This is a genomic window from Streptomyces sp. NPDC000594 (assembly GCF_040299965.1).
In the GTDB taxonomy this organism is placed as follows: Bacteria; Actinomycetota; Actinomycetes; order Streptomycetales; family Streptomycetaceae; genus Streptomyces.
Window position 1 is genome coordinate 1 of the sequence record NZ_JBEPCY010000046.1, and the last position, 57,516, is coordinate 57,516.

The 57,516-nt window shown below is 71.6% G+C and carries 33 protein-coding genes; 10 read left to right on the forward strand and 23 right to left on the reverse strand.

The genetic code is table 11. The features are described 5' to 3' along the window. Nucleotides 1-266: 266 nt before the first annotated feature. From ABT354_RS34955 to ABT354_RS34965, 3 genes are all read right to left on the reverse strand, one after another. Nucleotides 267-758, reverse strand: a complete 492-nt coding sequence (locus tag ABT354_RS34955) for an AAA family ATPase (protein ID WP_351501437.1) — start codon at nucleotides 756-758, stop codon at nucleotides 267-269. A 452-nt stretch (nucleotides 759-1,210) separates the two neighbouring features. Next, nucleotides 1,211-2,467: a cytochrome P450 gene (locus ABT354_RS34960; RefSeq protein ID WP_351501439.1), complete on the reverse strand. Its 1,257-nt coding sequence runs from the start codon at nucleotides 2,465-2,467 to the stop codon at nucleotides 1,211-1,213. A 153-nt stretch (nucleotides 2,468-2,620) separates the two neighbouring features. Further along, nucleotides 2,621-3,481 (reverse strand): DUF4097 family beta strand repeat-containing protein, encoded by an 861-nt coding sequence (locus ABT354_RS34965; RefSeq protein WP_351501441.1) that lies wholly within the window; start codon nucleotides 3,479-3,481, stop codon nucleotides 2,621-2,623. A gap of 261 nt (nucleotides 3,482-3,742) precedes the next feature. On the opposite strand from ABT354_RS34965, the gene ABT354_RS34970 reads away from it, so the two are divergent. Further along, nucleotides 3,743-4,264 (forward strand): hypothetical protein, encoded by a 522-nt coding sequence (locus ABT354_RS34970; protein WP_351501443.1) that lies wholly within the window; start codon nucleotides 3,743-3,745, stop codon nucleotides 4,262-4,264. 623 nt (nucleotides 4,265-4,887) lie between these two features. Here ABT354_RS34970 and ddaH read toward each other — a convergent pair. The 11 genes from ddaH to ABT354_RS35025 all read right to left on the reverse strand — a co-directional run bounded on the left by ddaH (nucleotide 4,888) and on the right by ABT354_RS35025 (nucleotide 39,597). Then, nucleotides 4,888-5,709 (reverse strand): dimethylargininase, encoded by an 822-nt coding sequence (gene ddaH / locus ABT354_RS34975; RefSeq protein WP_351501445.1) that lies wholly within the window; start codon nucleotides 5,707-5,709, stop codon nucleotides 4,888-4,890. Between the two features lie 161 nt (nucleotides 5,710-5,870). After that, complete coding sequence (locus tag ABT354_RS34980) at nucleotides 5,871-6,101, reverse strand: MbtH family protein (RefSeq protein WP_351501447.1); 231 nt, start codon at nucleotides 6,099-6,101, stop codon at nucleotides 5,871-5,873. A 38-nt stretch (nucleotides 6,102-6,139) separates the two neighbouring features. Continuing rightward, nucleotides 6,140-7,450 (reverse strand): lysine N(6)-hydroxylase/L-ornithine N(5)-oxygenase family protein, encoded by a 1,311-nt coding sequence (locus ABT354_RS34985; RefSeq protein WP_351501449.1) that lies wholly within the window; start codon nucleotides 7,448-7,450, stop codon nucleotides 6,140-6,142. Between the two features lie 128 nt (nucleotides 7,451-7,578). Continuing rightward, nucleotides 7,579-8,259: an FMN-binding negative transcriptional regulator gene (locus ABT354_RS34990; RefSeq protein ID WP_351501451.1), complete on the reverse strand. Its 681-nt coding sequence runs from the start codon at nucleotides 8,257-8,259 to the stop codon at nucleotides 7,579-7,581. A 138-nt stretch (nucleotides 8,260-8,397) separates the two neighbouring features. Continuing rightward, nucleotides 8,398-24,855 (reverse strand): non-ribosomal peptide synthetase, encoded by a 16,458-nt coding sequence (locus ABT354_RS34995; RefSeq protein WP_351501454.1) that lies wholly within the window; start codon nucleotides 24,853-24,855, stop codon nucleotides 8,398-8,400. Next, a complete protein-coding gene (locus ABT354_RS35000) occupies nucleotides 24,852-30,512 on the reverse strand; it encodes a non-ribosomal peptide synthetase (RefSeq protein ID WP_351501456.1) in 5,661 nt (1,886 codons plus the stop codon). The genes ABT354_RS34995 and ABT354_RS35000 overlap by 4 nt, the downstream gene beginning before the upstream one ends. A gap of 101 nt (nucleotides 30,513-30,613) precedes the next feature. Further along, nucleotides 30,614-31,978, reverse strand: a complete 1,365-nt coding sequence (glyA, locus tag ABT354_RS35005; RefSeq protein WP_351501499.1) for a serine hydroxymethyltransferase — start codon at nucleotides 31,976-31,978, stop codon at nucleotides 30,614-30,616. A 641-nt stretch (nucleotides 31,979-32,619) separates the two neighbouring features. After that, a complete protein-coding gene (locus ABT354_RS35010; protein WP_351501458.1) occupies nucleotides 32,620-36,603 on the reverse strand; it encodes an SDR family NAD(P)-dependent oxidoreductase in 3,984 nt (1,327 codons plus the stop codon). Then, on the reverse strand, nucleotides 36,600-37,427 hold the full coding sequence (locus tag ABT354_RS35015; RefSeq protein WP_351501460.1) for a thioesterase II family protein: 828 nt from the start codon (nucleotides 37,425-37,427) through the stop codon (nucleotides 36,600-36,602). The genes ABT354_RS35010 and ABT354_RS35015 overlap by 4 nt, the downstream gene beginning before the upstream one ends. Next, a complete protein-coding gene (locus ABT354_RS35020) occupies nucleotides 37,424-38,125 on the reverse strand; it encodes a hypothetical protein (RefSeq protein WP_351501462.1) in 702 nt (233 codons plus the stop codon). Before ABT354_RS35020 ends, ABT354_RS35015 begins: the two co-directional genes overlap by 4 nt. Before the next feature lie 353 nt (nucleotides 38,126-38,478). Continuing rightward, nucleotides 38,479-39,597: a ParB/RepB/Spo0J family partition protein gene (locus ABT354_RS35025; protein ID WP_351501464.1), complete on the reverse strand. Its 1,119-nt coding sequence runs from the start codon at nucleotides 39,595-39,597 to the stop codon at nucleotides 38,479-38,481. Between the two features lie 924 nt (nucleotides 39,598-40,521). On the opposite strand from ABT354_RS35025, the gene ABT354_RS35030 reads away from it, so the two are divergent. Beyond that, nucleotides 40,522-41,208: a ScbR family autoregulator-binding transcription factor gene (locus ABT354_RS35030; protein ID WP_351501466.1), complete on the forward strand. Its 687-nt coding sequence runs from the start codon at nucleotides 40,522-40,524 to the stop codon at nucleotides 41,206-41,208. A 147-nt stretch (nucleotides 41,209-41,355) separates the two neighbouring features. Here ABT354_RS35030 and bla read toward each other — a convergent pair whose 3' ends face one another. Together bla and ABT354_RS35040 are read right to left on the reverse strand one after the other, a co-directional pair. Beyond that, entirely contained in the window at nucleotides 41,356-42,324 is a 969-nt protein-coding gene (bla, locus tag ABT354_RS35035) for a class A beta-lactamase (protein ID WP_351501468.1), read from the reverse strand. A 388-nt stretch (nucleotides 42,325-42,712) separates the two neighbouring features. Continuing rightward, on the reverse strand, nucleotides 42,713-43,045 hold the full coding sequence (locus tag ABT354_RS35040) for a glyoxalase superfamily protein (protein ID WP_351501470.1): 333 nt from the start codon (nucleotides 43,043-43,045) through the stop codon (nucleotides 42,713-42,715). Between the two features lie 172 nt (nucleotides 43,046-43,217). On the opposite strand from ABT354_RS35040, the gene ABT354_RS35045 reads away from it, so the two are divergent. After that, nucleotides 43,218-44,150: a hypothetical protein gene (locus tag ABT354_RS35045; protein WP_351501472.1), complete on the forward strand. Its 933-nt coding sequence runs from the start codon at nucleotides 43,218-43,220 to the stop codon at nucleotides 44,148-44,150. A gap of 190 nt (nucleotides 44,151-44,340) precedes the next feature. On the opposite strand, the gene alaS is transcribed toward ABT354_RS35045, so the two are convergent. Next, a complete protein-coding gene (gene alaS, locus ABT354_RS35050; RefSeq protein ID WP_351501474.1) occupies nucleotides 44,341-46,998 on the reverse strand; it encodes an alanine--tRNA ligase in 2,658 nt (885 codons plus the stop codon). A gap of 462 nt (nucleotides 46,999-47,460) precedes the next feature. On the opposite strand from alaS, the gene ABT354_RS35055 reads away from it, so the two are divergent. Further along, a complete protein-coding gene (locus tag ABT354_RS35055) occupies nucleotides 47,461-47,841 on the forward strand; it encodes a hypothetical protein (protein WP_351501476.1) in 381 nt (126 codons plus the stop codon). Between the two features lie 20 nt (nucleotides 47,842-47,861). Then, nucleotides 47,862-48,275 carry a hypothetical protein gene (locus ABT354_RS35060; RefSeq protein ID WP_351501478.1) on the forward strand — a complete coding sequence of 138 codons (414 nt, stop codon included), beginning with the start codon at nucleotides 47,862-47,864 and terminating at the stop codon, nucleotides 48,273-48,275. Nucleotides 48,276-48,358: 83 nt separating this feature from the next. Here ABT354_RS35060 and ABT354_RS35065 read toward each other — a convergent pair whose 3' ends face one another. Next, nucleotides 48,359-49,255 (reverse strand): hypothetical protein, encoded by an 897-nt coding sequence (locus tag ABT354_RS35065; protein WP_351501480.1) that lies wholly within the window; start codon nucleotides 49,253-49,255, stop codon nucleotides 48,359-48,361. Between the two features lie 99 nt (nucleotides 49,256-49,354). On the opposite strand from ABT354_RS35065, the gene ABT354_RS35070 reads away from it, so the two are divergent. The 3 genes from ABT354_RS35070 (at nucleotide 49,355) to ABT354_RS35080 (ending at nucleotide 52,245) form a co-directional block, all read left to right on the forward strand. Then, a complete protein-coding gene (locus tag ABT354_RS35070; protein WP_351501482.1) occupies nucleotides 49,355-50,227 on the forward strand; it encodes a hypothetical protein in 873 nt (290 codons plus the stop codon). Between the two features lie 119 nt (nucleotides 50,228-50,346). Next, nucleotides 50,347-51,744, forward strand: coding sequence for an FG-GAP and VCBS repeat-containing protein (locus ABT354_RS35075; protein WP_351501484.1), 1,398 nt, complete (start codon nucleotides 50,347-50,349; stop codon nucleotides 51,742-51,744). A 273-nt stretch (nucleotides 51,745-52,017) separates the two neighbouring features. Further along, a complete protein-coding gene (locus ABT354_RS35080; protein ID WP_351501486.1) occupies nucleotides 52,018-52,245 on the forward strand; it encodes a hypothetical protein in 228 nt (75 codons plus the stop codon). A gap of 78 nt (nucleotides 52,246-52,323) precedes the next feature. Here the strand turns inward: ABT354_RS35080 and ABT354_RS35085 are convergent, their stop codons facing one another. Further along, nucleotides 52,324-53,508, reverse strand: coding sequence for a calcium-binding protein (locus ABT354_RS35085; protein ID WP_351501488.1), 1,185 nt, complete (start codon nucleotides 53,506-53,508; stop codon nucleotides 52,324-52,326). Between the two features lie 536 nt (nucleotides 53,509-54,044). Here ABT354_RS35085 and ABT354_RS35090 point away from each other — a divergent pair. Next, nucleotides 54,045-54,377: a hypothetical protein gene (locus ABT354_RS35090; RefSeq protein WP_351501490.1), complete on the forward strand. Its 333-nt coding sequence runs from the start codon at nucleotides 54,045-54,047 to the stop codon at nucleotides 54,375-54,377. 703 nt (nucleotides 54,378-55,080) lie between these two features. Here ABT354_RS35090 and ABT354_RS35095 read toward each other — a convergent pair. Next, the gene (locus ABT354_RS35095) at nucleotides 55,081-55,527 is read right to left on the reverse strand and encodes an anthrone oxygenase family protein (protein WP_351501492.1); all 447 of its coding nucleotides are present in this window, start codon (nucleotides 55,525-55,527) and stop codon (nucleotides 55,081-55,083) included. A gap of 90 nt (nucleotides 55,528-55,617) precedes the next feature. Between ABT354_RS35095 and ABT354_RS35100 the strand changes: the two genes are divergently transcribed. After that, nucleotides 55,618-56,196, forward strand: a complete 579-nt coding sequence (locus ABT354_RS35100; RefSeq protein ID WP_351501494.1) for a TetR/AcrR family transcriptional regulator — start codon at nucleotides 55,618-55,620, stop codon at nucleotides 56,194-56,196. 68 nt (nucleotides 56,197-56,264) lie between these two features. Here ABT354_RS35100 and ABT354_RS35105 read toward each other — a convergent pair whose 3' ends face one another. From ABT354_RS35105 to ABT354_RS35115, 3 genes are read right to left on the reverse strand one after another with little or no spacing between them, the layout of a single operon-like run. Continuing rightward, the gene (locus tag ABT354_RS35105) at nucleotides 56,265-56,468 is read right to left on the reverse strand and encodes a DUF397 domain-containing protein (RefSeq protein ID WP_351501496.1); all 204 of its coding nucleotides are present in this window, start codon (nucleotides 56,466-56,468) and stop codon (nucleotides 56,265-56,267) included. A 10-nt stretch (nucleotides 56,469-56,478) separates the two neighbouring features. After that, nucleotides 56,479-56,685 (reverse strand): DUF397 domain-containing protein, encoded by a 207-nt coding sequence (locus tag ABT354_RS35110; protein ID WP_351501497.1) that lies wholly within the window; start codon nucleotides 56,683-56,685, stop codon nucleotides 56,479-56,481. Then, nucleotides 56,682-57,509 carry a DUF5753 domain-containing protein gene (locus ABT354_RS35115; RefSeq protein ID WP_351501501.1) on the reverse strand — a complete coding sequence of 276 codons (828 nt, stop codon included), beginning with the start codon at nucleotides 57,507-57,509 and terminating at the stop codon, nucleotides 56,682-56,684. The genes ABT354_RS35110 and ABT354_RS35115 overlap by 4 nt, the downstream gene beginning before the upstream one ends. Nucleotides 57,510-57,516 lie beyond the last annotated feature (7 nt).

Consider the following 57,516-nt stretch of genomic DNA (forward strand, 5'->3'; position numbering starts at 1 on the left):
AGAGCACCCACCACCACCCCGGGATGCCCCAGCAACAGCCGCACGACCTCCCCACCCGCATAGCCACTCGCACCCGCCACCGCCACCCGCACCGATTCGCTCATGGTCCCCTCCTGATCGACATCCCGACTGTCCCGAAGGGGCGGGGCCTTATCAATACGATTCGCCATGTCCATGACAACTTCTGAGCGGGGTCCACGGCGGGAGCGGAGGGCCCCGTACCCCCCGCCCGGACAGCTCTATGAGCGCCCGCCCGCAGACGGCTCTCAGCCGTACGAGGTCCCGCCGTACAGCGCCTCGATGTGGTCGAAGCCCTCGGCCCGCAGATTGGGCGTGGCATCGACCGCCTGCGCGTACTGCTCCCGTACGACCTGCTGGGGCAGCCGGCGATGGGCCGGGCGCCGGGCGTTGCGCGCCAGGCACAGCTCCAGCGGAGTGGTCATCACCAGCGCGGTGGTGGGGATCTCGTACCGCTCGGCGATCTCGATCAGCTTGGCGCGGATGAACAGATCGGTGGTGTCGGCGTCCACCACCGTGGTCAGCCCCCGGGAGAGCCGGGCCTCCAGGACGGTGCCGAGGGTGTGCACCGCCTCGTCGGTGGCGCCCTGGTCCCGGGCGTCCTCGCAGATGAGTTCGCGGAACATGTCCAGCTCCAGCACGCTGGTCGGCGGCCAGGTGGCGGCGAGCGTGCTCTTGCCGCTGCCGGCCGCCCCGAGCAGCACGATCAGGACGGGACCGGGGGTGAGGATGTCGGGCACGGCTCGTCTCCAATGCGGTGGGTGGGCGGCGGACGCGGATCGGTCACCCGGACGACGGGCGCACCGGGGTCGGTCACCCGATCGGCGGACGCACCGGGAACGGTCACCCGGGCGTACCGGGGTCGGATCATCCGGGCGCCGAACCCTCTCCGCTCGGCGCGCGGCTCCCCCGGCACGGTTCCGGAGACTGTCGCGTCCGGGCCGGATCTGTCCTCACCGTGATGTGACCGGTGTGGACCGGTGTCTGCACGGTTGTACCGCACTTGCCCGGAAAACCCTCACTGTCCAGAGTGCCGACATCTGATGATCATGGCAAGAAGTAGCCGTAGGAATCGCCGAATACACCGCGAACGACCCAACACCGCGAACGACCAAACATCACGAACGACGGAGCACCGCGAACGACGAAGGCGCCCGGGGGATCGCTCCCCCGGGCGCCGGACCGCTCGTGCTCAGAACCTCACGGGCAGCTTGTGCAGATGCCGGCCCTCCCCCGGGAGGTCGAAGTACTCCAGCTCGTCACGGGCGACGCCCAGGGTGAGCCCGGGATGCCGGATCAGCAGCTCTTCGAGGGCGACCTCGGCCTCGGTCCGCGCCAGGGCGGCGCCGATGCAGTAGTGGGCGCCGTGGCCCAGGGCCACATGGCCCACGCCCCGGCCCAGCTCCCGGGTGATGTCGAGCCGCTCGGGCGACCGGTACTCGTGGGGGTCGTGGTTGGCCGCGATCAGGGCGCTGGTGACGGCCTCGCCCTTGCGCAGCGGCATCCCGGCGAAGTCGAGGTCCTCGGTGGCGTAGAGCGGGGCGCCCATCGGGACCGGCGAGATGTAGCGGAGCAGCTCCGGCACCGCGCGCAGCAGCAGGGCGGGTTCCCGGCGCAGCTTGGCGAGCTGGTCGGGGTGGTCGAGCAGGGTGAGCACCGAGGTGGCGATGAAGAGGGCGGGCGGGGTGATCCCGGTGTTGATCAGCAGCAGGACCAGCGCGACCATCTCGGTCTCGGTGAGCCCGTCCGGTTCGTTCTCGGTGGCGATCCACTGGGACATCAGATCGTCGGTGGGGTTCTCCCGGCGGCGGACGATCAGCTCCTTGGAGGTTTCGACCATGTTCTTCAGCGCGGGGATGACCTTTTCCAGGTCACCGGAGGCGTACTCGCGGATCCAGGTCCGCATCCGGGGTACGTCCTCGTCCTCGACGCCGATGAGGGAGCAGATGACGGTGGCGGCGAGCGGATAGCCGAGGTCTTCGAGGAGTTCGGCCTGTCTCGCCCCGGCGAGGGGGGTGACCAGGTCGCGGGTGATCTGCTCGATCCTCGGGCGGAGTTCGGCGATCCGGCGGGCGGTGAAGGACTTGGTGACGACGTTCCGCAGCCGGGCGTGTTCGGCGCCGTCGGTGATGACCATGATGCCGAGGTACTCGCCGTACTCGGCGGGGAGCCCGTATGCCTCGATCATCTGCTGGGCGATGCTGGGGCCTTCCTGCACATAGCCGGGGATCTTCGTCTCGTCGCGGACGAACCGGGGGTCGGCGAGGGCGGCCTTGGCATCCTCGTAACGGGTGATCAGCCAGACCGGGGTCTCCACGTCGGGGAGGGTGACCCGGACGAGCGGGGCCTGGCGGCGCAGCTCGGTGTAACCGCGTACGGGGTCGCTCACCAGCTCGGAGGTGAGGGCGACGACGGTCTGCTCGGTCTGCTCCGGGGCGGTGAGAGTCATGTCGGGCTCCTTGGGAGGTGTGCCGGGTCTGCGTCGGGGGTGTGGGGGGAGTGGCCGATCGTGGGGGGGTGGTGGTGCGTGAAGGGGCGGTACGTGGGGGGATGCCGGCGCGTGGGGCGACGGCGGTGGTACGGGGTTACGGGGGTGGGGGGCTCAGTGGGCCGCTGTGGCGGTGAGCCGGGAGCGGCGGACATGGACGGAGCCGTTCCCGGCACGGGCCCGGACGCGGACCCTGTCCTCGGGGGCGGTGGGGGCCGTCGCGACCTCGGGCGCGACAAAGACGTTCCCGGAGCGGGAGTCCAGGTCAAAGCGGGCGGCGGTGCTCTCGCGGATGCCGATGTCGAGCGCGCCGGAGGCGGTCTTGAGGAGGACGGTGTCCCGGACCACCTCGTCGATCCGCACATCGCCGCCCGAGGTGGTGACATGGACGGCTCCCCCGGCGCGGCCGACGCTGACCCGGCCGTCGGCGGAGCTGAAGCGGAGGGCTCCGGTGACCTCACCGAGGGCGGTGGGGCCATAGGAGTTGGTGATCTCCGCGCTGCCGGCGATCCGGGCGATCCGGATCTCGCCCCGGCCGGTGCTGATCTCGGCGGCGCCCTCCACCTGGCCGGCGGTGATGTCGCCGGAGGAGGTGCTGAGGACGAGGGGGCCGGTGTGCTCCAGGCGGATGTCACCGGCGACGGTGATGAAGCGGCAGCCGTCGAGCCGTCCGGTGGCGTGCAGCCCGGCGGCGGTGGCCCGGCCCCGCAGGGTGGAGCCGGCGGGCAGCTCGATCAGTACATGGAGGGAGCCGATCGGTTCACCCTTGCCGGTGGGCGCGGTGCCGACCAGCAGCTTGCCGTTCGAGCAGACGACCCTGGCGCGCTCGGCGGCACGGACATCGGCGTCGACGGAGGGGTCGCAGGGGGTGACCACGACCACGGTGTCGGACCGCTCGGAGGCGGCGAGGCGCAGCTCACCGGAGTCGAGGTCGACGGTGACGGCGAGGGGACCGGGGGTGTCGAACGACGGCATGGGGCCTTCCTTCTGACGGTGTTCCTGACGGCTGCGCCGACGGGGTCGCCGGCCGGCGGGTGGGGCCGACCGGGCGGGGTTGTCGGCCATGGGCGTCAGGGTGCTGGGGGCCGTGTTCGGCCACAAGGCCGAAGTCGTACGGGCCGATGCCGTCATTACCGCGCTGAGCAGCGAAGACGCATATGGGGAGGGGTGAACACCTGCGGAAATTGGACAGTTGAACACCCGGTGCGATGCTGAGGACCTGGGGAAGGAGGACCCGTGCGACGGTCCGACAGTGAGTTCCTGATCCGCGCCGCGGAGAACGCCTTCGAGCTGGGTGAGCGCGGTCATCGCGTGACGCTGGTGGAGATCCCGTCCCAACGGGTCACCGCCGTCGACACCGGGTGCCCGCCGGAGCCGCCCGTCTACATCCAGGGCGAGCCCTTCCTGCCGGGAACCGAGGGGCGGCGCGGGTTCGACTGGACGCCGGCTCCGGAGGCGCCGTCGTGGATGCAGCTGGCCTGGCTCCTGAAGGATCTGGGGGAATGGCTGTCGATGCTGGCCGAGGCGCAGGTCACCGTGGAGGGGCTGGAGTCACCACTGGCCGACTGGTGCGATGTCCGGGTACGGGACGGTGACACCCGCCTCCGGGTCCGGATCGCGCTGAGCGGGCGGACGGACGCGCTGGATTTCCCCGGGATGTATCTGCACGACCTCTTCAGGGAGGGTCGCTCACAGGCCCATCTGGTGCCGGGCCGGGCCCCGGCGGACCGGCTCATGGATCTCCGTGACGTGCTGTGAACCGGGCCGTGCTGTGAGCCTCTGGACGCGCGGTGGGTCAGCGGTGTACGGGGCTCCGTCCGGTCGACGGTGCGTATCCGCCCCAGGACGGCTCCGCCCCACCCGGCCGTGAGGGCCGTCCCCACGCGTGCGCACTCACGATCTGTCCCAAACTGCTTGCTGGAGTGGCTTTCTGACGCTCCGCCACTCGATCCGTCACCATGCCCGCCACCCTAGTTCACTTCGCTCCCCGTGGTCACGTCGAGGGCCGCGCACGCGCGTGCGCTCCCGCCCCGGGTAGGGGCGGGAGCGCAGGTCCCGGCCGGCGTAGGGATGGCGCCGGGCCGGTGGGTTTCACCGGTGGGGACGGGGGTGGCGTACGGATGGCGCCTGGGCCGTCGAAAGGCGGGCGGTGGGCCCTGGGTGCCCGGCGTGAGGATGGCGCCGGGGCGGGGATCGTCGGATGTGATGGTCCGGGATCCCGGGGGCCGAGGTCGCCCGGCCGCGTTCTGCGCGGCCTGGGCGGAGGTCGGGTCCGGGCGGGCGGTGGATGGTGCCGGGCCGGAGTCGCATGACGTAGACAGAAGGTCAGGAGGTCGGGAGGGAGGAAGGTCAGAAGGTCGGGAAGTAGGGAGGTAAGGGGGTCAGGCGCGGATCTCCTGGGTGCAGCACTTCACACTGCCGCCGCCCTTGAGAAGCTCGGAGAGATCGACGCCGATGGGGTGGTAGCCCCGCTCCGTGAGCTGCGCCGCGAGCGTCCGGGCGGTCTCCGGGAGGATGACATTGCGGCCGTCGCTGACCGCGTTGAGCCCCATGACCTCGGCGTCGGCCCGGCCCACGAGCAGCGCGTCGGGAAAGAGCCGGGCGAGGACCCGGCGGCTGCCGGGGGTGAAGGCCTCCGGGTAGTACATGACCTCGTCGCCGTCAAGGACCGCGAGGGCGACATCGAGGTGGTAGTAACGCGGGTCGGCCAGCTCCAGGCTGATCACCGGGCGGCCGAAGAACTCCTGTGCCTCCTGGTGGCCCTCGGGGGTGCAGCGGAAGCCCCGCCCCGCGAGGATCCAGCTGTCGGTGACGGCGAAGTCTCCCTCGCCCTCGTTGACATAGACCGGGACCCGGATGGAGCGATAGCCCGCCGAGCGGTACCAGTCGAGATGGGCCGGGGCCTCGTCGGCGCGCTCCGTGTGCCGGAAGCGGGCGCCGAGCACGCGGCCGTCGATGACGGTGGCGCCATTGGCGGCGAAGACCATGTCGGGCAGGCCGGGCAGCGGCTCGATGACATCGACCCGGTGGCCGAGGGCGAGGTAGAGGTCCCGCAGGCTCTCCCACTGGAGCAGGGTGAGTTCGCTGTCGACCGGCTTGCCCGCCGTCATCCAGGGGTTGATGGCATAGGCCACCTCGAAGTGGTCCGGGCGGCACATCAGGTAGTGACGCGGGGTCGCGGTGCGCTCGGGCGCGGTGGTCATGGCACGTCCTCCGGGTGTGGTTCAGGCACCCGGGCGGGGCGCCACGGGGCGGTCTGGGCTGGGGGGAGCGGAGAGAGGAAGAGAGGGAAGGGAAGAAGAGGGGGAAGGGGAGGTACGGGCCGGAGGCCGGGCCGCCGGCCCGTACTCACTCCCCGCCATGGTCAGACGGCTGCGTCGGCGTCCTGGTCCATGGCCTCGCGCAGGCTTCTGGGCCGCATGTCGGTCCAGGTCTGCTCGATGTGTGCCAGGCATTCCTGGCGTCCGTCCTCACCGAACGCGACGCGCCAGCCGGGGGGAACCGGGGTGAACGTGGGCCAGAGCGAATACTGCTCCTCGTCGTTCACCAGGACGTAGAACCGGCCGTCGACGTCGTCGAACGGGTTGGTGCTCATGGGCAACTCCTGTCGTCTGGGATGTGGTCTCGGCGCTTTCACGCCAGGCTGTACTGCCGGGACACCCTCCTCTCGGCGATGGAGTCGGCTATCTCTCCGCTGCGGATGGCGATGTTGGACAGCAGGGACGAGGCCAGTCCATGGGTGTGCTCGGTGCCGCCCTGGAGGTAGATCCCGCAGGTCACCTCGGGGGTGGTGGCGAGGCTGTAGTCGCGCTGGACGCTCAGCCTGCCCTCCTCGTCCCGCAGGCAGAGGGGTTCCAGGTCCCCGAGGAGCCGGCTGGGCTCCATGGAGTCATAGCCCGTCGCGCAGATCACCAGGTCGAAGCCGTGGGTGGAGGCGGAGGCGTCCCGTACGGAGTGCAGGGTGACCCGGACCTCGTCCCCGGTCTGCTTCATGGTGTCGACCCTGGACAGGTTGAGGAAGTCGAGCCGGGGGGTGCCGCGGACCTCGTCGTCGTAGGCACGCTGGTGCAGGTCCCGGATGACCTCGTCGTCGACGACGCCGTAGTTGGTGTTCCGGTGGTAGCGCCAGAAGGAGTCCTTGGAGCGCTGGGAGCCGTTGTAGTAGTCGTCCACGGCGTCGGCGTCGAAGATGCGGTTGGCGAACGGGGTGTCATCGGCGATGGAGTAGCCGTACGAGGGCATGATCGCGGAGACGGTGGCGCCCGGGATGGAGTCGTAGATGAACCGGACGATCTCGGCCGCGCTCTGGCCGGCGCCGACGACGGCCACCCTGCGGATGCGGTTGTGCTCCAGTTTTCGGAACTTCTCCAGGAACTGGGAGCTGTGCCAGATGCGCTCGTCGCGCTCCATGCCGACGGGCATCTTGGGGACCAGTCCGGTGGAGACGACGATATTGCGCGCCCGGACCAGGCGGGTGCCGCCGCGGATCAGATCACGGATCTCGACCCCGACATGGTCGACGGTGCCGACCGTGTCCGGCAGATGGACCGCGGTCACCTCGGTGCTGTAGCTGACCCGGTCGGCGAAGCCCGCCTCCGCCCACTCCAGATAGTCGTGGAACTCCTGACGGGTCGGGAAGAAGTCCTGGTTGTTCACGAACTGGGCCAGCCGCCCGGCCGCGTGCAGATAGGAGATGAAGCTGTAGCGCGAGGCCGGATTGCGGAAGGTGGCCAGGTCCTTGAGGAACGAGATCTGCATCTTGGTGGACGGGAGCAGCATGTTCCGGTGCCAGCCGAGGGTCGGCTGCCGCTCGAAGAAGGCGGCGGTGATCGGGTCTCCTGTGGTCTGGCTCCGGTGCTCCTCCAGGGCGACTGCCAGGGACAGGTTGGAGGGGCCGAATCCGATGCCGACGACCTCGTGGATCTCGTTGCCGCTGGTGTGCATGCGTGTCTCCCGCCGATGGTTGGTTGAAGGGTGTGGTGCGGATGTGCCGGTGCTGCCTGATTCCGGTACTGCGTGATTCCGGTGCTGTACGGGCCTGCTGTACGGGCCTGTTTGTACGGGCCGGCCGCTCAGGCGGCGGCGAGCGGGCAGCCCGGCGGCGGCAGACGGTTCATGAGGGCCGCGGCCTCGCGGTGCCTGCTGGAGTCCTGCGCGGCGAACGACTCGCGGACGCGCTCCCGGACATGGGGGTCCTGCTCCTGGCTGAGCTTGAACATGCCCTCGGCTCCGGTGACCTCGATCCGGAAGCCGCCGACGGCGGGGAGGATCTTGCGGAAGTAGTCCTGGGAGTCGCTCATGTCCCAGTCGTCGCCGAACTCGGACTCGAAGGCGGTGACGGTGGAGCGGACGATCTCCAGGGTCTCCTCGGCCGCCGCCTCCGTCTCCAGCTTGCGGATGATCCCGTGGACATGGACGGAGGTGAAGTCCCAGGTGGGGGCGGCCGGGGTGATCTGGTACACCGTCGGCGACACATAGGCGTGCGGGCCGGTGAAGGTGAGCAGTACCCGGTCTCCGTCGGCGAGGGCCTTCCAGTGGGGGTTGGCGCGGTTCATATGACCCAGCAGGCTCGCCCCGGAGAGGTCGCGGGACCACTCCCAGGTCATCGCGGGGTCCTGGATGACCGGCAGATGCGTGGCGTAGGGGCTGGTGTCCGCGGGTCCGTTGGAGACCATCAGGGCGAGGGGGTTGCCGCGCAGGATGTCGACCATCCAGGAGGCGGCCGGCTGGCGGTACGGGGCGGGTACGAACATCCAAACGCACATCCTTCGGTACTGAGCTGCTGAGCTGCTGAGCCGCAGAGCTGCTGAGGGGCGGCGGGGGCTGGGCGGGGCCGGCGGGCCCTCCGGGAGCCTCCGTGGGTTTCCCGGAGGTGCCTCCCGGAGGTGCCGCTACGAGGTGCCGAGAGCGCGGCCGAGGGCGTCGGCGACGATCCGGGCGTGCGCGGGCCGGCAGATGTCGTGGTGCGTGCTGGGCACGTCCGTGACCCGTATGTCGCCGCCGGTGTGGTGCGGCCCCCACTGGTCCATGTAGGGCGCCTCGGGATTGAGCGTCGCGTTGAAGAAGACGATGTCGCCGTCGTAGACCGGCTGGTCGAACTTCTTCAGCATGTCGACGTTGTTGACCACGATCGCGGAGGCGACTTCGAGAAGTCGCTCCTCCTCGGTGTCGGTGAGGTCACCGGCGTGGTCCTTGAGCAGTGCCCGCACATTCGCGAGCTCCAGATCGGCGTTGTCGGCGAAGTGGCCGCTGGGCGCGGAGTCGAGCAGAGCCAGCAGCGCCACTTCGTGTCCCCGGCGCTGGAGTTCCGCCGCCATCGCGTGGGCGACCGCTCCGCCGAAGGACCAGCCAATCAGATGGTAGGGGCCTTCGGTCTGATAAGAGAATATCTGCTCCAGATACTCATCCACCAGAGTTTCCAGCTTTTCCGGCAATGGAATTTCTCCATTGAGTCCGCACGCCTGAATTCCATAGGCGGGGTGTGCGTCCGGGAGCAGCGCACTGAAGTTGAGGTACGGCCAGGCAAGGCCGCCGGCCAGGTGGATGAACCACAGGGGGGCGCGGTCACCGGTGGTCTTGATGGGCAGGATGCGGGCGAACGGGTCGGTGCTCTCGCTGTTTTCGCCGTCGCGTGCCCGGTCGACCTGGCTGGCCAGCTCCGCAGCGGTGGGCGCCAGGAACAGCGCCCGCAGCGGCAGTGCCACCTCGAAGCGGGTGCGGATACGCCTGTTCAGCCTGGTGGCGAGCAGGGAATGACCGCCCAGGGTGAAGAAGTTGTCGTCGATGCCGATCTTTTCCCGGTCGAGGATCTCACCGAAGAGGTCGCAGAGGATCGCTTCGGTTTCCGTCCGGGGCGGTCGGTATTCTTTTCCGCTGAATTCCGGTGCGGGCAATGCCTTTCGATCGAGTTTTCCGTTCGGGGTGAGTGGGAGACGTTCGAGGAGCATGAAGGCGGCCGGGACCATGAAGGCGGGCAGCTTCTCGGTGGCGTGGTCGCGCAGCTGGTCGACGGTGAGAGCGGAGCCGGGGGGACCGCCGGGAGGACCGTCGGAGGGGCCTTCGGCGGGTACGACATAGGCGACCAGCTGTTTCCCGGTGCCCCCTCCCCCGTCGAGGGCGACGACGGCGGCCTGGGCGACCCCTGGTCGGGCGACCAGGGCGGCCTCGACCTCCCCGGGTTCGATCCGGAAGCCCCGGATCTTGACCTGGGAGTCGCCGCGTCCCACGTATTCGAGTTGTCCTTCCTGGTTCCAGCGGGCCAGGTCCCCGGTCCGGTACATCCGTTCCCCCGCGGTGCCGAAGGGTCCGGCGACAAAGCGTTCCGCGGTCAGATCGGGCCGGCCCCGGTAGCCGCGGCCGACGTCGCCCGCGATGTACAGCTCGCCGACGACGCCGACGGGTACGGGCCGGAGCCCGGGGCCGAGGACATAGGCACTGACATGGCCGAGCGGGGAGCCGATCGGAGCGCTGCCGGAGCCTTCCCAGTGATCGGTGTCGGGGAGGGTGAAGGTGGTGGCGTAGAAGGACTCGCTCTGCCCGTACGCGTTGACCACCCGTACCCCCGGGAAGGTGTCCCGGATCTGCCGGACGAGTCCGGCGGGCAGGGCCTCGCCCGCGAAGACGAGGGTGTCGACGGAGGTGTTCCCGGCGAGCTGGTCGAGGATCTCGGCGAAGACGGAGGGGACGGTGGAGACGACCTGGCCGTCCCAGTCCTCCCGTTCGGTCAGGGCGAGGACATCGCGGACGATCTCGACGCTGCCCCCGGTGCAGAGGGTGGTGAAGATCTCGAACGCGGAGACATCGAAGTTGACCGAGGTCCCGGCGAGGGTGCGCCGTCCGGGGGCGGCGCCGATACGGGTGGCGAGCCGCAGGACGCCGTTGACCACATTGCTGTGGGTGATGGCGACGCCCTTGGGGGTGCCGGTGGAGCCGGAGGTGTACATCACATAGGCGAGGTGCTGGGGCCGCAGGGTCGCGGTGCGGACGCCGTCGTCCACTCCGGGCGCCGGTTCGGCCGCCGCGTCGAGGGTCTCCAGGGTGTCGAGGAGCAGCTGGGGGGTGTCGGTTTCGTCAGGCGGCAGGATCGAGCGGGTGGCGCTGTCGGTGAGGATCAGCTGGGGCCTGGCCTCGCCGAGGATGTGCGCCAGCCGGTGGCTCGGGTACTTGGGGTCGATGGGCAGATAGGCGCCGCCCGCCTTGAGCACCGCGAGCAGTCCGGCGACCAGGTCCTCGGTACGGGGCAGCGCGACCGCCACCACCGTCTCGGGGCGGACGCCCCGCGCGGTGAGTTCATGGGCGATCCGGTTGGCCCGGATGTCGAGTTCGCGGTAGGTGAGGGGCCGGCCGTCGCAGCGGACCGCTTCGGCGTAGGGGGTGGCCGCCACCTGCTGGGCGAAGAGCTGGGGAACGGTGACCAGCGGGGTGGGGTCGTCGGTGTGGTTGAACTGATGGAGCAGCCTTTCCCGCTCGTCGGGGTGGAGGACCTCCACCTGTCCGATGAGGCGTCCGGGGTCCGCGGCGAGTTCGCCGAGGATCCGCAGCAGGCTGTCGGCGCAGGACTCCACGGTGGCCCGGTCGAAGACGCTCTCCTTGTACTGGAGCGCGAGTCTCAGATAGGGGTCGGCGTCGGCCATCAGGGTCAGTGGGTAGTGGGTGCCGGAGAAGGGGCGGATGCCGGTGAAGGCGATCCCGCCGTTGCTGTTGGCGTCGGCGAGTCCCGCCTGGTCGACGGGGTACGACTCGAAGACGACCAGGGTGTCGAAGAGGGTGCCGAGTCCGGTGGCGCGGTGGATCTCGCTGAGTCCGTGGTGGTGGTGGTCGAGGAGGGCGGCCTGCCGGCTCTGGAGCCGTTGGAGCATGCCGCCGAGGCTGTCGCCGGGTCCGAAGGCGACCCGTACGGGCAGGGTGTTGATGAAGAGCCCGACCATCGAGTCGACATCGGTGACGGTCGGCGGCCGGCCGGAGACGGTGGCGCCGAAGACGACGTCCTGGCGGCCGGTCAGCTCGCCGAGGAGGATCGCCCAGGCGCCCTGGAGGAGGGTGTTGACGGTGATCCCGAGTTCGGAGGCGCGGCGGTTGAGCTGCCGTGCCTCGTCGGCGGGGAGGACCACATCGACCTGTCCGGCGGCGGAGTCGTCGACTCCGTCGACCGGTCCGGTGGCGCCGGGGGCGATCAGGGTGGGCTCGTCCACCCCGTCGAGTTCGGCGCTCCAGACCCGGTCGGACTCGGCCGGGTCCTGCCGGTCGAGCCAGACCATGAAGTCGCGGTAGCCGCGGATCCGGGGCAGCTCGGAGGCGTCGCCATGGGATCCGTACAGCCGCAGGATGTCCTGCATCAGGATCGGGAACGACCAGCCGTCGAAGAGGACGTGGTGCGCGGTGAGCACCAGTTCATGGCGGTCGGGTCCGAGGGTGAGCAGGGCGAGCCGCAGCAGTGGGGGCGTCGCGGGGTCGAAGTGGTCGTGGTGGTCGTCGGCGAGGAAGGTCTCGAACGCCGCTTCCCTCTCGTTCTCGGGGAGCGGGGTCAGGTCGATCTCGCGCCAGGGCACTTCGACGCCGTCCACCACGATCTGGACCTGTTCGCCGCGTGAGTCGGCGACGAACGCGGTGCGCAGATTCGCGTACCGGTCGAGCAGGGCCTGTCCGGCGGCCCGCATGCGCTGTGGGTCGACGGTGCCGGAGATATGGAACGCGATCTGCATCTGGTAGGCGTCGATGGCCTCGTCGTCGTGGAGCATCGACTGGAAGAGCAGTCCGGACTGGAGCGGGGTGAGCGGCCAGACGTCGGAGAGTCCGGGGTAGGCGCGCTCCCACTTCTCGATGTCGTCCTGTCCCGCTTGGACCAGGGGCAGGTCGGAGGGGGTGTATCCGCCGGCCCCTGGGGTGGCGGCATGGCGGGCGACGGCTTCCAGTGCCTGGCACCAGAGTCCGGTCAGCTCCTCGGCCTCGGCGCGGGTGAGCACGCCGGGCGGGAAGGCGACGACGGCGTCGAGCTGGGCGCCGAGTTCGGTGTCGATGACGGCCGAGTTGATCTCGATGGTGGACATGGCGGGCATATCGGCGTCGAGGTCGGCGGCGAGATCGAAGCCGGGGATCTGGGTCCAGCCGAGTCCGCGCAGGTGTTCGGGCATATCGGCGGCGGAGAAGCGGCCGAGGTAGTTGAAGCCGATCTGTCCGGTCGGGTACGGCGCCAGCTCGGCGGCGGTCTCCTCGTTGAGATAGCGCAGCAGGCCGTAGCCGATGCCCTTGTCGGGGATGGCGAGAAGCTGTTCCTTGACCGCCTTGACGGCCTGTCCGGCGGCGGGCCCGGCGGCGAACGCCTCGTCGAGGTCGACGCCGTCGAGTCCGAGCCGTACCGGGAAGAGGCTGGTGAACCAGCCCATGGTGGTGGAGAGGTCGGCGCCGGGCACGATGTCCTGCTCCCGGCCGTGGCCCTCCAGCTTGATCAGTACGGAGTCGTCCTCGGCGGTGCCCTTCTCGCGCCGCCAGCGGGCGACGGCGAGGGCGAGCGCGGCGAGCAGTCCGTCGTTGACCCCGCCGTGGAAGGCGCGGGGGACGGCGGTGAGGAGCTGTTCGGTCGCGGCGACCGGGAGCCGGAGGGTGAACTGTTCCAGGGAGGCGCGGGTGTCGACGGCCGGGTCCAGCGGGCGGGAGCCCAGCAGGGGGTCGGGTCCGGTGACGGTGGAGCGCCACAGTTCCAGTTCGGCGCGGCGTGCGGGGCTGGCGGCCTCCTCGATGAGGGCGTGGGTCCAGCGGCGGACGGAGGTGCCGCTGACGGTCAGCTCGGGGGTCCTTCCCTCGCGTACCTGCTCCCAGGCGGCGGCGAGGTCGGGGAGCAGGATCCGCCAGGAGACCCCGTCGACGGCGATGTGGTGGAGGGCGACGAGGAGCCGGCCGGGGACGGGGTCCCCGTCGGGTCCGGTCGCCCCGGCGGGGTCGAACCAGACGAACTGGGCCATCGTTCCGGCGGCGGTGTCGAGCCGTCCGGTCGCGGCGTTGAGTTCGGCCGAGGCCCGCTCCCGCCAGTTCTCGTCCCAGACGCCGTCGCAGCCGACCCGGTGGATCAGCGGCCCGGCGCCGACGGTCCCGGGCGGGGCGACGACCAGGCTTCCGAAGCCTGTGGTTCCGGTGCCCTCGGTGCCTTCGGTGCCTTGGGTGCCTTCGATGTCGAGCCGGGAGCGCAGGATGTCATGCCGGTCGATGACGGCGGTGAGGGTGGCGGTGAGCCCTTCGGCGTCGATGCCGGTGGGCAGTTCCACCCCGATGGACATGGAGAACCGGTCGTAGCCGCCGCCGAGTTCGCGCATGTACGCGGCGATGGGGAGCAGCGGGAAGGTCCCGGTGCCGCCGCCCTCGTACTCCTCCAGGACCACGGCGGTGCCGGTGGTCTGGGCGACCAGGGCCAGCTCCGCGACGGTGCGGCATTCGAAGATCTGCCGGGGGCTGACCTCGACGCCCTGGGCGCGGGCCCGGGTGACGACCTGGATGGAGCGGATGCTGTCGCCGCCGACGGCGAAGAAGTCGTCGTCCACGCCGACCCGCTCCAGGCCGAGGACATCGGCGTAGACGGCGGCGAGGGTCTTCTCCTCGTCGGTGACGGGGGCGCGGTAGGCGCCGCCGGTGAACTCGGGCTCGGGCAGGGCGGCCCGGTCGAGCTTGCCGTTGGGGAGCAGCGGCAGCCGGTCCAGGACCACGAAGGCGGAGGGGACCATGAAGTCGGGCAGCCGCTGGGAGACGAAGACCCGCAGATCGCGCGAGGAGACCCCGGCGGTCAGGTCGTAGTCGTTCTCGCCCATGTTCTCGGCGCCGTCGCCGGGGCCATGGCCCTCGGCGCCGACGGGGACGACATAGCCGACGAGCTGCTGGGCGCCGCTGGGTGCGGGCCGGGCGACGACGACGGCGCGGGCGACTCCGGGGTGGGCGGTGAGGGCGGCCTCGACCTCGCCGGGCTCGATCCGGAAGCCCCGGACCTTGACCTGGGCGTCGTCGCGGCCGACGTATTCGAGGGAGCCGTCGCCGTTCCAGCGGGCCAGGTCGCCGGTGCGGTACATCCGGGCGCCGGGCTCGCCGTAGGGGTCGGGCAGGAAGCGTTCGGCGGTGAGGTCGGGGCGTCCCCGGTAGCCCCGGCCGACGTTGCCGGCGACATACAGCTCGCCGACGACTCCGACGGGGACGGGCTGGAGGGCCGCGTTGAGGACATAGGTCCGCATATTGCCGAGCGGGGCGCCGATGGCGGCGCTGCCCGATGCGGAGTCCCCGCCGGTGTCCCCTCCGCTGTCTCCTCCGCTGGTCCCTCCGGTGGTGTGGGTGGTGGCGTAGAAGGACTCCGTCTGGCCGTAGGCGTTGACGACCTTGACGCCGGGGATCAGCTCGCGCATCCGGGTGACGAGGTCGGCGGGGAGGGCCTCCCCGGCGAAGACGACCGTGTCGACGGCGAGGCCGTCAGCCGCCTGGTCGAGGAGTTCGGTGAAGGCGGAGGGGACGGTGGAGACGATCTGGCCGTCCCAGCCGCCGCGTTCGGCGACGACCAGCACATCGCGGACGATCTCGATGGTGCCGCCGGCGCAGAGGTTGGTGAAGATCTCGAACGCCGACACATCGAAGTTGATCGAGGTGCTGGCCAGGGCGGTGCGGCCGGGTCCGGCGTCGATGACGGAGGCCAGCCGGGTGATGCCGTTGACCACATTGGCGTGGGTGATGGTGACGCCCTTGGGGTTTCCGGTGGAGCCCGAGGTGTACATCACATAGGCGGCGGCGTCGGGGCGGACCACCGGAAGCGCGGCCTCGCTGTCCTCGACATCGGTGACGTAGAGGGTCGGCAGACCGGTCTCCGGCAGTACGGAGACGGTGTCCGCGTCGGTGAGGACCAGCTGGGGCGCGGCCTCGGCGAGGATGTACTCCAGCCGGTGGCTCGGGTACTTCGGGTCGATCGGCAGATACGCGCCGCCCGCCTTGAGCACTCCGAACATCGCGGCCACCAGGTCGGCGGTTCTCGGCAGCGACAGCGCCACCACCGATTCGGTGCCGATCCCCCGCTCCACCAGGGCACGGGCGATACGGTCCGCCCGCGCGTTCAGGTCCGCATACGACAGCGTCCCGTGCTCCGATACCAGCGCCACGGTGTCCGGGGCGTCCTGGGCCCACCGTTCGAACAGAGCCGGGATCGTCGCATCGGGTGTCGCCTCCTCGGTGTCGTTGAGTCCGCGCAGTACCAGTTCGCGTTCGGCCGTGTCCAGGGCGTCCACCCGGTCGATCCGGACGGACGGGTCGGCGACCAGCTGGGCGAGGACCCTGAGGAACCGGTCGGCGAGGGTCTCCACGGTCGTACGGTCGAACAGGTCGGTGGCGTACTCGATCAGGCCCTGCGCCTCACGGCCGGTGGCCTCGGTGACCTCGGTCAGGTTGAAGAAGAGGTCGAACTTGGCGGTGCCGGTGACGACGGGGACGAAGTCGACCCCGAGTCCGGGCAGTGCCAGGTCGGCCTGGGTGAAGTTCTGCCAGGCGAACATCACCTGGAAGAGCGGGTGGTACGCGGTGGAGCGGTCCGGGTTGAGCAGTTCCACCAGGCGCTCGAAGGGCGCGTCCTGGTTGCCGTAGGCGGCGAGCGCCTTCTCCTTCACCTGGGCGATCAGCTCGTCGAAGGTGGGGTTGTCGCCGAGTTCGGCGCGGAGCACCCAGGTGTTGACGAAGAAGCCGATCAGGTCGTCGAGGGCGTCGTCGGTACGGCCGGCGATCGGGGAGCCGATCGGGATGTCGTCCCCGGCGCCGAGGTGGCGGAGCAGTACCGCCACGACCGACTGCATCACCATCGACACGGTGACATCGCGCTCACGGGCGAGGCGTTCCACGGCGGCCAGCAGCTCGGGGCCGACGGTGAACTCGATCATGTCGCCGTGGTGGCTCGCCTTGGGCGGCCGGGGCCGGTCGGTGGGCAGCCGCAGCGGCTGCGGTATCCCGGCCAGCTCCTCGCGCCAGTAGTCGGACTGCTCGGTGAGGACGCTCTCGGGGTCGTTCTCGTCGCCCAGCAGCTCGCGCTGCCAGACGGAGTAGTCGGCGTACTGCACCGGCAGTTCGGTGAAGTCGGGCGCGCGGCCCTCGCGGCGGGCGGTGTAGGCGGTGGAGACCTCGCGGATCAGCGGGGCCATCGACTCGCCGTCGCCCGCGATGTGGTGGATGACCAGGGAGAGGATGTGGTCGCCGGGTCCCTGCCGCAGGATCCGGGCGCGGACGGGGATCTCGGTGGCCAGGTCGAAGGCGTACTCGGCGGTCTCGGCCATGGCGGCCTCGGCGGTGTCGGCCGTGATCTCCACGACCGGTACCTCCAGCCGGGCCCGCTCGGGTGCCACCACCACCTGGTGGGGGACCCCGTCGGCGTCGGAGCCGTACAGCGTCCGCAGGCTCTCGTGCCGGTCCACCAGGTCCTGGAGGGCGGCGCCGAGGGCGTCCGCGTCCAGTTCTCCGGTGAGCCGCAGATTGAGCGGGATGTTGTAGGTGGCGGAGGGGCCGTCGAAGCGGTGGATGAACCACAGCCGGCGCTGGGCGAAGGAGAGCGGCAGCGGGTCGGGCCGCTCGGCGAGCCGGGTCAGCGCGGGACGGACCCGTACCCCGGCGGAGAGATGGGTGGTCAGTTCGGCGACGGTCGGGGAGCCGAAGACCACCCGGATGGGGATCTCGGCGCCGAGGACGGTACGGATCCGGCTGATCAGCCGGGTCGCGAGCAGCGAGTGCCCGCCCAGGGTGAAGAAGTTGTCGTCGATGCCGACCCGCTCCACGCCCAGGACCTCGGCGAAGAGGCCCGCGAGGGTCTCCTCGGCCTGGGTGCGGGGGGCGCGGTACTCGGTGGTGGTGAACTCGGGCTCGGGCAGGGCCGCCCGGTCGAGCTTGCCGTTGGGCAGCAGCGGCAGCCGGTCGAGGACCATCAGGACGGTGGGGACCATGAAGTCGGGCAGCCGGTCGGCGGCGGCGTCCCGCAGCGCCTCGGCGCCGATGGGGCCCGCGTCGTCGGTGAGGACGACATAGCCGACGAGCTGCTTGGCCCCGGCGAGCCCCTCGCGGGCGACGACGGCCGCCTGGGAGACGGCGGGGTGGGCGGTGAGGGCCGCCTCGACCTCGCCGGGCTCGATCCGGAAGCCCCGGATCTTGACCTGGGAGTCGCCACGTCCGGCGTACTCCAGCTGTCCGTCCTCGTTCCAGCGGGCGAGGTCGCCGGTGCGGTACATCCGGGAGCCGGGCTCGCCGTACGGGTCCGGGACGAAGCGTTCGGCGGTGAGGTCGGGGCGTCCCCGGTAGCCCCGGCCGACCTTGCCGCCGATGTACAGCTCGCCCACGACGCCCGCCGGGACCGGCTGGAGACCGGGGCCGAGGACATAGGCCCGCATATTGCCGAGCGGGGCGCCGATGGGGGCGCTGCCCCCGAAGGCCTCGGTGCGGCCGTCGACGGTGAAGGCGGTGGCGTAGAAGGACTCCGTCTGGCCGTAGGCGTTGACGACCTTGACACCGGGGATGACGGTACGGGCGCGCTCGGCGAGCCCGGTGGGCAGCGCCTCACCCGCGAGGACCACGGTGTCGGCGGAGATCCGTCCGCCGATCTGGTCGAGGAGTTCGGCGAAGGCGGAGGGGACGGTGGAGACGATCTGCCCGTCCCAGCCACCCCGCTCACCGAGGACCAGCACATCGCGGACGACCTCGATGGTGCCGCCGGCGCAGAGGTTGGTGAAGATCTCGAACGCGGAGACATCGAAGTTGATCGAGGTGCTGGCCAGCGCCTTGCGACCGGGTCCGGAGCCGATGACCGGGGCCAGCCGGGTGATCCCGTTCACGATGTTCGCGTGGGTGATCGTCACACCCTTCGGCTGACCCGTCGACCCCGATGTGTACATCACATACGCGGCCGACTCCGGGTGTACGGACGGCAGGACCGCGTCGCTGTCCTCGATGTCCGTCACGAAGAGGGTCGCCAGGCCGGTCGCCGGCAGGACCGCGACCGTGTCGGCGTCGGTCAGGACCAGCTGCGGCATGGCCTCGTTGAGGATGTACTCCAACCGGTGGCTCGGGTACTTCGGGTCGATCGGCAGATACGCACCACCGGCCTTCAGCACACCCAACATCGCGGCGACCAGGTCGGCGGACCTCGGCAGCGACAGCGCCACCACCGACTCCGCCCGCACCCCCCGCTCCACCAGCGCACGGGCGATACGGTCCGCCCGCGCGTCCAGCTCCCCGTACGAGAACGACTCCTCCCCGCACACCACCGCCACCGCATCCGGCGCCCGCTCCACCCACCCCGCGAACAGCTCCGGAACCGACGCACCCGCCGTCTCCGCCGCCGTGCCGCCCAGCTGCTCCAGCAGATGCGCGCGCTCGGTGGACTCCAGCAGGTCGATCCGGCCGACGGGCAGCTCCGGGTCGGCGGCGAGCTGCCGCAGGATCCGGGCCAGCCGGGCGGCCATGACCTCGACGCTCTCCTGGTCCAGTACATGGGTCTGGTACTGGAGGGTGAGCCGCAGATGCGGATCGGCGTCGGCCATCACGGTCAGCGGGTAGTGCGTCCCGGTGGAGGGCCGGATGCCGGTGAAGGCGATCCCGGCGGCCGAGTTGGCGTCGGTGAGGCCGTCCCGGTCGACCGGGTAGGACTCGAAGACCACCAGCGAGTCGAAGAGCGTCTTCAACCCGGTGGCCTGGTGGATCTCGGTGAGCCCGTAGTGGTGGTGGTCGAGGAGGGCGGCCTGCCGGCGCTGGAGCCCGGTCAGCACCTGGGCGAGGGTGTCCCCCGGCCCGTACTCGACCCGTACCGGCAGGGTGTTGATGAACATGCCCACAATGGAGTCAACATCGGGAACAGTCGGCGGCCGGCCGGAGACGGTGGCGCCGAAGATCACGTCCTGGCGGCCGGTGAGCGCCCCGAGCAGGATCGCCCAGGCGCCCTGGACCAGGGTGTTGACGGTGATCCCGAGGCCGGAGGCGCGGCGGTTCAGCTCGCGGACCTCGTCCAGCGGCAGCGGCACGGGCACATGGCCGATGCCGGAGCTGCCGGACTCGGAGATCGCCCCCGGCACCAGCAGGGTCGGCTCGTCCGCCCCGGCCAGCTCGGTGGCCCAGGCGCGGGCCGAGGCGTCGTGGTCCTGCCGGTCCAGCCAGACCAGGAAGTCCTTGAAGCCACGGACCCGGGGCAGTGCGGCGGTGTCGCCCTCGGCCCCGTACAGCCGCAGCAGATCCTGCATCAGGACCGGCAGGGACCAGCCGTCGAAGAGGACATGGTTGGCCGTGAGCACCAGCTCGGAGTGGCTCTCCCCGGTCTTCACCCAGGTCATGCGGAGCATGGGCGGGGTCAGCGGGTCGAAGCTGCGGCGGTGGTCCTCGGCGAGGAAGGCGGTGAGGGCGGCCTCGCGCTCGTCGTCGGCGAGCGTGCTGAGGTCGACCTCGGCCCAGGGCACCTCGACCCCGTCGATGACCAGCTGGACCTGTTCGCCCCGGGAGTCATGGACGAAGGCGGTCCGCAGATTGGCGTGCCGGTCGAGCAGGGCCTGTCCGGCGGCGCGCAGCCGGGCCGGGTCGGCGGCTCCCTCGATGTGGAACGCCATCTGCATCTGATAGGCGTCCCAGGAGTCGTCGTTGAGCATGGTGTGGAAGAGCAGCCCGGACTGGAGCGCGGTGAGCGGCCAGACATCGGAGAGACCGGGGTAGTCGCGCTCCCAGCGCTCGATGTCGTCCTGGCCGGCCTGGACCAGCGGCAGGTCGGAGGGGGTGAGCCCGCCCGCGCCCGGGTCGGCGGCGTGGACGGTGACGGCCTCCAGGGCCTGGAACCACAGGGCGGTCAGCTCCTCGACCTCGGTGGGGTCGAAGAGTCCGGCGGGGTAGCCGACGGTGACATCGAGACGGGGCCCCTGGTCGGTGTCGATGACCATGGAGTTGATCTCCAGCGAGGACATGGCGGGCATGTCCTCGTCCAGCGGGGCGGCCATCTCGCAGATCTGGGTCCAGCCGAGTCCGCGCAGATGCTCGGGCATATCGGCGGCGGAGAACCGGCCGAGGTAGTTGAAGCCGATCTGGCCGGCGGACAGGGGTGCCAGCTCGGCGGCGGTCTCCTCGTTGAGATAGCGGAGCAGGCCGTAGCCGAGTCCCTTGTCGGGGATGGCGAGCAGCTGTTCCTTGACCGCCTTGACGGCCCGCCCGGCGGCGGGTCCGGCGGCGAACGCCTCGTCGAGGTCGCGGCCCTCGGTGGTGAGCCGTACGGGGAACATGCTGGTGAACCAGCCGACCGTACGGGAGAGATCGGCACCGGGGACGGCGTCCTGCTCGCGACCGTGACCCTCCAGCTTGATCAGCACGGAGTCCTCGGCGATGCCCCGGGCACGGCGCCAGCGGGCGACGGCGAGGGAGAGCGCGGCGAGCAGACCGTCGTTGACCCCGCCGTGGAAGGCGGCGGGCACGGTCGTCAGCAGGGCGTCGGTGACGGATGCGGGGAGCTGGACGTGGTGGTACGCGAGTGCGGTACGGGTGTCGACGGCCGGGTCGAGCGGTCGGGAGCCGAGCAGCGGGTCGGGGCCGTCGAGGACGGTGCGCCACAGCTCCAGTTCGGCCCGGCGCGCGGGGCTCGCGGCCTCCTCGATGAGGGCGTGGGTCCAGCGGCGGACGGAGGTGCCGACCTCGGGGAGGTCGGGCCGCTCGCCGTCGCGGACGCTCGCCCAGGCGGCGGCGAGGTCGGGCAGCAGGATCCGCCAGGAGACCCCGTCGACGGCGATGTGGTGGAGGACGATCAGCAGCCGGCCGGGGACGGTGTCGCCGTCGGGTCCGGTGGGGTCGAACCAGACGAACTGGGCGACGGCGCCGTCGGCGGTGTCGAGCCGTCCGGTGGCGGCGTCGAGTTCGGCCTCGGCGAGCGCCTGCCACTCCTGGTCCCAGGAGCCGTCGACGGGGACCCGGTGGAGCAGGACGGAGGTGTCGACGGAGCCGGGCGGGGCGACGACCATGCGGTCGCCCTGGCTGCCGCCCTCGGTGCCGTGCGCGGTGCCCGCCGGGATCAGCCGGGAGCGCAGGATGTCATGCCGGTCGATCACGGCGGCGAGGGTGGCGGTGAGCCCGTCGCGGTCGATGCCCGTGGGCAGTTCCGCGACCAGCGACATGGAGAACCGGTCGTACCCGCCGCCGAGTTCGCGCATGTACGCGGCGATGGGGAGCAGCGGGAAGGTCCCGGTGCCGCCGCCCTCGTACTCCTCCAGGACCACGGCGGTGCCGGTGACCCCGGCGACCAGGGCCAGTTCGGCGACGGTGCGGCATTCGAAGATCTGCCGGGGGCTGACCTCGACACCCTGGGCGCGGGCCCGGGAGACGACCTGGATGGAGCGGATGCTGTCGCCGCCGACGGCGAAGAAGTCGTCGTCCACGCCGACCCGCTCCAGGCCGAGGACCTCGGCGTAGACGGCGGCGAGGACCTTCTCGGTCTCGGCGGTGGGGGCGCGGTACTCGCTGCCGCCGCCGAAGTCGGGCTCGGGCAGCGCCTTGCGGTCGAGCTTGCCGTTGGGCAGCAGCGGCAGCTTGTCCAGGACCACGAAGGCGGAGGGGACCATGAAGTCGGGCAGCCGCTGGGAGACGAAGGCCCGCAGATCGGTGGCCTCGATCCCGGAGCGGAAGTCATGGCTGTCCTGCCCGCTGGTGAAGGCGGGGACGACATAGGCGACGAGCTGCTGGGCGCCGCTGGGCGCGGTGCGGGCGAGGACGGCGGTCTGGCCGACGCCCGGGTGGGCGGCGACGGCGCTCTCGACCTCGCCGGGCTCGATGCGGAAGCCCCGGATCTTGACCTGGGTGTCCCCTCGTCCGGCGTACTCCAGCTGTCCGTCGCCGTTCCAGCGGGCGAGGTCGCCGGTGCGGTACATCCGGCCGCCGGGGTCGCCGAGGAAGTCGGGCAGGAAGCGTTCGGCGGTGAGGTCGGGGCGTCCCCGGTAGCCGCGGGCGATGTTCCCGGCGATGTACAGCTCGCCGACGACACCGATGGGTACGGGCCGCAGCCCGGGGCCGAGGACATGGGCCCGCATATTGCCGAGGGGGGTGCCGATGGGGGCGTTGCCGGTGCCCTGCCACTCCTCCGGGACGGTGAAGGTGGTGGCGTAGAAGGACTCGGTCTGGCCGTAGGCGTTGACGACCTTGACACCCGGGATGGCGGTACGGACGCGGTCGACCAGGGCGGCGGGGAGGGCTTCCCCGGCGAGGACGACGGTGTCGATGGCGACATTCCCGGCGATCTGGTCGAGGAGTTCGGCGAAGGCGGAGGGGACGGTGGAGACGATCTGCCCGTCCCAGCCACCCCGCTCACCGAGGACCAGCACATCGCGGACGACCTCGATCGTCCCGCCGGCGCAGAGGTTGGTGAAGATCTCGAACGCGGAGACATCGAAGTTGATCGAGGTGCTGGCCAGCGCCTTGCGACCGGGACCGGAGCCGATGACCGGGGCCAGCCGGGTGATCCCGTTCACGATGTTGGCGTGGGTGATCGTCACACCCTTGGGCTGACCCGTCGACCCCGATGTGTACATCACATACGCGGCCGAGTCGGAGCGCACCACCGGAAGAGCGGCGTCGCTGTCCTCGATGTCGGTGACGAAGAGGGTCGCCAGGCCGGTCGCCGGCAGGACCGCGACCGTGTCGGCGTCGGTCAGGACCAGCTGTGGCATGGCCTCGTTGAGGATGTACTCCAGCCGGTGGCTCGGGTACTTCGGGTCGATCGGCAGATACGCGCCACCCGCCTTCAACACCCCCAGCATCGCGGCGACCAGGTCGGCGGACCTCGGCAGTGACAGCGCCACCACCGACTCGGCCCGCACCCCCCGCTCCACCAGCGCGCGGGCGATACGGTCCGCCCGCGCGTCCAGCTCCGCGTACGAGAACGACTCCTCCCCGCACACCACCGCCACCGCATCCGGCGACTGAGCGACCCACCCCGCGAACAGCTCCGGCACGGACACACCCGCCGTCTCCGCCGCCGTGTCGTTCAGGGAGCGCAGCCGGTCGTGCTCGGCCGGGGTGAGGGCGTCCAGCGCCGCGACCGGGCGGGCCGGGTCGGCGACCAGCTGCTCCAGGACCCGGACGAAGCGGTCGCCGATGGCCAGCGCGGTCTCCCGCTCGAAGAGATCGGTGGCGTACTCGATCCGCCCGGTCGCACCGCGCTCGCCGGGCTCGCCGTGGCCGGGGGCCACATTGAACTCCAGGTCGAACTTGGCGGTCCGGGTGCCGATCTGCTCGAAGTCCAGCCGGGCGGTGAGGCCCGGCAGGTCCAGCTCCGGGCGGGTGATGTTCTGCCAGGCGAACAGCACCTGGAAGAGCGGGTTGTACGCGGTGGAGCGGTCCGGGCTGAGCTGCTCCACCAGCATGTCGAAGGGCGCGTCCTGGTGGTCGTAGGCGGCCAGCGCCTTGTCCCGGACCTGGTCGAGCAGATCGTCGAAGCTGGGTCCCCCCTCCAGCCGGACCCGCAGCACCCAGGTGTTGACGAAGAAGCCGATCAGCTCGTCGAGGTCCTCGTCGGTGCGGCCCGCGATCGGGGAGCCGATCGGGATGTCCTCGCCGCCGCCGAGGTGGTGCAGCAGCACCGCGAGGACGGACTGCATCACCATCGAGACGGTCAGCCCGCGCTGCTGGGCCAGCCGCTCCACGGCGGTCAGCGTCTGCGGGGCGATGGAGAACTCCACGAAGTCGCCCCGGTGGCTGGCGACCTTGGGCCGGGGCCGGTCGGTGGGCAGCCGCAGCGGCTGCGCCATCCCGGCCAGCTCCTCGCGCCAGTAGGCGAGCTGGCCGGCGAGGACGCTCTCCGGGTCCTTCTCGTCGCCCAGCAGCTCGCGCTGCCAGACCGCGTAGTCGGAGTACTGCACCGGCAGCTCCGGCAGGTCCGGGGCGGCGCCCCGGACCCGGGCGGTGTACGCGGCGGTCAGATCCCGCAGCAGCGGGACGGCCGACTCGCCGTCGGCGGCGATGTGGTGGAAGAGGAGGACGAGGACATGCTCCTCGGGGGCGGTGCGCAGCAGCCGCGCCCGGATGGGGATCTCCGCGTACAGATCGAAGGCGTACGCGGTGGCCTCCTCCACGGCGGCGTCCAGCTGCTCCGGGGCGATCTCCACGACCGGGACCTGCGGGACGGCCTCACCGGCGGAGAGGATCCGCTGGTACGGGATGCCCTCCTGCTCGGCGACGACGGTCCGCAGCACCTCGTGGCGGGCGACCACATCGGCGACGGCCGCGGCGAGCGCCGCCGTATCCAGGGGGCCGCTCAGGTGGAGGGCGAGAGGGACGTTGTAGGTGGCCGACGGGCCTTCGAAACGGTCGAGGAACCACAGCCGGCGCTGGGCGTAGGACAAGGGGATCACTGGGACTGCTCCTTGGTCATCTTGCGCAGACGGGGCCGGCTCTTGGTGGTTCCCGTGGCCTGGACCTGACCCGAAAGCTCCGCGATGGTCGAGTACTCGAAGAGGGTGCGGATCGAGGTGTCGATCCCGAGATTGCGGCGCATGCGGCCGATCAGCCGGGTCGCCTTGAGGGAGTTGCCGCCGAGGGCGAAGAAGTCGTCGTCGATACCGACCTGCTCCACGCCCAGGATCTCGGCGAAGAGGGCGCAGAGCGCCTCTTCCTGGGGGGTGCGCCCGGGACGGTGGCCGTCCCCGGTGCCCTCCGGGCCGCCGTCGCCGGTGCCCGGCTCGGGCAGGGCGTCCCGGTCGACGGTGCCGTCCGGGGCCAGCGGCAGTGCGCCGAGGGAGACAAAGGCGGCGGGCACCATGTGGTCCGGCAGCCGGGCGGCGGTGAAGTCGCGCAGCTCCTCGGCGGGGACGGCGGTCCCCAGGGGGTTCGGCGGGACGACATAGCCGGTGAGGACCGAGCCGCCGTCCCCGGTGCCGGGGCGGGCGACGACGGCCGCCTGGCCGACGCCGGGGTGGGCGGCGAGGACCGCCTCGACATCCCCGGTCCAGAAGCGGTGGCCGCGGACCTTGGCCCGGGGGCCGCCGGGTCCCGCGTACTCCAGGGTGCCGTCGGCCGTGCGGCGGGCGAACTCTCCGGTGCGGTACATCCGGGAGCCGGGCTCGCCGTACGGGTCGGGCAGGAAGCGGGTGGCGGTCAGGGCGGGGTCGGCGGCGAAGCCGCGCGGCAGCTCTCCGGCGAGGTACAGCTCACCGGTGACCCCGTCGGGGACGGGCGCCAGGGTGGGGGCGAGGAGATAGGTCCGCACTCCCCCGCCCGGTGTGCCGAGCGGCAGCCCGCCGGCGGTGCCGTCCGAGCCGGTGTCCGGGTTGGCGGCGAGGGTGAGCGCGCCCACCGTGCCGTCGGAGCCGTACGCCCCGACCACCCGGACCCCGGGGACGGTCTCCCGGATCCGCCGGACCAGCGAGCCCAGCAGGACCGGCCCGGTGAGATGGACCGTCCGGGCGCGGACCGGGCCGGTGGGGCGGCCCAGTGCGGCGGCGAGGACGGGGGCGGTGGTGCTGATGGCCCAGCCGTCCCAGCCGTCCGGCCCGAACGGTGCCGCCGGGTCCGCCGCCAGCTCCGCCGTGGCTCCCGAGACCAGCGCGGCCAGCAGCTCCAGCGCCGTGTCGTCGGGGTGGGGGGAGGCCGCGAGCAGCGGGGTGCCGGAGGCGAGCCCGGTCCGCTCGGCGAGCCCGAGGGCGTCGGCCGCGAGGACCCGGTGGCCGACGGCGACCGCGCCCGGTGCGCCCTGGGGGCGGCGCAGGCAGGCCAGTTGTGCGGGCCGGGCGGCGGTGGCCGGGGCCGGCGCGGTGCCGGGGCGCAGCTGGTCCAGGAGGATCAGCGGGGTGCCCTCGACGGGCGGCCGGGCGCCCGCCCCGGAGGCGGTGACCAGGAGTTCGGCGGCGGTGGCCGGGGCCGAGCCGTCGCCCGCCGGGTCGAGGAGGACCCAGGCGGCTCCGGAGCGCGCGGTGCCGATCAGGGCGGTGGCCCAGTGGACCGAGCGGGGCAGGGCGATCCCGACGACATGCTCGGGGCCCATTCCGTAGGCGGTGAGTTCGGCGGCGAGGGCCGCTGCCGCCCGGTCGATCTGGCGGTAGGTGAGCGACTCGCCGCCGCTGGTGACCGCCGTCGCGTCCGGGGTGGCGGCGGCCTGCCGGGCGAAGTACTCGGCGATGGTGGCCGTGTCCGTACCCGTACCCGTACCCGTACTCGTGCCGGTGCCGGTCGCGGTCACCGTCGCACTCTCCTCGGCGGGTGGGGCCGCCGAGGCCGCGAGGATCCGTCCCCGCTCTCCGGGGAGGAGCGCGTCCACCGAGGCCACCTGGGTGGTGGCGGGGTCGGCGACCGCGTCGAGGACCGCGGTGAAGCGGGCGGCGATCTCCTCGGCGGCGGTACCGGCGAACAGGTGCCGGTAGTACTGGAGCACCATCCGGTCCGGCTCCACGATCAGCACCAGCGGATAGGTCGCGGCGCCCAGGGATTCGACCCCGGTGAGGGTGATGCCGCTCTCCGGGTCCGGTCCGTCCCCGCCGGGGAAGGACTGGAAGGCGATCATCGTGTCGAAGAGGGCGTCGACCCCGGCGGCCTGGTGGATGTCGCTCAGGCTGTGGTGGTGATGGTCGAGGAGGGCGGTCTGCCGCTCCTGGAGCCCGGTGAAGAGGGTGTCGAGCCGCTGGCCGGGGGCGCAGCCGACGCGTACCGGCAGGGTGTTGATGAAGAGTCCGACCATGGACTCGACCCCGGCGAGTGCTCCGGGCCGGCCGGAGACGGTGGCGCCGAAGACGACGTCGGTACGGCCGGTGAGCGTCCCGAGCAGGATCGCCCAGGAGCCCTGGACCAGGGTGTTGACGGTGACGCCGAGGGCGGCGGCGCGGGTGGCGAGCCGTTCCCGCCGGCTGTCGGTGAGGGTGAAGGAGAGTTCACCGACGGAGGGCACCGGGGCGCTGCGGGCGGCCCGGGCGGGGGTGAGGAGGGTCGGCCCGTCGAGTGCGGCCAGCTCCTGTCCCCAGACCTCGGCGGAGGCTGCCTTGTCCTGGCGGGCGAGCCAGCCGAGGAAGGCGCCGAAGTCGGGGCCGGTCCCAATGCCGGAGGCAGTCACGGTCCCGGAGCCGGGGGCGGATCCGCTCTCCCCCGCCGCGTACAGCCGCAGCAGCTCCTCGCCGATGATCCGCTCCGACCAGCCGTCGATGAGGGCGTGGTGGATGCCGACGACGAGGTCGGCGCGGTCGGGCCCGAGCCGGACCAGGGTGAGCCGCAGCAGCGGCGGGGCGCCGAGGTCGAAGCGGAGGCTGCGGTCCCAGGCGAGGAGCTGCTCGTACGCCTGCTGCCGTCCGTCGTCGGTGAGGTCGCCGAGGTCGGTCTCGGTCCAGGGGACCTCGACGCCGTCCACCACGATCTGGACGAGGTTGCCGCCGCTGTCGGAGACGAATCCGGCGCGCAGGGCCGCGTACCGGTCCACGAGCCGCTGTCCGGCGGCCCGCAGCCGGGGGCCGTCGACGGTGCCGGTCAGCCGGTAGACCGTCTGCATCTGGTACGGGTCCTGCCCGGTGTCGCCGAGGAGGGACTCGAAGACCATCCCGGACTGCATGGGGGTCAGCGGCCAGACCTCGCTGAGTCCGGAGTGGCGGGCCCGCAGCGCGGCGAGGTCCTCGGCGCCGACGACGGCCGGGGGGCCGTCCGCTCCGGGGGCGCCGTCGGTGACCGGCTCGGCCTCGGGGGCGACCGCGGCGACCGTGCGGTGCTGGAGGATCTGCCGGGGGGTGATGGCCAGTCCGAGGGCGCGGGCGCGGGGCACGGCCTGGATGGCGCGGATGCTGTCGCCGCCGAGGGCGATGAAGTCGTCGTCGGCGCCGACCCGGTCGATCCCGAGGACGGTGGCGAAGACGGTGGCGAGGATCTGCTCGGCGCCGGGGGCCGGGGCCCGGTAGTCGGCCGTGTCCGGGTCGGGCACGGGCAGCGACTTGCGGTCGACCTTGCCGTTGGGGGTGAGCGGCAGCCGCTCCAGCGGGACGACCGTGTCCGGGACCATGAAGGCCGGCAGCCGCTCGGCGGCGAGCGCCAGGAGCGCGTCGACCGGGACGGTGTGGTCCTCGTGGGGGACGGCGTAGGCGATGAGCCGGCTGCCGTGGGCGACGACGGCGCTCTGCCGGATCGCGGGGTGCGAGCGCAGTACGGCCTCGATCTCGCCGAGTTCGACGCGCAGCCCGTTCAGCTTCACCTGGAAGTCGGTGCGGCCGAGGAGTTCGATCAGCCCGTCGTGGCCGTAGCGGGCGAGGTCGCCGGTGCGGTAGACGCGGTCGGTGACCTCTCCGTGGGACCAGTCGAGGAACCGTTCGGCGGTGCGCTCGGGCTGGTCGAGATAGCCGCGGGCGAGTCCGGTCCCGGCGAGGAAGAGTTCGCCGGGGACCCCGGGCGGCACCGGCTGGAGGTGGTCGTCCAGGAGGTAGGTGCGCTGGTTGGCCATGGGGCGGCCGTAGGGGATGGACGCCCAGCCGGGGTCGGTCTCGGTGACCTCGAAGACGGTGGAGTGGATGGACGCCTCGGTGGCTCCGCCGAGGGCGATGAAGCGCAGCGCGGGGGCGATGGCGCGGATCCGGTCGGGGAGGGTGACGGGGATCCAGTCGCCGCCGAGGATGGCGACCTTGAGCGCGGGCAGATGGGTGACGCCGCTCTGCTCCAGGTGGTCGGTGAGGAGTTCCAGCAGTGCGGGGGCGGAGTTCCAGACGGTGATGGGGTGGGCGGCGACCAGTTCGGCCCAGTGGGCGGGCTCCTTGGCGCGTTCGGCGTCGGGGACGACGACGGTGCCGCCGGCGAGGGTGAGGCCGAGGAACTCGTACACCGACAGGTCGAAGCTGGGCGACGAGATGGAGAGGGCCGCGTCGCCGGGGCCGACCGCGTAGCTGGTGTTGAGGTCGTCCACGTTGTTGAGGACGCCCCGGTGGCGCAGGGCGATCGGCTTGGGCGCGCCGGTGGATCCGGAGGTGTGGATGATGTAGCAGAGGTCGTCCGGTCCGGAGATGCGGCCGAGGTCGCCGTCCGGGAGGGCGGCGAGGAGGTCGGCGTCGCGGTCGAGCAGGACGAGCGGCCGGTCGGTGCTGTCGGTGCTGTCGGTGCTCTCCCCTTCGGTGGCGGCGGCCGGGAGGCTCGCGGCGAGTGCGGTGGTGCTGACCACGACGGCGCTGGACGAGCCCTTGATCATGGTCTCGATGCGCTGGGCCGGGTAGTCGGGGTCGAGCGGCACATAGGCGCCGCCCGCCTTGAGGGTGCCGAGGACCGCGACCAGGAAGTGGGGGGAGCGGTCCAGGCAGAGGCCGACGCGGACATCGGTGTCGACACCGAGGGTGCGCAGATGGCGGGCGAGGCGGTTGGCCTCGGAGTTGACCCGCGCGAAGCTCCAGTGCTCGCCCCGGTGGACCAGGGCGGTGGCCTCGGGCCGCTCGGCGGCGCGCGCCTCGAAGACCTCGTGGAGGCAGAGCCCGTCGGCGAGCGGGGTGACGGTGGCGTTCCAGTCGACCAGCATCCGCTGGAGCTGCTCACCGGGGAGGAGTTCCAGCAGGGTGACGGGGGTGTCGGGGCGCCGGGCTGCGTCGGTGACCAGGGTGGTGTACGAGCCGAGGAGACCGCGGGCGGTCACGGCGTCGAACAGCTCCGGGTCGTAGTGGAGTTCCAGGGCGCCGTCGGGGGCGATGGCGAGCAGGATCTCGTACGGGCCGTCCGTGCCGTTCCCGTTCGCCGTCGCGCTCCCGGTGGTGCCGGCGGTGCCGGTCAGGCGGAGGGCGACGGGGGCGGTGGGCCCGTCGGCGGGGGTGAGGGCGTCGGCGAGGCCAGCGGAGGTGAGGCCTTCGGTGACGACGGCGCCCAGGGTCCGGGCGGTGGCCCCGTCCCCGGCTCCCCGTGTGCCCTGCGTGGCCTGCGCGGCCCGCGTCTCCTCCGTGTCCAGGGCGAAGGAGATGCGGTCCTGGCCGGACCAGCGGAAGAGCAGCGCGGCGAAGGCCGCGGTGAGCAGCGCCTCACGGGCGGGGGATCCGGCGGGCGACTCGAGGAGGGGGCCGAGTGCGGCCCGCTCCACGGCCGAGCACCTCGGCCGGGCACCCGGCCCGCGCGGTCGGTCGGCCGGAAGCACTACCGGCGGCCAGTCGCTTCGGTCGGCGTCCTGGAGGTGGTCGTGGGTCACTGTCCGGCTCCGATCGAGAGGGCGGTTGCGGTGGGGGCGGTGAGGGTGTCGAGGCCCGAGAAGGGCGTCGGCAGGGGCAGCGGGTGCCGGGCGCAGAGGCCCTCGACATCCGCGCGGATCTGGGCGACGAGCCTGGGGTCGATCCGGTACTCGGTGTCGCTCAGCGGGACGGTTCCCCGGACGACGGTGTGCAGCAGCCGGGCGCAGTGGGCCATCCGGTCGGGGCCCATCCCGCGCTGGGCGAGGATGTTGACCCCGAGCCGCAGTCCGCTGGTGACCAGCGGGGACTTGGTGTCCCCGGGGATGCGGTTGCGGTTGGCGAGGATGCCGCACTCCTCCAGGGCGCGCTCGGCGATGACTCCGGTCAGGCCCCGGTCGGCGATGTCCACCAGGACCATGTGGTTGTCGGTGCCGCCGGTGAGGATCCGGTAGCCGAGGACGGAGAGTTCGGCGGCGAGCGCTGAGGCGTCGGCGACGATCAGTGCGGCGGTGGCGCGGAAGCCGTCCTGCCCCGCGAGGGCGAAGGCACGGGCCTTGGCGGCGATGACCGCCGGGCTGGGGGTGCCCTGCGACTGCGGGAAGACCGCCCGCTGCATCAGCCGGTGCAGGGGGGTGCGGCCGTCGGGGCCCGGGGTGCGGTACTCGCCGCCGCTGAGGATCAGTCCGCCGCGCGGGCCGCCGAGCTGTTTGTACGTGGAGAGGGTGGTGAGGTGGGCGATGTCGACCGGGCTGGGGTGGACCCCGGCGGCGACCAGTCCGGCGATGTGCGAGATATCGGCGAGGAGATAGGCGCCGACCTCGTCCGCGATGGCGCGGAACCGGGCGAAGTCGATGGTACGGGGGTAGGCGCTCGCCCCGGCGATGATCAGTGCGGGCCGGTGGGTCCGGGCCAGCTCCTCGGCCTGCTCGTAGTCGATCCGGCCGGCCGCGTCGATGCCGTAGTGGACGGCGCGGTAGTGGCGTCCGGTGACCGAGGCGGGTGAGCCATGGGTGAGATGGCCGCCGGCGTCGAGGTGGAGGCCGAGGATGGTGCCGCCCGGGGGGACCAGTGCGGCGAGCACCGCGAGGTTGGCCGAGGAGCAGGAGTGCGGCTGCACATTGGCGTACTCGGCGCCGAACAGCTCCTTGGCCCGCTGGATCGCGAGGCGCTCGACGGCGTCGAAGCGGGCGGCGCCCGGGTGGTAGCGGGCGCCGGGGTATCCCTCGGCGGTGACATTGGAGAGCGCCGCCCCGCCGGCCGCGAGGACCGAGGGGTCGGCGATGGACGCCGAGGCGATCATCGCGAGGGTGGTGTCCTGGTGGCGCACCTCGTCGTCCAGAAGTGCCGCCAGCTCGGGGTCCTCCCGCTCCAGGGCCGCCATACCGATGCCCAGCCGTGCGGCCTGCTCGCCGCCCGCGTCGGAATCGGCGTTCGCGTGCGAGGTCGTCACCCACGCGGTGTGCCACTGACCGGCCATCTCCCCCACCTCTTTCTCATCTCGAAAGTCCGTCATCAGGAATTCATTAATCGGAACACCCAGTTCCGGGGCCTTTGAGGGCCGCTCCGAATTGCTGGGAATACAAAGGACCATAACTTCGGCGCGGCGCGGAGAACAACTGTTTCGTGAGGGGTCACGGCGAACACCCGATGAACGCGCGAACGGCTTGACGCCGATGAAAGGGAAGGTCTGTGAAGAGCGTCACGGTGCTGGTCAGCAAAGGTTCCTGACCAAGAATCAGACCGTTTCCGTAAAGAAAGTAAAAACCCTGCTCCGGCCTGCGGTGAAGAGTTCCGGGCCGGTCCACAAAAAAACAGCGGTGGGGTCGCCCGGCTTTTGCCGGACGACCCCACCGCTGTTTCTTTTCTGCTTTCTCAGATTTTCCACGTGACGGCCACTGCGGCGGCCGCTGTGACGGCCACCGGGCCGCCGGCCGGAATCCCCGCTCTCCCTGATTCCCCGGACGGCGGCCCGGACGGCCCCGGGGCGACCCGTACCGCCCCGGCCGTGTCCCGGCTGGTGCCTCAGCCGGCCGGGACCGCCCCGGCCGCCGCGGGTTCGAGAATCCGCGACAACTGGGCGACCGTGGGGTTCTCGTACAGCTCATGGGTGCTCAGCCGGACCGCCAGGACCTCACCCAGCCGGGCGAGGAGCCGGGTGGCGCGCAGCGAGTTGCCGCCCAGGTCGAAGAAGGAGTCCTCGCGCCCGACCCGGGGCTGGTTGAGCACCTCGGCCCAGACCTCGGCGATCCGCTGTTCCAGCTCGCCCTCCGGGGCGGTGAACCGGCGCTTGGTACCGGGCCGCTGCGGCGCCGCGTCCAGCAGCAGCTGGACGGTGTCGACCGCGCCCGAGGCGTCGGTGGGGATCGCGGGCACCTCCACCAGCCGGACCGGGACCAGCAGTTCCCTCAGGACCGGTTCGAGGGCGGTGTGCACCCTCCCCGGATCGGCCCCGCCGCCCGGCGAGCCGGGGTCGGCGGTGTAGGCCACCAGGATCTCCCGGGCGGCGAGTTCGTCCGTCGCCAGCTCGGCGACGATCGCCGGGTTCTCCGGATCGAGCCCGATCAGCAGATAGTGGTACGGCGCCGAGGTGGCGGCGAGGAAGGCCCGCAGCCCCTCGTCCGGTCCGATGGAGCGGAAGCCGCGCCGGCGGGCCGGTGTCGGGGACTGGCCCCGGTTCATCCCGGTGTCGTGCCACATGCTCCAGCCCAGGCAGCGCACCTCGCGGCCGCGTTCGTGCCGCCAGTGGTCGGCGAAGCCCACCAGGAAGGTGTTGGCCGCCGAGTAGGCGCCGAAGGAGTGGCCGCCGAACTCGCCGTTCACCGAGCCGAAGAGCACCAGGGACGCGCCCGGCCTGCTCTCCAGCAGGGCGGCGAGGGCGAGGGTGCCGTCGACCTTCGCCCGGTACGCCTCGGCGAAGGAGTCCGCGCCCGAACGGGCCAGGGTGTGGTCCTCCAGATGCTTCCACTGGCCCGTCACATCGGCCGCCGCCAGATGCAGCACCCCGTCCAGCTGACGGCCGTACCGCTCCTCGGCCTCGGCCGTCGCGGCCGCCAGCGCGGCCCGGTCGGCGACATCGGCCCGCCGGTACAGGACCTCGCCGAAGGCGGCGAGATCCGCGACCGCCTCGGCCCGGGGGCCGCTGTCGGCGGCCGAGCGGCCGACGAGCAGCAGCTTCACCCCGTACGCGGCGAGCAGATATCCGGCGAGGTCGGCGCCGATGCCGCCGAGGCCGCCGGTGACCAGGTAGAGGCCACCGGGGACGATCGCGGGCGGCGCCTCGCCCTCGCCGTCGGGCACCGGCCGCAGCCGGGGCTGCCAGCGCAGGCCCTCCCGGGCGGCGACCACTCCGCCGCCGTCCCGGTCGGCGAGTTCAGCGCGGACGGCGGCGGGCCAGGCCTCCCGGTCGGCGGGGAGGTCGAGCTGGCGGACGGTGCAGCGGGGCAGTTCGGCCGCGGCGGTACGGACCAGGCCGGGCAGGGCGCAGACCCCGAGGTCGACCCGGTCCCAGGGCCGGACGTGCACCGCCCCGGCGGTCAGCAGGAGCAGCAGCGGCCGGCCCGCGCCACCGCCCGGCAGCAGTACCTCGTCCAGGGCGGCGATCAGGGCGGCGACCCCGGCGCTGGCCTCGGTGAGCCGCTCCCCGGTGGTGGCGGCGCGGTCCTGGCGGTCCGGGTGGTCCGGGCGGGGCAGTGTCCACCCGTACACCACGGTGGTGACCGGCCCGAACTCGGTGGTGATCTCGGTGAGCGCCCGGCGCAGCTGGCCGACGTCGCCGGGGGTGGCGCGGTAGTGGCCGACGCCCTCCCGGGCGTAGCCGTCGCCGGGGGCGATCACGACGGAGGGGCCGTCGTCGAGGCCGAGGCGGGGCAGTTCGGCGGGGTCGGCGAGGACGACCCGTACGCCGTTCACCGCTGTGCCGTCCGTACCACCGACCGCGCCGACCGCGCCGACCGTGCGGGCCGTGCTCACCGGGGCGGTCTCCACGCGGGACCACTGGCGGCGGAAGAAGCGGGTGGCGCCCTCGGCGCCGTCGTCCTCCGCCTCGGCCTCGGCGATCCGGTCGGCGAACTTCCCGGCGCGCAGATCGGCGACGAGCGCGGCCCGCTGGATCTTGCCGCTGGCGGTCTTGGGGAACTCCGCCTCGGTGACCGGGACCAGCAGATCGGGGGCGAGCCCCGCCTCACGGCCCAGCCGGGTCCGTACGTCCTGGAGGGTCCGCTGGAGCGACTCGGTGTCCCAGCGGCTGGGGACGAAGAAGACGACCAGCCGGTCGGAGCCCTCACCGGGCTCGCGGACACCGGTCGCGGCGGAGAAGGTGACCCGTACGCCCTCCGCCTCCTCGACCACGCTCTCCAGCTCATGGGCGATGTAGTTGGCGCCCCGGACGACGATCTGGTCCTTCTTCCGCCCGGCGATGACCAGCTCGCCCCCATGGACGAAGGCCAGGTCACCGGTGCGGAACCAGCCGTCGGCGTCGAAGGAGGCGCGGTTGGCCTCGGCGTTGCCGTGGTAGCCGCGCATCATCGTCACACCACGGATCTGGAGTTCACCGATGCGGTCCTGGGGAAGGGTGTTCCCCTCGGCGTCGACCACCCGGATGGTGACGCCCGGCAGCGGCCCGCCGACGGTGGAGAAGACCACGGAGTCGGTGCCGGCGCGCTCCTCGCCCACCGGGAAGCGGAGGTCCCCGTCGAAGGAGGAGGGGGCGACGGTGACGGTGCCGGTCTCGTGGTCGTCCCGGTCCTGGTGGGTGTAGGTGACACCGGAGCAGGTCTCGGACATCCCCCAGACCGGGATCACGGTGTCCGGGTGCAGCCCGTGCGGGGCGAGCAGTTCGAGGAAGCGATGGCTGGTGGCGGCGATGACCGGCTCACCCGCGTTGACGAACTCGCTCACATGGGACAGGTCCCAGCTGCGCCGGCCGATCTCGGCGGCCTGCTCGTTGATGAGGTTGAAGGCGAAGTTGGGGGCCCAGGTGTTGGTGGCCCGATGGGCGTCCATCGCGTCGAGCCAGCTCAGGGGGTCGGCGAGGAAGTCGTCGATCCGGCCGTTGACATGGTGGCTGCGGGCGAACATGTCTCGGATGTTGTAGAAGACCACCGTCACATGGTCGAGCGGCATCCAGATGAGGCTGACGTCGTCCTCGCCGTAGCCGCGCCCCTGGATGGCGGACCAGCTGCGGGCGGCGACGCTGGCGTTGGTGTGCTGGACACACTTGGGTACGCCGGTACTGCCGGAGGTCAGCAGATTGAGGACGGGGGTGTCGGGCCGGGTGGGGAACCACACCTGGTCGGGCTCGTGCCGCAGCAGGCCGTCCACGGTCAGCACCCGCACGGTGGACTCGCCCCACAGCTCACGGACCTCGCGCAGGGCGGGGGCGGTGGCGGCGTCGGTGAGGACGACGGGGTGGTCCAGGAGGTTCCAGGCGTTGTGGAGCTTGCGGTTGGGCTCGTTGTGCGCGGTGTACGTGGCGGCCACGGCGACCGGGGTGGGCACGAAGCCGCCGAGGACACAGGCCCAGAAGGCGGTCATGTACGCACGGTGGTCGGCGAACTGGAAGAGGGCGGCGTCACCGGGTTCCAGCCCGGCGGAGCGCAGCCCGGCGAGGACGCGCTGGGCCTCGGCGAGGAGTTCCGGGTAGGTCTGGAGGTCGGGTTCGCTGCCCCGGCGCAGATAGACGGTGCCCCGGTGGGGGGCGAGGGCGGCGGCCCGGCGGAGGGCCTCCTGGAGGGTGGTGGCCTCTCCCTCGGGGATGACGACATCTCCCCCGTACAGCTCGGAGGAAGGCTTGTCCACCACGGGGGCGGCCGGGGCGGCCTGAGCACTCGGTGTGGACTCCTCGGCGGGTGTCTCCTCCGGGGCGGGGGCTCCGGCCGGGGGTACGGGGTCGGCGGTACGGGCGCCCTGGCGGACCACGGCGACGGCGTCGGAGACACCGGGCACGGCGCGGACGGCGGCGGCTATCGCGGCGACGAGCGAGGGCTCGACCGAGGGTGAAGTGCTCATGATCTACTCCCTGCCAGGTGAGATGCCGTCCGGGGTGCCGACTGAGCGGCCTGGGGGTCCAGCAGCGTGCGGCCGATGTGTCCGACGAGTTCGGCGGCGTCGGTGAGGAGATAGAAGTGGCCGCCGGGGAAGAAGCGCGTACGGAACTCCCCGTCGGTGTGGTCGCGCCAGCCGTCCAGGGTGTCCAGCGGGGCGCGCGGGTCATCGGTGCCGCACACCACCGTGACCGGGCAGCTCAGCCGGGGGCCGGGGGCGACCCGGTGGTTCTCCCACATCTCGAAGTCGGCGCGGAGGGTGGGCAGGAGCGAGTCCATGATGTCCTCGTCCTCCGCGATCTCGGGCTCGATGCCGCCGAGCCGGACCACCTCGGCGGTCAGCTCCTCGTCGGTGAGGTCCCGCAACTGGCGGACCCGGCCCTCGGTGCCGGGCGCGGGCAGTGCGGAGAGGAAGAGGTGCTCGGGCCCGGCGGCACCGCGTGCGGCGAGCGCACGGGCGACCTCGTAGGCGAGGACGGCGCCGCCGGAGTGCCCGAAGAAGGAGTACGGGCCGTCCAGTACGGGCCGCAGCGCCTGGCTGAGCAGCCGGATCAGCGGGCGGGCGTCGGTGAGGGGGTCCTCGGCGATCCGGTTCTGCCGCCCGGGGAGCTGGACGGCGGCCAGCTCGATCTCCGGCGGCAGCAGCGCGGCCCACTCGGCGTAGGCACCGGCGCCGGCGCCCGCGTGGGGGAAGCAGATCAGCCGGCGGCGGGCGGCGGGGCGTCTGGCCCGCCAGATGAAGGGGGTCTCGGCGAGGAGGTCGGGGTGGGGAAAGGTCTCGCTGGTCATGACGTCACCTCGACCCGTCGCTGAGCGCCGGGAACGGCACCGGGGATTCCGGCTCGCGCCGCCAGTTGGTTCGCACGGTTCCTCCGTAGGTTGCTGCGTGTGCTGCGTGTGCTGCGAGTACGGGCGCCCGGGGCATCGAGCTGTGCGGTCCCGGGCGCCGGGTCGTGGTCACCGCCACCGGTGAGGGCGGTTTTCGCGCTGTTGTTCTTGCTGTTGTTCTTGCTGTTGTTCTTCGCGCTGTCCTTGAGGGCGGCCTTGGCGCTCTCCCTGAGGGCGGCCTTGGCCAGGGAAGCGGCGGCGGCCTGGACGGCGGCCCGCCTGGTCCCTCGCCCGGCCGCCGTGGCGGCGGCCCGCGCGATGGCCCGCCGCGCCTTGGCGGATCCCCGGGCGGCACGCTCGGGGTCGGTCCCCCGGAGGTCCGCCGGACTCCCGCTCCGGTCCCCGGCCGGTGACTCCACCGGGGCGGGCGCACGGAACTCGACCGGGACCGGGACCAGGAGGCCCGCCGGAGCTGCGCTCCCACCGGACCCTTCCGGCGCTGACGGGGACTCCCCCCGGGACTCCTCCAGGAACCCCGCCGGGACGGGCCGCCGTACACCCGACGGCGACGCCGCCCGGAGACCCGCCGGGGAACCGTTCCGCGCCTCGGCGAGGGTGACGACCCGGACGGGCGCCCGGAGTGCCGGCGACGCGGGCACCCGTACCTCCTGCGGGGACCCCGTCAGGGGATTCGCCGGGGAACCCGTCAGGGAGTCAGGACCTGCCGGGGATTCAGGGTCCGTCGCCGCAGTCGTCGGCCCCAGCAGCGGACCCTTCTCCCACAGAGGACGAGGATCCCGGGCGGCACCGGCGACCGGACCGGTGGTGGGCCCGGTGGCCGGGGGCGCGGCGGGGCCGGCGGGCTCCGGACCGTCGGTGCGGTCGGCGGCGGCTGCCTCGGGCAGACCGCCGTGCCGCTCTGTTCCGTTCCGTACGTCACCCTGCTCTCCGCTCAGGAATCGGGGGGCCCGGCCCCGCCGGGGCCTGGGGAGTGTCCGGGGCGCGATGGCGTTCATGGGCAGCGCATCTCCAGTTCGTGGGCCAGGCGGAGCCAGTGGTCGGCGCAGCGGCGGGCGGCCTGGGCGAGCATCGCCGCCCGGTGTCCGGGGACGGACTGGGCGAGCCGCCGCCACCTCTTCTCGTCGCCGATGGAGTGAAGGGTCAGCAGATGCAGCAGGGCACGTCCGGACTCGGTCCGCAGCGAGGGGTCCTTGCTCATGTTCGGCAGGATCAGCCCGATGGCGGCGGCGGAGGTGCGGGTGGGGGTACGGCCCCCGGTGGGGCGGGGGCCGTCCGTGCGGGATCCGTCCGTACGGGAGACGCCCGTACCGGCGGTGGTCCGGGGGACGGGGCCGCGCGGAAGTCGGGCGACCGGGTCCTGACCCTTGCGTATCCGGTCCCGTACGTCCTTGGCGGTCGCGGTGGCGATGCCGGCGCGCTGAGCGATCTCCCGCAGGGAGGCGTCGGGGTGCGCGGCGATGATCTGGCTGGCGCGGAGCCGTCCTTCGGCCGCGTGGAGCGGCCGGATCCGGCCATCCCGACCCGTACGGGTGTTCAACTGTTCTCCTTGAACGGTTGAACGTCGGCGAATAGCCGCTATCGTGCCCGCCGCCAGCCCGGTGTTGGCGGCGATCCGCCGGTCCGACCAGTAGGGCCGGGCGGTGAGGATACGGGTCGCGGCGGCGGTGCGGTCGGCCTGCGAGAGCGGCAGTCCATGGGCGACGTTGAGCCGTACGGCGAGGGCGAAGGCGTCCTCGGGCTCCCCGTCGAAGAACTCCGCCTCGATCTCCTGGTCCCCCCGGAGTCCGGCGGCGCGGACCCGGTGCATGCCGTCGATGATCCGCATGGTGGGGCGGTGGACCAGGATCGGCGGGAGCGGGCCGTCCAGTTCGGCGAGGAGCCGTACGTGGTCGTCGCTCTCGCCGTCCACGCGGGGGGAGTCGGAGGGCAGCAGGGCCGCGAGGGCGACGCTGGCGCGGACGGTGGTGTCGACGGTGGAGCGGCCGGCGGGCGCGGGGCGCGGCGCGGGCACGACCGGGGCCTGCGCCGGGGCCGAGCCCTGCGCCTGCGCCTGGGCCGGGGCGGGTGCTTCGGCGAGGGCTTCGGCGGGGGCCACCAGGTCGACGCTCATCGCGGACCCGCCCGGTGCGCCCTGATGCCGCCCCCCTGGCCGGGCCGCCGGTGCCGGCAGCCGCGCGCGGGCCCACCGCCGCCGGTCCACGGGCGGCCCGCGCCGGGGCGGCGTCGGGCCGGACCGGTGCGGGCGTGATGACCGTCGCGATCGTCGAGGCCGTTCATGGTGTGGTGGTTCCTCCCCCGGTGACTGTTCTGGTTCCCGTTCGTGCTGTACGGGTGGCTGTCGCCGGACCGTGCGGGCCGGTGGGGCCCCTGGGCCGGGACGGGGCCGTGCGGCGGACGGGCCGTCACGGCTGTCAAGAAGCGGGAGCCGGGGCCCGTGTCACGGACTGTCGCTCCTCGGACAACTTCGGTCGGCGTCAGCACGGTTCGAGCCCCCTTCCCCTGTCGCGGGTTCCTTCCGCTCAGAAAAATACCAGTGCGCGGGTTTTTTTTCGACCCTCACGTCGGATTCCGCCGGAGAGGCTGTCTCGCCCGAGAGAAGAGGGACGGCTCGCGGTCGCGCCTCGGGGGATGGTTGACGCGACCGCGAGCGTCCGGTTCGGTGGGATATACACAGTCAGAATGTCGCTTTGGAGGCGATATTCCAACCCCCTCGATCACCGACCCCATTGAGCGGGGCAGGCGATCCGAGGGACGTTCGGGGGATCGCTCCGTGATCCCCTCGACCGCAGAATCAGTGAACCATACCGCTGTGCCGGTTTTCAACGAGGGGGAGGAGGGGACTTCAAGTCGACCCCAACGAGATCGACCACTGATGAATACACCTATCGTGAGCTGCCGTCTTGACGAACCCTTGACGACGAACGGACGTTCAGTACCGGCCGTTCGAAGCGATCAAGCCATGGGGAGCAGCGAAGCTATTACCAAACCGCTATGCTGGTTTCGTACCACAGGTTTCCACCCGGAGGAGTCACCGGTGACGAAGCAGCAACGTGCCGTTCGCACCCGCCGCTCCCTCATCCGCTCGGCGGCAGAGGCATTCGAGCGGTATGGATACGCGCAGGCGAAACTGGCGGACATCAGTTCCAGTGCGGGCGTGAGCGCGGGTGCGCTGCACTTCCACTTCGAGAACAAGGCGGCGGTGGCCACCACCGTCGAGGCGACAGCGGGGACCCTGCTGCGCCGGGCGGCGGTGGCGGCGCAGCGCCCGCCGATGAACGCCCTGCAAAGACTGACCAATGTGTCCCACGCGCTCGCGGACACCCTGCGCGAGGATGTGGTGGCACGCGCGGGGTTCCGGCTGAGCTGCGAGGCGTCCCGCCCCGCCGGGCCCAATCTGCGCCGGGAGTGGCAGGAGTGCGTGGCCGATCTGCTGACCGAGGCCGAGCGCGAGAGGCTGCTCCCACCGGATCTCGTCCAGGAGGACATGGTGACGGCGATCGTCGGCGCCACCACGGGGTTCGAGATCCTCGGCCGGCAGGACCCCGAGTGGTTCTCGCCCCGGGCGCTGGCCTCGTTCTGGCGGATCATCCTGCCGTGTCTGGCGACACCGGAGGCGCTGCCGGAGCTGGACCCGGCGGGGACGTCACGCCCACCGCCGCCGCCCGAGGGAAGTGAACCGGGCCCTCCGGCGGCGGGCAGCCGGGTGACCGTACCCGGCTGACACCTTTCGGCCCAGCACCAGCACCAGCACCAGGGCAGGGGCCCCGACCCCCCGCCTTGCCCTTGTCCTCCCGCCCTTGCTCTTCCGCCCTTGCTCTTCCGTCCTTGTTCTCCCCTCCTTGCTCTTCCGTCCCTGTTCTCCCGCCCCTCAGGTGAGGACGGAGACGACGTACTCGGCCGCTTCGGCCAGGAGTGCGGGTTCGTACTCGGCGTCGCGTTCGGCCTTGCTGGACATGACGGCGATGAGGAGCGGTTCGCTTCCGGGCGGCCGGACGACGGCGAAGTCGTTGAGCGTCCCGTAGTCCCCGGTGCCGGTCTTGTCGGCCACGTTCCAGCCCTTCGGCACACCGGCCCGTATGCGCTCGTCGCCGGTGGTGTTGCGTTCCAGCAGATCGCGGAGGAAGTCCCGTTCGGCACTCCGCAGGGCGTTGCCCAGCACGATTTTCCGGTAGAGGGTGCCCATCGCGCGGGGCGACGAGGTGTCCCGGGGATCCCCCGGAGTGGCCTCCGTGATCGCGGGCTCGATCCGGTCCATGCGGGTCACGGTGTCACCGAGCCCACGGGCGTACGCGGTGAGCCGGTCCGGCCCGCCGAGTTCGCGGAACAGGAGATTGCCCGCCGTACCGTCGCTGTAGCGGACGGCCGCGTCGCAGAGCCTTCGTACCGTCAGCCCTTTCTCCACATGGCGGCCGGTGATCGGGGAGTGCCGCATCAGCTCGGCGCGGGTGTAGCGGACGAGGGTGTCGAGGTACGCGACGGAGTGCCGGTCGAGCAGCGCGGCGGCCGCGACGGCCTTGAAGGCGGAGCAGAACGCGAACCGTTCGTCGGCGCGGTGGGCGATGGTGGCACCGGTGCCGGTGGCGACGGCGTACACCCCGAGGCGCGCGTCGAACTTCCGCTCCAGCGCGCGCAGCCTCCGGTGTCCATCGCTCCGGCCGGGCTCCGGAGGCCCGGACTCACCCCCGCCCCCGCCCCCGGACCCGGCTGCGGGCGAGGGCGATTTCGCGCCGCTCTTCCTCTCCCCTCCCCCGCCCTCATCGGCGCAGGCGGCCAGCGGCAACAGGGCGGCGGCGCCCAGCAGGGCGCGGCGGGTGATGGTCGTGCGCGACGGTGTCATCGTCTCCCCCGGTATCGACGGGCTGCGACGCTAACAAGATCGCTGCACCCTACACAGACGCCACGCGGCCCGACCGTTCATCACATCGACAGCCACATGAAGGTTCCTTTCACTCTTTGGGGTTGGGTGACGCTGAGTGTCCAGGGCATGACAGAAAGGAGGCGTTCTGTGCGGTCCTGGCGTCAGGGTGACAAGGGTCTTCACCTCCGGGGCGGCGGGTTTCGCGCGGGTTCGCCGCTGCCGGTCGTCGCCCTGGCGGCCGGAGGAGCCGAAGGAGTCTCCCCGTGTCCCGTGTCCCTGTTCGTCTCACCGCCGCCGGCGGTGTGCTGGGGGTGTTGACGGCCTGTCTCGTGGCCATCGCCCCGTCGCCCCGCCAGGACCCCGGACGTCACTCCTTGGGCGTGCCGACCCGCAGCCGGTTCCCATCGGGATCCACCAGCTCGACCTCCCGCGCCCAGGGGGCGTCGTCCACCGCAACGCCGAACTCCACGGCGACGGCGTCGACATCCACGACCTGGAGATACACCAGCGTCCCGGGCCGCGCGTCCCCCGTGTGCTCCGACAGGAACAACCGCATCCCGCCCCGCGCGACCTCCACGAACGCCGGGAATCCGGGCTCGAAGCGGTGCTCCCACTGCTGCGTGAAGCCGAGCCGCTCGTACCAGCGGACGGCGGTGGGGGCGTGCTGGACACGGAGGACCGGGATGGCGTGCTCGGACATGAGGCTCATGGTGCCAGAGGGACGGCACGCACCGCCCGGGACCCCCGGGGCGCGCGGGCGGGCCGGTTGAGTAGCGGGCCGGGTCCGGTTGAGTGCTAGTGCTCAGGGCGGGGCGCCGAACTCCTCGTACGGTCGGGGGTGGTAGTCGAGCGGACCGGACGGCGGGGAGCCCATGAACGCACTCATGCAGCACGCGAGCGGTGGTTCCTGCGCGTCGGAGGAGTGGCCGATGCTCTACCTGGGCGTGGTAGCCGTCCTCGCCGGGTGCGGGTTCCTGGTCAACCTGATCGCGCTCTGGGTGTGCGTCAACGTCGAACAGCCGGTCAGGACGTGGGCGGTGGCGATGGTCCTGCTGCCGTGGATCGGCCTGGTCGTGGCGTTGGTGGCGTCCGTGGGGCTCGGCCTCGACGCGGCGGACCGGGGCGGGTCACCCTGGTGGTTCCTGCTCGCGGGAGCCGGGGCGCACCTGGGGGCGCTGGCCGTGGTGGCCCTTCTGGCCCGGTCCGCCACGCGGAGGGCCTACCGTGATGGCGTCCCGGCGCCGGACACGGCCGCGCCCGGCGCGCGGACCGGTGGGACACGTACCCCCTCGGAACCGGCGCGGTCGCGGCCCTCCGCCGTCCCCGTCGACTCGCCCCGCTCGCACGAGGAGTGGCGGGCCCGGGTGATCCGCAGGCCGGACGACGTGGGATACGGGGTCCTGCTGCCGTGGCTGGCCGAGAAGTACTTCGCGCACCACCACCGCCTGGTGGACCGGCACCTGCCCTCCGGCTGCCACCCCGGAGAGACCGCCACCGCGGACGACGCGCTCGCGGTCCTCGCCCTGGGTGAGAGCATTCACCGCATGCTCTTCCGGGACCGCTCCTGGTTCGTGCACGACGCTATGAGGTGGGGTGCCACCTGGAACGAGGTGGCGGCCGCGCTGGACGTGACGACGGGCCGGGCCCGGTCCGTCCTCCGGTCCTACGCGGAGACGCAGCGGCAGCTGTACGAGGAGACCGAGAGGACGGGTGACCGGCCCTTGGGCTACTCCGCCGAGAAGTACCGCTCCGCGCTGGCGCTCATCAGGCTCGCCGACGACGCCCGGTCACCGTCCGCCGCGTAGCGGGACGGAGTTTCCGTACTTCCACCGGCCGCAAGGTGAACTCCCGGAGTCCCTCGACCAGATCTTTCCGCGCAGCTGAGCCAGGCGCTCGTACCGGTGCGGCGGCGGCGCGTGGCGGTGGGCATGGCGGGCTCGCGCGGCTGCCGGGCCCGGTGGTCGGGCGGGCCCGGCAGAGGGGTCGGTGCGGCGGTCAGGCCTCGGCGAGCAGGTCGGTGGCCCGGTGGGTGGCGAGGGCCAGCGCCTGGGCGAGGTTCTCGGGGTGGCGCCCGCCGGCGGCGGCGAGGGGGCCGCGGCCGCCGGAGCCGCCGCCGACGGTGCGGGCCGCCTCGGTGAGGAGCCGGCCGGCCTGGGCACCGTGTTCATGAAGGTCGGCCGAGATCGCGGCGGCGAGCAGGGCCTTGCCGTCGTGTTCGGCGCCCAGGATCACGATGGCCCGTCCATCGCCGATCCGGGCGAGGGTGTCGGCGGCCAGGCCGCGCAGTTCGTCCGGGGTGACTCCGGTGATCTGCTGGACGGCCAACCGCCCCCGCCCCGTGGGCCGGGCCTGACCGGCAAGCGACTCCGCCTGCTTCCGCAGCTCTTCGGCCCGGAGCCGGGACAGCTTCTCCTGGGCGGCGGCCAAGGCGTCCAGGCGCTTGCGCAGCACTCCGGGGGCGTCGGCCGGGCGGGTGCCGAGGAGCCCGGCCAGCTCGTTCAGCAGCCGTCGTTCGGTGTCGAGGTGGCGGAGGGTGCCGTGGCCGGTGAGGGCCTCGACGCGGCGGAGGTTGGAGCCGATCGAGGACTCGGAGAGCAGACGGAAGGCGCCGACCTGCGAACCGTGGGCGACATGGGTGCCACCGCACAGCTCGCGGGAGAAGTCGCCGATGTCGACGATGCGGACGGTTTCCCCGTACTTCTCACCGAACAGGGCGATGGCCCCGGCGGCCTCGGCCTCCGCGCGGTCGGCGTGCCAGGCCCGTACCTGCGGATCGTCGAGGACATGTCCGTTGACGGCCGTCTCGATCGCGGTGAGCCGGTCGGGGGTGAGGCCGGTGAAGTGCGCGAAGTCGAAGCGGAGCCGGTCGGGCTCGACCAGGGAGCCCTGTTGGCGGGCGTGCTCGCCCAGGGTGGCCATGACGACGGCATGGAGGATGTGGGTGGCCGAGTGCGAGCGCGTCAGCCCCGCCCGGCGCTCGGCGTCCACCCGGGCCTCGCCGACCGTACCGGTGCGGAGTTCCCCCTCCAGCACGCGGGCGGTGTGGACGCGGAAGCCCTCCAGGCCATAGCGGGTGTCCGTGATCCCGAGGACGGTTCCGTCGCTCATGGTCAGGGTCCCGGTGTCGCCGATCTGCCCGCCGGCCTCGGCATAGAACGGCGAGCGGTCCAGCACCAGCTCGACCTCGGCCCCCTCGGTGGCGGCCGGGACGACGGTACCGCCCGCGATCAGGCCGGTGACGGTGGCCTCGGCGGACAGCTGCTCGTACCCCACGAAGTCGGTCCGTGGCAGGTGGGCGGCCAGTTCGCGGTAGGTGTCCATCCTCCTGAGGGCTTCGGCGGTCCTGGCCCTGCCCCCGGTCTTCGCGCGCTTGCGCTGCTCGTCCAGCAGGACGCCGAAGCGGTCCTCGTCAACGGTGAGTCCGGCGTCGCGGGCGGCCTCGACGGTCAGTTCCAGGGGGAAGCCGTAGGTGTCGGCGAGTTCGAAGGCCGTATCCCCGGGCAGCGCGGCCGACCGGGACGCGCGGGTACGGGTGATCGCGGCGTCGAGCAGGCGGGTGCCCTGGGTGAGGGTGCGGGTGAAGGACTCCTCCTCGGCGGTGACGACCTGCTCGATCAGGGTGGCCTGCGCGGTCAGCTCCGGCCGGACGTCCCCCAGGTTGGTGATCACGCTGGTCGTCGCGGCGGGCAGGACGGGGCCGGTGATGCCGAGGAGACGGGCATGCCGGATCGCCCGGCGCAGCAGGCGCCGCAGGATGTAGCCACGGCCGTCCTTCGCGGGCAGGACACCGTCGGCGATGAGGAAGGCGGCGGATCGGGCATGCTCGGCGACGACCTGGAACGACACCTTCTCCTCGCCCGTACCGGGATACTCCCGTCCGGCCAGCTCCTGGACCGTGGTGAGGGTGGGCAGCAGGAGGTCGGTGGTGCAGACGTTCTCGACACCCTGGAGGATCGCGGCGAGCCGGTCCAGACCGAGGCCGGTGTCGATGTTCCTGCCCGGCAGTTCGCCGATGATCGGGTAGTCCTTCTTGGCCGGTCCCTCGCCCCGCACGGTCTGCATGAAGACCAGGTTCCACAGCTCGATGTACCGCTCGCCGTCGACGGCGGGGCCGCCCTCCTTCCCGAAGGCGGGGCCCCGGTCGTAAGAGATCTCGGAGGACGGGCCGCTGGGCCCGGGGACGCCCATGGACCAGTAGTTGTCCTCCATCCCGAGCCGCTGGATCCGGCCGGCGGGGACGCCGATGCGGCGCCAGATGTCCTCGGCCTCGTCGTCGTCCTCGAAGACGGTGATCCAGAGCCTCTCCTTCTCCAGCCCGTACCCCTGGGTCATGAGTTCCCAGGCGAAGGCGATGGCGTCTTCCTTGAAGTAGTCGCCGAAGGAGAAGTTCCCCATCATCTCGAAGAACGTCGCATGCCGGTGGGTACGGCCGACATGGTCGATGTCGGAGGTCCGCGCGCACTTCTGGATGCTGGTGGCACGGGGGAACGGCGGGGTGGTCTCGCCGAGGAGGTAGGGCTTGAACTGGTTCATCCCGGCGTTGGCCAGCAGCAGGGTGGGATCGTCCGGGATGAGCGGGCTGGACGGGACCGGCCGGTGGCCTCGGGAGGTGAAGAAGTCGGTGAACGTCTGACGGATCTGCGTCGAGCGCATGACGGCATGGCCTCACGAAAGGAGTCGTGGAAGGTGGGGGGAGATCACACGCCGAGCCGGGCCGAGAACAGGGACTGAGAGGGCTCTCAGTTCTCCGGCTCGACGCAGATAGCTCGCGCCCCCACGGTGTACACCAGGACTCCAGATCCGTTGATCACATCGGTGGTGCGGCAGGACCCGAAGGCCCAAGCCGTCACACCACCGACTGTAGCCGGTCGGCATCAAGATCGTTCTGTATTCTTCCCCACCGTCGGACACAAACCCGGACAAGGAGCCGACCAGGCCGGACGCGGCCGGGGCTGTCCGGGACAGGGCACCGCCGTTGTTCCGCCCGGGTCCGCTCCACCACGCTGCGAGCAGTCGGGCCGACCGAGCGGAAAGGCGACGCGGCCGACTCTCAGCCTCATAGCCGGACCTGCTGAGGCTGATCGGAAACGATCACCGAGCAAAGGGGAGACGACCATGTCCCGGAACAGAAGGATCCTCGGCGGGATCGCCGCCACCACTCTCGCGGCGGGCCTGTCCATAGGCTCCGCAGAGGTGGCGACCGCCGGCGGTGCACCCGAGACGCGCGATGCTCGGGGAACCTGTGGCCAATCGTTCAATCCCGAGCTGTGGGGCGGCAAGGCCCACTGGGTCAACAGCTGCCGCAACGGAAAGATCACCGTCAAGGGCTGGGTGCAGGACACCAGTGACGACGGTGAGTGCGTCTACGTCGTAGGCGTGTTCAACAACGACATCACCAAGGTCTCCGGCTACGCCTGCACCAAGGGGCAACGCGTCTCGTTCAACTGGACGCACGCCGGAACGATCGCCGATGTCACGCTGCGGAACACCAACTAGTCGTGATGGGGCGATCATCCATGACACGGACGGGGAAATACGCGCGGGCTCTCTCCGGGCTGGGGGCGGCCGGGCTGCTGACCGTCGGTCTGGCCCTGGCGGGTACGTCGGGCACCGCGCACGCCGGATCCGCCGAAGTCCTCGGCGTCAAGGGCGAGCAGGTCATGGCCTGCGACGACACCGGTCTCTGGGACGCCGTCAAGCTCAAGGGCCGCAACGTCAGGGGTCAATCGCAGACCGCACCGCTCAAGCGGCTCGATGACGGCGCGGGCTGTCACAGCTTCGCCGGCGTGTGGTGGAACGGCACCGTCACCTTGACCTGGGTCAAGGACGGCAGCAGCAGGCGGGGCGAGTCCACCTGCGAGACATCGGCCGATGCCGACGGCCCCCACTGGCAGACGTGCTTCTACGATCCGCGCCTGTCGGTTCGCTGACAGCGGTTCGGCACGGTTCCCTCGGGGCGCGGACACGGTCGCGCCCCGACGGGGAGCCTGAATGACTACCGGGGGATTCCTGCCTACAGTCCGGCCCGAGCGAGCAGGAATTCCGCCTGTTGCCGTGTGAGACGCGACGGAGCCGGTGGTGCCGGGGGACATCTGTGGGTGCCGCGACTGAACGACAGCGCCCACTCGGCTACGGGGCCGTCGGACCCCAGGGTGGCCAGGACCTGGTCCCGCAGCGCGGGTGGGGTGTCGTCACGGGCCGCAACCGCGTTCCTGACGAAGCTGTCCTGGTCCTGTGCCAGCAGCTCACGCAGACCGGGCGGCAGGTCCGGATGCGCGGCGACGGCCGCGCGGACATCAGGGTCCGGGTCGGCGGCCAGTTCAGGGGTCGGTACGGCATACGCGACCGAGGCGGCACGGGTCGCCGGGTCTGCCAGCAGTCCGGGCAGGAGGTCGGCGGGAGGGGCGAATGCCCGGACGCTGCCGCTGCGGATGCCCGGGTCGGCGTCCGTCAGCAGCATCCTGCGGACGTCGTCGGAAACATCGCGCCAGCGCTGGATGACCGACGACCGCACACTGGCCTCCGGGTCGGCGGCCAGGAGGGCCAGCGACTCCACCGGCAGATGCTCGTTCGCCGCGAGGAACGACCGTACGGAAGGGTCGGGGTCCGCCGCCAGACGGGCGAGCAGCCCCGGGGGCTCGTCCCTGACGCTCGCCGCGACCGCACACCGGACAGCCGGCTCCGGATGCTCCGCGAAACCTGCTCTGATCCCGGAGGGTACGGAGGAGTTCGCGGCGAGGGTCCTCAGAGAGCCGAGGCCGATGATCTCCGCTATCAGTTCATCGGTGAGGTCCCGACGCAGCAGCGCCACCGAGCGCCGGGCACCCGGGTGCCGGAGCAGGCGCCGCACCAGGTCGGCGGGGAGGTCCTCCTGGGTTGCCAGGGCGCTGAGTTCAGCATCCAGTTCCATGGAACGCAGGGTAGGTCTTCGGGCCCGGAAGATCACGCTCCGACCGGCCGCCGGTACCCTACGTCGATCCGCCCGACACGACGGAAAAGAGCGCTCATCGTGACAGCCGAGACGGACCCGGCGACCGGCCCCAGCGGGTGGGATGCCGCGCTGGCCGGCGCCTTCGAGATACTGCTGGGTGGGAAGCCGACCGTCGACCCTGCCGCCGGATACGGGGTGTACCACGCCTCGGACCCGTTCGACGAGTTCCTGTTCCCCAATCCCTGGGCCACCCCCGAGGCCCTGACCTGCCGGGAGCCGAGGCAGCTGCCGGATGCGGATCAGGAGTGGTACCCGTACTCACCCTGGACTTGGCGGTTCGACCTGAGCCGGTCGCTGTTCTGCTTCGACGCCGATCTCCTGGCCGGAACGGGTCCATGGGGCGAGGGCGGACACAAGGGGCCCCGGCCGTTCGACGACGCCTTCGTCGCCGACCTGCGGGCCGTTTCCTCGGTCGACGAGGACGGTGACGTGCTGGTGTACGGCGGAGAGCTGGGACCGCTCCTGGGCCGTCACGGAGTCGACCTGACCGACGAGAAGTCCCGGAAACTCAACGGCTGGGTGAGCGTGCTGCTGCGGGTGGCCACGGATGGCACGCTCACCGATGCGATGCGGGCCGCGACCTTCACCGAGCGCGGCCCCGGGCATCTGGTGTCGATCCACGACATGACGTACGCGCGCTCCGCCGGCGATCCCTGGGAAGAGAGGCTGAGCGCGGTCACGTATCCCGGGCTCCGTGACCATCTCCGCATGCTGTGCCTCACCAGGAAGGACGCTCGGAGTGAGGGCGGCTTCTACCTCGGCACCGACGGCTGGCCGTCGACCTGTGCCCTGGAAGCGGTCGGCTGCTCCCTTGTCGCGGGCTGGGGGTTCGGCGAGTCCCAGGCCGGTACCGCCGTCGTACGGCTGCCGGACCGGCCAGGAGCGCGCTGACCAGGGCAGACGTGCGGAAAAATCCCGTGAAGGCTACAACCTTTTCCTGTCACCGTCCGTCTGACGTGTGCCCCGTCCCGGGGCGCAGTCCCACCAGTGACAGACCGCAGGAGCCGTACGTGTCCCACCGCAAGAACCTCCGCCTCACCGTCGCGACGGCCACCGCCGTCGCGCTGACCGGCGGGCTCCTCGCCCTGGCCCCCGGTGCGGCCACCGCCGCGCCCGAGCCCGCGAAGGCCGCGAAGGCCGCGAAGCACGCCGACTTCAACGGCGACGGCATCAGCGACTTCGCGACGCCCGACTACCCGAACATCGTCATCCGCCACGGTGTCAAGGGCGGCGACGCGGGCAAGCCGAAGAAGATCAACCAGAACAGCCCCGGCATCCCCGGCAAGGTCGCCAAGAGCGACGCCGAGGACGACGACACCTTCGGAGACGCGACCGCGTCCGCCGACCTCAACCAGGACGGCTACGCGGACCTCGTCGTCAGCGACTCCTCCGAGACCGTCGGCAAGCAGAAGGCCCACGGCATGGTGGTCGTGCTGTGGGGCTCGAAGCAGGGCGTCGGCTCCAAGGCCACCCTTCTGCCGCCGAACAAGTCCCGGGCCGAGGGCTACTTCGGGCTCTCGCTGGCCACCGGCGACTTCGACGGGGACGGGAAGTCCGACATCGCCGTCGGCGACTTCGACTCGGTCCACATCTACCGGGGCCCCTTCTCCTCCACCACCGGGAAGCCCACCGGCGCTGTGACCCAGCACCGCCCGGCCGGTGGCAAGAAGATCATCCCCATCCGGCTGATCGCCGGGAACGTCACCCAGGACAAGGCCACCGACCTCTATGCCCTCGGCCTTGCCGGCCTGGGCAAGGAGCCCAGGTCCGCCACCTGGTTCCTCCAGGGTGGCAAGAGCGTCAAGAGCGGCGCCTACAGCAAGGCCTCCGGCGAGCCCAACTTCTGGGTCGACGCGGTCGTCGCGGACTTCGACAAGGACGGCTACGGCGATCTCGCGGTCGGCGAGTCCCAGTACAAGGAGTACACCGGCTCCGTCAAGGTGCTGCGCGGCACCGCGAAGGGTCCCGGCACCTCGTACCGGTTCACCCAGGACACGGCCGGGATCGCCACCGGCGCCGGCATGGACGACCGCTTCGGCGCCAACATCTCGGCGGGCGACATCGACAAGGACGGCTACCCGGACCTCGCCGTGAGCGCCCCCGGCGAGAAGGTGGGCAAGGCCGATGAGGCAGGCGGGGTGCACATCCTGCGCGGCGGGAAGAAGGGCCTCACCGGGACCGGCTCCCAGTGGTTCACCAAGGACACGGCCGGTGTCCCCGGCAAGGCGAGCGAGTGGGACGCCTTCGGTGAGAACATCGGGCTGCGCGACGTGGACTCCGACGGCGACGCCGACCTGTATGCCGGCTCGTACGTGGAGCAGAAGAGCGTGCTGATCGGGGGCGGGAAGAAGGGCCTCGACCTCAAGAGCGCGCGTTCGGTGAACGTGCCGGCCGACTTCCTGGAGTAGTCGTCCCCCGGGTGGGCGGAGCCCCGGTCGGCTCCGCCCACCCGACTCGGTACGGTCATCCCCGTCTGTGCGGCCTTGCCACAGGATGGGCCCCGCTTGCCGGACCCGCCTTCCTCCCGGTGCCGAACCGCCCCGTACACCCGGCTCTGCCCGCGAGGGTTCCGGGCCATCCGGAGAAGTAGCCCGTTCGGACTGCCTCACCTCGCGGAGCGGGCACGGGGCGGGAAAGAGTGAAGCTCTCCACCCGCCCCCGCCCGACAGAAGGGACCCGCTGTGTCTCCTCGACGCACCGCCGCCGCGCTCCTCGCCTCCGCAGCCCTCGCTCTCGCACTGGGAACGCCCTCCCCCGCCCTGGCAGCACAGCCGACGGCCCCGCTCAGTGCCTGCTTCAGCGTCAACGCGCTCAATTACCAGTTCTGCTGTGGCACCGGGCCGCTCTCGTACACGGCTCTGTTCGGCGAGAGGCCGCCGGCCTGCCCCAGCTCGGCATCGGGGGTCTGAGCGGGCGGACCGCAGGGTTACGGGCATCTCCGCCTGCCTTGCGGGACCGGGGTCACCGCGAGGGGGCGGGGCGGAGGGTCAGGGCTGGCAGTTCACCGGCGGATCGCCGTTGATGACCGTGCACTGGTCGGTTCCCGGCCCACCGTCGACAAGCCGGTAGTTGTAGATGTAGACCCTGAGCGTGTCGTCACCGGCGTCGCCCAGGAGGCTCCCCCGGTTGTTGCCCGCAGTGAGGCTGTCGTTGCCCTCGTTGCCTCGGGTGGTCCCCTGGTTCGTGAACACTTCGATCGTGTCGTTGCCCGCGCCGCCTTCGACCTGTCGGGCGTTTGTCTGGAGCACCCTGATGTTGTCCTGGCCCGTGCCGCCCAGGATCGTGCGGACATTGTTGCCCGTGCCGAGCGTGTCGTCGCCCGGGCCACCGTCGAGGGTTCCGGTGTTCGCGAGAAAGGTGATGTTGTCGTTGCCCTCGCCGCCGAGGGCCCGACCGGCATTGGCCGCGGCATTGATCGTGTCGTTGCCGGCATCGCCGGCGAGGGTGCCGGCCGACCTGACGGTGGAGTTGGCAAGAATGAGGTCGTCGCCGTCGAGGAGGCCACCGAGTGTGCCTCCCCCGCGAACCTCGCCGGTCCCCACCCCGTCCGCCCGCGTCGTATTACTGCCGCTGGTGCGGAGCCCGCCCCTGACGCGGATCTCGTCGCCGCCCGCGCCGCCCTGGATGCTGCCGCCGCCGTCGAGACCCCTCCCGGGACCGCTGGCGGCGTCTCCTCCGGTGATGGTGATCCGGTCGTCGCCCGCGTCGCCGATCACCGTCCCCCTGACGCCCGCACCGCCGAAACTGCCGGTCACAGCACCGCCGTTGGCAGTGATGGTGTCATTGCCGTCGAGGGCCGCGCCCAGCAGCGGGGCGCCGCCCCGGACGGTCCCGGTGACCGCGGCCAGCCCGTTCAGTGCGGCGGCCGGTGCGGTCACCTCGATGGTGTCGGCCCCCGCTCCGCCGTACACGAACCCGGCGGCGGAGCCTCCGGTGACGGTGATCCGGTCGTTCCCCGCACCGCCGTTGACAGTGGTGTCGGCGGCGACCCCCGCCGAACAGACGATGACATCGTCGCCGAGACCGCCGACGATCAGGGTCGAGGTGACAGAAGCACCGTTGACCGTACAGGTGGAGGCCGCGTGGGCGGCTGGGGCCAGGACCGCAAGACCGGCGGTCACCACCCCCACGACCACTCCGACAGCGCTGACGCGAACAGGGATACGGGACATGATGGAGACCCTCCTTCGGCTCCGCCGGTCCGCTGAGGGACCGGCTGGCGCGTGAACTCGCACAGACCCCCGACACCCGCCACAAGAAGCCCGAGGACCGCCCAGCGGCACCGCGAAGGGCCTGTCCAGGAACGCGTGACGCCGACTCCGGACGCCCACTCTTGACATGCCCGCGCCTCTGTGGGTCATCCACCCCGAAAGAGTGAAAAGGCAACTACCACACCGATCGAGCACACCGGAGCCCAGCTGCGACGCACGCCCGGCCGCCTGGGAGCGATAGCTCGTTCGGGCGAACCACGTCCGGTTCGGCCGCCTGTGTCATCGCCGGGGCGTAGGACGTGGTGGCATGGGACTTGGCGACCGGCACCAGAAGAAGGACGTCGAGGCGGCGCTCAAGCGCGCGGAGGCGGCGGGGCTGAAGGTGACGCGCACAGGGAAGGGGCACCGCTGGGGATGGATCATCTGCTGTACATGCAGCGGAAGGTACGGGGTGCCGTGCACTCCGCAGAACCCGGGAGAAGAGGCCAGGGATATCAATGACTTCGTCCGAAAGCACCGAGCGTGCGCGTAACTGGCACTTCAGCCTGTTTCTTCAGGAGCCCCTCACCGAAGAACAGGATGACGTGCTGGTGGGGTTGGCCAACTTTCATGACGGCCGGATCTCCCTGATCGAAGGGCCCGGCTACTCGGGGTTCATGTGCATCTTCAAGGCCGGTTCGCTGAATCAGGCCATTGATGACGCACTCGCCCGTTTCAAGGACTTCCCGGGGGTCCTGGTACGCAGTGTCGAACTGGATCCCATCGCGTTGGAGGCCAACGGCATGGCGACCCCGGCGGTGGTCCCCGCGCCGCCGCCGCTGCCTGTGTGACGCGACGCCGACGGACGGCCCCGCTCCCTGGGACCGAGGGAGCGGGGCTTCTGTGCGTTCGCTACGGGGCCGAACGGCCGGGCCGCTGTCAGTAGGTCAGTGTGATGCAGCCGCTGCCGCCATCAGTCCCTGCGGTGCCTGCGGTACCGGCCCCGCGGAGGGGGCCCGTACCTGGTGGGGTCATCGGCGCTCGTGCCGCCGCTGCCACCGAACAACCCAGCCACGCCATATCCGCCTTCGGCGTTGGTGAGCTGGGTGCCCCGGCAGATGAGATCCTGGCCGGCGCCGCCGAAGCCGCAGACGCCTCCCTTCCCGCCGAGGCCGGCGTCAAGGCCGAGAATGGTTTGGGGGTCGCCGCTTCGGCCCCCGGAACCGCTGCCCGGTCGGAAGCCGCCGGTCGCCGACGCCTGGACGGGCTCCACCGCCACCGCCGGACCCTCCCGCGACGAGGACGGCCGTGACGCTGGTGACCCCCGCGGGGACGGTGAACGTCCCGTTCGAGGTGAAGGTCTGGGTCGTCGCGGCCGACGCGGGACCGGCCAGACACACCGTCAGCGCGAGCGAGCCCGCCAGACATACGGCGCCAACAGATGGGTGGCGCAATCCACCACAATCACCTGATCGTGTTCCCCGCCGCTGTCGGACCGACCACCCCATCTCGGATGCCCGGTACGGCAGTTGGGCGCGGGTCCGGCCCGCAGGCTCAGGCGAGGGCGGCGGCCAGCAGGGCGAAGGCGACGACGATGACGGCGACGCGGACGTAGTGGAAGCGGTCCCAGCGGTTCAGTTGCTCCTTCCAGTCCTCGGGCAGGTTCTCGGTGGTCCACGTCCTGGTCCGGTTGTTGATCGGGACGAGCAGCAGGAGCGACATGATCACGCTCAGGACCAGCAGCGCGGCGGCGATGACGACAAGGCCGGTGCCCTGGTGGTGCCACCCGGCGACGGCCCAGACCGTGCTCAGGGCGAGCGAACCCATGTACCAGAACGGCATCACGGCGCCGAGCATCCGGGCCCCGTGGGTACGACCGCGCAGGCCGTTGTCGCCGGGGAGTCCGTTGAGGATCGGGTTGATGACAAAGGCGACGGAGAACTCCACTCCCACCATCACTCCGACGACCACGGTGGTGACGACCTTGAGTGTGTCGAGCATGACGACCCCTCCCGGATCTAGCGCTGCTAGATAATGAGTCGACGCTAGTACTACTGCCGCTTGATTGTCTAGCACTGCTAGGGTCGAACCATGCCGGTACAGGAACGCAAGCAGCGCGAACGGGCGGACCGCGAGCGCCTCATCGTGGCCACGGCCCGCGAACTCGCCGAGCAGCAGGGCTGGGACGCGGTCACCACCCGCCGTCTCGCCGAGCGCATCGAGTACAGCCAGCCCGTCCTCTACAGCCATTTCCGTGGCAAGCGCGAGATCATCGGCGCGGTCGCCCTCGAAGGTGCCGCCGAGCTGGCCGCCGAGCTGCGGGCCGCGACCTCCGCCACGGACGGCCCTCGCGCCCGGGTCACCGCCCTCGCCCGCGCCTACCTCGACTTCGCCGAGCGCAACCCGGCGGTCTACGACGCCATGTTCCGGCTCGACGGCGGCCTGACGTTCGCGACCGAGGACACCCCGGAGCCGCTGAAGGACGCCTTCGCCGCCCTGCTGGAAAGCCTCGGCGAGGTCGCCGGGGACGGCGCCCACCCGGCGCTGTTCACCGAGGTGTTCTGGGCGGCCCTCCACGGGCTGGCGGCCCTGACCCGCGCGGGACGGCTGCCTCCGGGGGACGCCGAGCGGAGGGTGGAGCTGCTGGTGGACCGGCTCGCCCTGCTCTGACGCACCGTCCGGGCGAACGGACAGCCCCGCGCCCTCCGGTCACGGAGGGGGCGGGGTTGTCCCTTGTACTACAGGTCGGCGGAACGGGCGAGGGTGACCAGGCCCGCGAACGCCTCGGCGGAGACCATCAGCAGCGGGCCGGTGGGACGCTTGCTGTCCCGCACGGGGACGATCCCGGTCGCGGAGGCGTGTGCGGGGGCCCACTCCACGCACACCCCGCCGTTGTCGCTGTAAGAAGACTTGATCCAGTGAAGAGGTTCGGTCGCGGTCATCACTGGGCGCCTACAGGTCGGCGGAACGGGCGAGGGTGACCAGACCAGCGAAGGCCGTGCTCGACAGCATGAGGGACGGGCCGGTGGGGCGCTTGCTGTCCCGTACGGGGATGATCCCGGTCGTGGACGCGTAGGCCGGGGCCCACTCCACGCACGCCCCGCCGTTGTTGCTGTAGGAAGACTTGATCCAGTGGAGAGGCTTGGTCGTAGTCGTCACGAGGTGCCCTTTCGTACCTGATCGATCATGGCCACGGATTGTGTCTGCGAAAGCGCGTGCTTCTGGAGCTGATAGTAGGCCGAGAGTATGGGCCCCACGAAGCGGCTGTCCCGTTCCAGATGCCCCCGGTGCGTGCTCTCCGCGTAGGACACGATCGAGCGGTCAGGCAGGGTCAGCAGGTAGAGCGGCAGGTCGAACGGACGACGCTCCCCCATCGCGAACGGGGCGACCTGCACCATGGCGTTCGGCTGCTCCGCGAACTCAAGCACCCGGTCCAGCTGTGCCCGCATCACCGCAGGCCCCCCGACGAACCGACGGACGCAGCCCTCGTCCAGCACCACGAAGATCAACGGTGGCGGGGTCCGGGCAATCACCTCCTGTCGCTTCGCAGTGACCTCGATTCGCTCCCTCGCCTGGTCGTCCGTGATCGTTCCCCGTCGCACATACGACTCCGCCAGCACCGTCGCGTACTCATGGGTCTGAAGAAGCCCCGGGATGGCACCCACCTCGTACAGCCGGATCTCCACGGCCCGGCGCTCGTATTCGATGAACCCCGAGAAGCCTTCCAGCAGCGCGCCGTACTTCATCTTCAGCCACTCGCGCTCGAACGACTCTTCGGTCCCCGCCAGCTCCAGCACGGCATCTGCGGCGCGGCAGAACGGCAATGTCGCATTCTTCAGAGCAGTTTCGACGTGCGAGACCTGGGTGGGCGAGTACCCCATCCGCGCGCCTAACTCCAATGCCGTTGCGTTACGGGCTTGCGGGTGGGGGTCTGGTGATGAGGACGGCTTGGGGGCCGGTGCGGGCCGGCTGAGGCCAGGCACGGTGCTC

Coding starts and splice junctions, on each gene's coding strand:
- ABT354_RS35060 (WP_351501478.1), top strand. CDS start 47,862: ATGACACGGACGGGGAAATACGCGCGGGCTCTCTCCGGGCTGGGGGCG.
- ABT354_RS34980 (WP_351501447.1), bottom strand. CDS start 6,101: ATGAGCACCAACCCGTTCGACGACGTCGACGGCCGGTTCTACGTCCTG.
- ABT354_RS35065 (WP_351501480.1), bottom strand. CDS start 49,255: ATGGAACTGGATGCTGAACTCAGCGCCCTGGCAACCCAGGAGGACCTC.
- ABT354_RS35095 (WP_351501492.1), bottom strand. CDS start 55,527: ATGCTCGACACACTCAAGGTCGTCACCACCGTGGTCGTCGGAGTGATG.
- ABT354_RS35090 (WP_351501490.1), top strand. CDS start 54,045: ATGACTTCGTCCGAAAGCACCGAGCGTGCGCGTAACTGGCACTTCAGC.
- ABT354_RS34965 (WP_351501441.1), bottom strand. CDS start 3,481: ATGCCGTCGTTCGACACCCCCGGTCCCCTCGCCGTCACCGTCGACCTC.
- ddaH (WP_351501445.1), bottom strand. CDS start 5,709: ATGACCACCGCGCCCGAGCGCACCGCGACCCCGCGTCACTACCTGATG.
- ABT354_RS35040 (WP_351501470.1), bottom strand. CDS start 43,045: ATGTCCGAGCACGCCATCCCGGTCCTCCGTGTCCAGCACGCCCCCACC.
- alaS (WP_351501474.1), bottom strand. CDS start 46,998: ATGCGCTCGACGCAGATCCGTCAGACGTTCACCGACTTCTTCACCTCC.
- ABT354_RS34960 (WP_351501439.1), bottom strand. CDS start 2,467: ATGACTCTCACCGCCCCGGAGCAGACCGAGCAGACCGTCGTCGCCCTC.
- ABT354_RS34985 (WP_351501449.1), bottom strand. CDS start 7,450: ATGCACACCAGCGGCAACGAGATCCACGAGGTCGTCGGCATCGGATTC.
- glyA (WP_351501499.1), bottom strand. CDS start 31,978: ATGGCGGCCCTGGAGCGGGAGGACCCCGAGCTGGCGGCACTTCTGGAC.
- ABT354_RS35010 (WP_351501458.1), bottom strand. CDS start 36,603: ATGAGCACTTCACCCTCGGTCGAGCCCTCGCTCGTCGCCGCGATAGCC.
- ABT354_RS35025 (WP_351501464.1), bottom strand. CDS start 39,597: ATGAGCGTCGACCTGGTGGCCCCCGCCGAAGCCCTCGCCGAAGCACCC.
- ABT354_RS34990 (WP_351501451.1), bottom strand. CDS start 8,259: ATGTTCGTACCCGCCCCGTACCGCCAGCCGGCCGCCTCCTGGATGGTC.
- bla (WP_351501468.1), bottom strand. CDS start 42,324: ATGACACCGTCGCGCACGACCATCACCCGCCGCGCCCTGCTGGGCGCC.
- ABT354_RS35015 (WP_351501460.1), bottom strand. CDS start 37,427: ATGACCAGCGAGACCTTTCCCCACCCCGACCTCCTCGCCGAGACCCCC.
- ABT354_RS35100 (WP_351501494.1), top strand. CDS start 55,618: ATGCCGGTACAGGAACGCAAGCAGCGCGAACGGGCGGACCGCGAGCGC.
- ABT354_RS35085 (WP_351501488.1), bottom strand. CDS start 53,508: ATGTCCCGTATCCCTGTTCGCGTCAGCGCTGTCGGAGTGGTCGTGGGG.
- ABT354_RS35055 (WP_351501476.1), top strand. CDS start 47,461: ATGTCCCGGAACAGAAGGATCCTCGGCGGGATCGCCGCCACCACTCTC.
- ABT354_RS35045 (WP_351501472.1), top strand. CDS start 43,218: ATGAACGCACTCATGCAGCACGCGAGCGGTGGTTCCTGCGCGTCGGAG.
- ABT354_RS35105 (WP_351501496.1), bottom strand. CDS start 56,468: ATGACCGCGACCGAACCTCTTCACTGGATCAAGTCTTCTTACAGCGAC.